The 57,671-nt window shown below is 73.2% G+C and carries 44 protein-coding genes, 2 tRNA genes, 2 rRNA genes, 1 pseudogene and 1 riboswitch (1 of these 50 only partly in view); of the genes and pseudogenes, 28 read left to right on the top strand and 21 right to left on the bottom strand.

Annotation, left to right across the window (positions count from 1 at the left end):
- Positions 1 to 32: 32 nt before the first annotated feature.
- From BOQ63_RS21900 to BOQ63_RS21915, 4 genes and pseudogenes are all read right to left on the bottom strand, one after another.
- Positions 33 to 3,152, bottom strand: a 23S ribosomal RNA gene (locus BOQ63_RS21900).
- Positions 3,153 to 3,423: 271 nt separating this feature from the next.
- A 16S ribosomal RNA gene (locus BOQ63_RS21905) occupies positions 3,424 to 4,940 on the bottom strand.
- Together the 16S and 23S rRNA genes form the textbook arrangement of a ribosomal RNA operon.
- 586 nt (positions 4,941 to 5,526) lie before the next feature.
- Positions 5,527 to 6,828 (bottom strand): annotated as a pseudogene (locus BOQ63_RS21910) (SpoIIE family protein phosphatase); the annotation flags it as partial.
- Positions 6,829 to 7,010: 182 nt separating this feature from the next.
- Positions 7,011 to 8,456 carry an NAD(P)/FAD-dependent oxidoreductase gene (locus BOQ63_RS21915; RefSeq protein ID WP_078867794.1) on the bottom strand — a complete coding sequence of 482 codons (1,446 nt, stop codon included), beginning with the start codon at positions 8,454 to 8,456 and terminating at the stop codon, positions 7,011 to 7,013.
- 480 nt (positions 8,457 to 8,936) lie between these two features.
- On the opposite strand from BOQ63_RS21915, the gene BOQ63_RS21920 reads away from it, so the two are divergent.
- Together BOQ63_RS21920 and BOQ63_RS21925 are read left to right on the top strand one after the other, a co-directional pair.
- Positions 8,937 to 9,806 carry a TetR/AcrR family transcriptional regulator gene (locus BOQ63_RS21920; protein ID WP_223886006.1) on the top strand — a complete coding sequence of 290 codons (870 nt, stop codon included), beginning with the start codon at positions 8,937 to 8,939 and terminating at the stop codon, positions 9,804 to 9,806.
- A 425-nt stretch (positions 9,807 to 10,231) separates the two neighbouring features.
- Positions 10,232 to 12,550, top strand: coding sequence for a sigma-70 family RNA polymerase sigma factor (locus BOQ63_RS21925; protein ID WP_454130284.1), 2,319 nt, complete (start codon positions 10,232 to 10,234; stop codon positions 12,548 to 12,550).
- Positions 12,551 to 12,641: 91 nt separating this feature from the next.
- On the opposite strand, the gene BOQ63_RS21930 is transcribed toward BOQ63_RS21925, so the two are convergent.
- The 3 genes from BOQ63_RS21930 to BOQ63_RS21940 all read right to left on the bottom strand — a co-directional run bounded on the left by BOQ63_RS21930 (position 12,642) and on the right by BOQ63_RS21940 (position 16,354).
- A complete protein-coding gene (locus BOQ63_RS21930; RefSeq protein ID WP_030291169.1) occupies positions 12,642 to 13,346 on the bottom strand; it encodes a DsbA family oxidoreductase in 705 nt (234 codons plus the stop codon).
- A gap of 130 nt (positions 13,347 to 13,476) precedes the next feature.
- Positions 13,477 to 13,998, bottom strand: a complete 522-nt coding sequence (locus tag BOQ63_RS21935) for a universal stress protein (protein WP_143174759.1) — start codon at positions 13,996 to 13,998, stop codon at positions 13,477 to 13,479.
- A 172-nt stretch (positions 13,999 to 14,170) separates the two neighbouring features.
- Positions 14,171 to 16,354, bottom strand: a complete 2,184-nt coding sequence (locus BOQ63_RS21940; protein ID WP_030557806.1) for an asparagine synthase-related protein — start codon at positions 16,352 to 16,354, stop codon at positions 14,171 to 14,173.
- A 719-nt stretch (positions 16,355 to 17,073) separates the two neighbouring features.
- Here BOQ63_RS21940 and BOQ63_RS21945 point away from each other — a divergent pair.
- The 9 genes from BOQ63_RS21945 (at position 17,074) to BOQ63_RS21985 (ending at position 27,621) form a co-directional block, all read left to right on the top strand.
- Positions 17,074 to 18,501 (top strand): NsdA family TPR-like regulatory protein, encoded by a 1,428-nt coding sequence (locus BOQ63_RS21945; RefSeq protein WP_030290849.1) that lies wholly within the window; start codon positions 17,074 to 17,076, stop codon positions 18,499 to 18,501.
- 56 nt (positions 18,502 to 18,557) lie between these two features.
- A tRNA-OTHER gene (locus tag BOQ63_RS21950) sits at positions 18,558 to 18,662 on the top strand.
- 432 nt (positions 18,663 to 19,094) lie between these two features.
- Positions 19,095 to 20,672: a TROVE domain-containing protein gene (locus BOQ63_RS21955; RefSeq protein WP_030290848.1), complete on the top strand. Its 1,578-nt coding sequence runs from the start codon at positions 19,095 to 19,097 to the stop codon at positions 20,670 to 20,672.
- Positions 20,673 to 21,277: 605 nt separating this feature from the next.
- Positions 21,278 to 22,513 (top strand): L-2-hydroxyglutarate dehydrogenase, encoded by a 1,236-nt coding sequence (gene lhgO / locus BOQ63_RS21960; protein WP_072654828.1) that lies wholly within the window; start codon positions 21,278 to 21,280, stop codon positions 22,511 to 22,513.
- A gap of 115 nt (positions 22,514 to 22,628) precedes the next feature.
- Positions 22,629 to 23,459: a tRNA (guanosine(46)-N7)-methyltransferase TrmB gene (gene trmB / locus BOQ63_RS21965; protein WP_030290846.1), complete on the top strand. Its 831-nt coding sequence runs from the start codon at positions 22,629 to 22,631 to the stop codon at positions 23,457 to 23,459.
- Positions 23,460 to 23,575: 116 nt separating this feature from the next.
- Complete coding sequence (locus tag BOQ63_RS21970; RefSeq protein WP_150476043.1) at positions 23,576 to 24,904, top strand: PrsW family intramembrane metalloprotease; 1,329 nt, start codon at positions 23,576 to 23,578, stop codon at positions 24,902 to 24,904.
- 89 nt (positions 24,905 to 24,993) lie between these two features.
- Positions 24,994 to 25,067 (top strand) — tRNA-Met (locus BOQ63_RS21975).
- 199 nt (positions 25,068 to 25,266) lie between these two features.
- Complete coding sequence (locus BOQ63_RS21980; RefSeq protein ID WP_030557812.1) at positions 25,267 to 26,064, top strand: hypothetical protein; 798 nt, start codon at positions 25,267 to 25,269, stop codon at positions 26,062 to 26,064.
- 405 nt (positions 26,065 to 26,469) lie between these two features.
- Positions 26,470 to 27,621, top strand: a complete 1,152-nt coding sequence (locus tag BOQ63_RS21985) for a hypothetical protein (protein ID WP_072654830.1) — start codon at positions 26,470 to 26,472, stop codon at positions 27,619 to 27,621.
- On the opposite strand, the gene BOQ63_RS21990 is transcribed toward BOQ63_RS21985, so the two are convergent.
- The 3 genes from BOQ63_RS21990 to BOQ63_RS22000 all read right to left on the bottom strand — a co-directional run bounded on the left by BOQ63_RS21990 (position 27,618) and on the right by BOQ63_RS22000 (position 29,702).
- Positions 27,618 to 28,121, bottom strand: a complete 504-nt coding sequence (locus tag BOQ63_RS21990) for a GNAT family N-acetyltransferase (protein ID WP_318299372.1) — start codon at positions 28,119 to 28,121, stop codon at positions 27,618 to 27,620. The two genes, BOQ63_RS21985 and BOQ63_RS21990, sit on opposite strands and share 4 nt — an antisense overlap.
- Before the next feature lie 142 nt (positions 28,122 to 28,263).
- Positions 28,264 to 28,998, bottom strand: coding sequence for a sensor domain-containing protein (locus BOQ63_RS21995; RefSeq protein ID WP_107048850.1), 735 nt, complete (start codon positions 28,996 to 28,998; stop codon positions 28,264 to 28,266).
- Between the two features lie 116 nt (positions 28,999 to 29,114).
- On the bottom strand, positions 29,115 to 29,702 hold the full coding sequence (locus BOQ63_RS22000) for a GNAT family N-acetyltransferase (protein WP_030290836.1): 588 nt from the start codon (positions 29,700 to 29,702) through the stop codon (positions 29,115 to 29,117).
- A gap of 42 nt (positions 29,703 to 29,744) precedes the next feature.
- Here BOQ63_RS22000 and BOQ63_RS22005 point away from each other — a divergent pair, with 42 nt between their 5' ends.
- The gene (locus tag BOQ63_RS22005) at positions 29,745 to 30,623 is read left to right on the top strand and encodes a hypothetical protein (RefSeq protein ID WP_030290834.1); all 879 of its coding nucleotides are present in this window, start codon (positions 29,745 to 29,747) and stop codon (positions 30,621 to 30,623) included.
- Positions 30,624 to 30,776: 153 nt separating this feature from the next.
- Here the strand turns inward: BOQ63_RS22005 and BOQ63_RS22010 are convergent, their stop codons facing one another.
- Positions 30,777 to 31,691 carry a M23 family metallopeptidase gene (locus BOQ63_RS22010; protein WP_223886007.1) on the bottom strand — a complete coding sequence of 305 codons (915 nt, stop codon included), beginning with the start codon at positions 31,689 to 31,691 and terminating at the stop codon, positions 30,777 to 30,779.
- Between the two features lie 12 nt (positions 31,692 to 31,703).
- A riboswitch (cyclic di-AMP (ydaO/yuaA leader) is annotated at positions 31,704 to 31,861 on the bottom strand.
- 208 nt (positions 31,862 to 32,069) lie between these two features.
- On the opposite strand from BOQ63_RS22010, the gene BOQ63_RS22015 reads away from it, so the two are divergent.
- The 11 genes from BOQ63_RS22015 (at position 32,070) to BOQ63_RS22065 (ending at position 42,975) form a co-directional block, all read left to right on the top strand.
- On the top strand, positions 32,070 to 32,348 hold the full coding sequence (locus BOQ63_RS22015) for a YiaA/YiaB family inner membrane protein (protein WP_223886008.1): 279 nt from the start codon (positions 32,070 to 32,072) through the stop codon (positions 32,346 to 32,348).
- Positions 32,349 to 32,460: 112 nt separating this feature from the next.
- Positions 32,461 to 33,285 (top strand): alpha/beta fold hydrolase, encoded by an 825-nt coding sequence (locus BOQ63_RS22020; RefSeq protein ID WP_030557823.1) that lies wholly within the window; start codon positions 32,461 to 32,463, stop codon positions 33,283 to 33,285.
- A gap of 25 nt (positions 33,286 to 33,310) precedes the next feature.
- The gene (locus BOQ63_RS22025) at positions 33,311 to 33,889 is read left to right on the top strand and encodes a TetR/AcrR family transcriptional regulator (protein ID WP_072654833.1); all 579 of its coding nucleotides are present in this window, start codon (positions 33,311 to 33,313) and stop codon (positions 33,887 to 33,889) included.
- A 927-nt stretch (positions 33,890 to 34,816) separates the two neighbouring features.
- Complete coding sequence (locus tag BOQ63_RS22030) at positions 34,817 to 37,000, top strand: SpoIIE family protein phosphatase (RefSeq protein ID WP_167395772.1); 2,184 nt, start codon at positions 34,817 to 34,819, stop codon at positions 36,998 to 37,000.
- 280 nt (positions 37,001 to 37,280) lie between these two features.
- Entirely contained in the window at positions 37,281 to 38,585 is a 1,305-nt protein-coding gene (locus tag BOQ63_RS22035; protein ID WP_223886275.1) for a sensor histidine kinase, read from the top strand.
- Positions 38,586 to 38,674: 89 nt separating this feature from the next.
- Positions 38,675 to 39,088 (top strand): roadblock/LC7 domain-containing protein, encoded by a 414-nt coding sequence (locus tag BOQ63_RS22040; RefSeq protein WP_030289775.1) that lies wholly within the window; start codon positions 38,675 to 38,677, stop codon positions 39,086 to 39,088.
- Entirely contained in the window at positions 39,085 to 39,450 is a 366-nt protein-coding gene (locus BOQ63_RS22045; protein ID WP_030289776.1) for a DUF742 domain-containing protein, read from the top strand. The genes BOQ63_RS22040 and BOQ63_RS22045 overlap by 4 nt, the downstream gene beginning before the upstream one ends.
- Positions 39,428 to 40,054, top strand: a complete 627-nt coding sequence (locus BOQ63_RS22050) for a GTP-binding protein (RefSeq protein WP_046386144.1) — start codon at positions 39,428 to 39,430, stop codon at positions 40,052 to 40,054. Before BOQ63_RS22045 ends, BOQ63_RS22050 begins: the two co-directional genes overlap by 23 nt.
- Positions 40,051 to 41,547, top strand: coding sequence for a cytochrome P450 (locus tag BOQ63_RS22055; protein ID WP_223886009.1), 1,497 nt, complete (start codon positions 40,051 to 40,053; stop codon positions 41,545 to 41,547). The genes BOQ63_RS22050 and BOQ63_RS22055 overlap by 4 nt, the downstream gene beginning before the upstream one ends.
- Positions 41,511 to 42,623, top strand: a complete 1,113-nt coding sequence (locus BOQ63_RS22060) for a cytochrome P450 family protein (RefSeq protein ID WP_223886010.1) — start codon at positions 41,511 to 41,513, stop codon at positions 42,621 to 42,623. Before BOQ63_RS22055 ends, BOQ63_RS22060 begins: the two co-directional genes overlap by 37 nt.
- Positions 42,624 to 42,714: 91 nt before the next feature.
- A complete protein-coding gene (locus tag BOQ63_RS22065) occupies positions 42,715 to 42,975 on the top strand; it encodes a hypothetical protein (RefSeq protein WP_030555353.1) in 261 nt (86 codons plus the stop codon).
- 80 nt (positions 42,976 to 43,055) lie between these two features.
- Here the strand turns inward: BOQ63_RS22065 and BOQ63_RS22070 are convergent, their stop codons facing one another.
- Positions 43,056 to 43,865 (bottom strand): isocitrate lyase/PEP mutase family protein, encoded by an 810-nt coding sequence (locus tag BOQ63_RS22070; protein ID WP_030289781.1) that lies wholly within the window; start codon positions 43,863 to 43,865, stop codon positions 43,056 to 43,058.
- A gap of 11 nt (positions 43,866 to 43,876) precedes the next feature.
- Positions 43,877 to 44,356, bottom strand: a complete 480-nt coding sequence (locus BOQ63_RS22075) for a carboxymuconolactone decarboxylase family protein (protein ID WP_030289782.1) — start codon at positions 44,354 to 44,356, stop codon at positions 43,877 to 43,879.
- 194 nt (positions 44,357 to 44,550) lie between these two features.
- On the opposite strand from BOQ63_RS22075, the gene BOQ63_RS22080 reads away from it, so the two are divergent.
- The 4 genes from BOQ63_RS22080 to BOQ63_RS22095 all read left to right on the top strand — a co-directional run bounded on the left by BOQ63_RS22080 (position 44,551) and on the right by BOQ63_RS22095 (position 47,510).
- Positions 44,551 to 45,330, top strand: coding sequence for an NRDE family protein (locus BOQ63_RS22080; protein ID WP_030289783.1), 780 nt, complete (start codon positions 44,551 to 44,553; stop codon positions 45,328 to 45,330).
- Positions 45,331 to 45,421: 91 nt separating this feature from the next.
- On the top strand, positions 45,422 to 45,634 hold the full coding sequence (locus BOQ63_RS22085) for a hypothetical protein (protein ID WP_072654836.1): 213 nt from the start codon (positions 45,422 to 45,424) through the stop codon (positions 45,632 to 45,634).
- A 121-nt stretch (positions 45,635 to 45,755) separates the two neighbouring features.
- Positions 45,756 to 46,673: an undecaprenyl-diphosphate phosphatase gene (locus BOQ63_RS22090; protein WP_030289785.1), complete on the top strand. Its 918-nt coding sequence runs from the start codon at positions 45,756 to 45,758 to the stop codon at positions 46,671 to 46,673.
- 90 nt (positions 46,674 to 46,763) lie between these two features.
- Positions 46,764 to 47,510: a glucose 1-dehydrogenase gene (locus BOQ63_RS22095; RefSeq protein WP_454130293.1), complete on the top strand. Its 747-nt coding sequence runs from the start codon at positions 46,764 to 46,766 to the stop codon at positions 47,508 to 47,510.
- 27 nt (positions 47,511 to 47,537) lie between these two features.
- Here BOQ63_RS22095 and sigJ read toward each other — a convergent pair whose 3' ends face one another.
- Positions 47,538 to 48,434 carry an RNA polymerase sigma factor SigJ gene (sigJ, locus tag BOQ63_RS22100; protein ID WP_072654837.1) on the bottom strand — a complete coding sequence of 299 codons (897 nt, stop codon included), beginning with the start codon at positions 48,432 to 48,434 and terminating at the stop codon, positions 47,538 to 47,540.
- A gap of 155 nt (positions 48,435 to 48,589) precedes the next feature.
- Here sigJ and pdxR point away from each other — a divergent pair, with 155 nt between their 5' ends.
- Positions 48,590 to 50,029, top strand: a complete 1,440-nt coding sequence (gene pdxR, locus BOQ63_RS22105; RefSeq protein WP_030555345.1) for a MocR-like pyridoxine biosynthesis transcription factor PdxR — start codon at positions 48,590 to 48,592, stop codon at positions 50,027 to 50,029.
- A 57-nt stretch (positions 50,030 to 50,086) separates the two neighbouring features.
- Here the strand turns inward: pdxR and BOQ63_RS22110 are convergent, their stop codons facing one another.
- The 7 genes from BOQ63_RS22110 to BOQ63_RS22140 all read right to left on the bottom strand — a co-directional run.
- The gene (locus tag BOQ63_RS22110) at positions 50,087 to 50,320 is read right to left on the bottom strand and encodes a DUF6126 family protein (RefSeq protein WP_072654839.1); all 234 of its coding nucleotides are present in this window, start codon (positions 50,318 to 50,320) and stop codon (positions 50,087 to 50,089) included.
- A 31-nt stretch (positions 50,321 to 50,351) separates the two neighbouring features.
- Complete coding sequence (locus BOQ63_RS22115) at positions 50,352 to 50,987, bottom strand: helix-turn-helix domain-containing protein (RefSeq protein ID WP_030555342.1); 636 nt, start codon at positions 50,985 to 50,987, stop codon at positions 50,352 to 50,354.
- Positions 50,988 to 51,092: 105 nt separating this feature from the next.
- Entirely contained in the window at positions 51,093 to 52,826 is a 1,734-nt protein-coding gene (locus tag BOQ63_RS22120) for a pyruvate dehydrogenase (RefSeq protein ID WP_279096367.1), read from the bottom strand.
- Positions 52,827 to 52,967: 141 nt separating this feature from the next.
- On the bottom strand, positions 52,968 to 55,373 hold the full coding sequence (locus BOQ63_RS22125) for a glycoside hydrolase family 65 protein (protein WP_030289792.1): 2,406 nt from the start codon (positions 55,371 to 55,373) through the stop codon (positions 52,968 to 52,970).
- Between the two features lie 100 nt (positions 55,374 to 55,473).
- Positions 55,474 to 56,223 (bottom strand): HAD family hydrolase, encoded by a 750-nt coding sequence (locus BOQ63_RS22130; protein ID WP_030289793.1) that lies wholly within the window; start codon positions 56,221 to 56,223, stop codon positions 55,474 to 55,476.
- A 103-nt stretch (positions 56,224 to 56,326) separates the two neighbouring features.
- Positions 56,327 to 57,127 carry a VOC family protein gene (locus BOQ63_RS22135; RefSeq protein ID WP_030289794.1) on the bottom strand — a complete coding sequence of 267 codons (801 nt, stop codon included), beginning with the start codon at positions 57,125 to 57,127 and terminating at the stop codon, positions 56,327 to 56,329.
- 189 nt (positions 57,128 to 57,316) lie between these two features.
- A protein-coding gene (locus BOQ63_RS22140) for an SRPBCC family protein (protein ID WP_046385446.1) crosses the window boundary here: on the bottom strand, positions 57,317 to 57,671 show its 3' portion. 95 nt of this gene lie beyond the right edge of the window; the window shows 355 of its 450 coding nt (coding positions 96–450); its start codon lies beyond the right edge, outside the window — the gene reads right to left on this strand; it ends in the stop codon at positions 57,317 to 57,319.

Genomic DNA, 57,671 nt, shown 5'->3' on the forward strand with positions numbered 1-57,671 from the left:
GTTTCAGAACAACACAGTGGACGCGAGCAACTGAGGACAAGCCCTCGGCCTATTAGTACCGGTCAACTCCACCCCTCACAGGGCTTCCATATCCGGCCTATCAACCCAGTCGTCTACTGGGAGCCTTACCCTCTCAAGGAGGTGGGAGTGCTCATCTCGAAGCAGGCTTCCCGCTTAGATGCTTTCAGCGGTTATCCCTCCCGAACGTAGCCAACCAGCCATGCCCTTGGCAGAACAACTGGCACACCAGAGGTTCGTCCGTCCCGGTCCTCTCGTACTAGGGACAGCCCTTCTCAACACTCCTACGCGCACAGCGGATAGGGACCGAACTGTCTCACGACGTTCTAAACCCAGCTCGCGTACCGCTTTAATGGGCGAACAGCCCAACCCTTGGGACCTACTCCAGCCCCAGGATGCGACGAGCCGACATCGAGGTGCCAAACCATCCCGTCGATATGGACTCTTGGGGAAGATCAGCCTGTTATCCCCGGGGTACCTTTTATCCGTTGAGCGACGGCGCTTCCACAAGCCACCGCCGGATCACTAGTCCCTACTTTCGTACCTGCTCGACCCGTCAGTCTCACAGTCAAGCTCCCTTGTGCACTTACACTCAACACCTGATTGCCAACCAGGCTGAGGGAACCTTTGGGCGCCTCCGTTACCCTTTAGGAGGCAACCGCCCCAGTTAAACTACCCACCAGACACTGTCCCTGATCCGGATCACGGACCCAGGTTAGACATCCAGCACGACCAGAGTGGTATTTCAACGGCGACTCCACAACAACTGGCGTTGCTGCTTCAAAGTCTCCCACCTATCCTACACAAGCCGAACCGAACACCAATATCAAGCTATAGTAAAGGTCCCGGGGTCTTTCCGTCCTGCTGCGCGAAACGAGCATCTTTACTCGTAATGCAATTTCACCGGGCCTATGGTTGAGACAGTCGAGAAGTCGTTACGCCATTCGTGCAGGTCGGAACTTACCCGACAAGGAATTTCGCTACCTTAGGATGGTTATAGTTACCACCGCCGTTTACTGGCGCTTAAGTTCTCAGCTTCGCCCAGACGAATCTGAGCTAACCGGTCCCCTTAACGTTCCAGCACCGGGCAGGCGTCAGTCCGTATACATCGCCTTACGGCTTCGCACGGACCTGTGTTTTTAGTAAACAGTCGCTTCTCGCTGGTCTCTGCGGCCACCCCCAGCTCAAGGCGCAAGGCCCGTCACCAGGAATGGCCCCCCTTCTCCCGAAGTTACGGGGGCATTTTGCCGAGTTCCTTAACCATAGTTCACCCGAACGCCTCGGTATTCTCTACCTGACCACCTGAGTCGGTTTGGGGTACGGGCCGCCATGAAACTCGCTAGAGGCTTTTCTCGACAGCATAGGATCATCCACTTCACCACAATCGGCTCGGCATCAGGTCTCAGACTATATGTGAGGCGGATTTGCCTACCCCACGTCCTACACCCTTACCCCGGGACAACCACCGCCCGGGCTGGACTACCTTCCTGCGTCACCCCATCGCTCACCTACTACCCCGTTGGGCCACCGGCTCCACCACTTCCCTTTGCCCGAAGGCTCCGGGACGGCTTCACGGGCTTAGCATCAGAAGGTTCAGCGTTGGCGCTTCAAAGCGGGTACGGGAATATCAACCCGTTGTCCATCGACTACGCCTGTCGGCCTCGCCTTAGGTCCCGACTTACCCTGGGCAGATCAGCTTGACCCAGGAACCCTTGGTCAATCGGCGCAAGAGTTTCCCACTCTTGTATCGCTACTCATGCCTGCATTCTCACTCGTATACCGTCCACGACTCGATTCCTCGGCCGCTTCACCCGGCACACGACGCTCCCCTACCCATCACAGCAGGCGTTGGCCCTATAGCTGCAATGACACGACTTCGGTGGTGTGCTTGAGCCCCGCTACATTGTCGGCGCGGAATCACTTGACCAGTGAGCTATTACGCACTCTTTCAAGGGTGGCTGCTTCTAAGCCAACCTCCTGGTTGTCTCTGCGACTCCACATCCTTTCCCACTTAGCACACGCTTAGGGACCTTAGTCGGTGTTCTGGGCTGTTTCCCTCTCGACCATGGAGCTTATCCCCCACAGTCTCACTGCCACGCTCTCACTTACCGGCATTCGGAGTTTGGCTAAGGTCAGTAACCCGGTAAGGCCCATCGCCTATCCAGTGCTCTACCTCCGGCAAGAAACACGTGACGCTGCACCTAAATGCATTTCGGGGAGAACCAGCTATCACGGAGTTTGATTGGCCTTTCACCCCTAACCACAGGTCATCCCCCAGGTTTTCAACCCTGGTGGGTTCGGTCCTCCACACGGTCTTACCCGCGCTTCAACCTGCCCATGGCTAGATCACTCCGCTTCGGGTCTTGGGCATGCAACTCAAACGCCCTATTCGGACTCGCTTTCGCTACGGCTACCCCACACGGGTTAACCTCGCTACACACCGCAAACTCGCAGGCTCATTCTTCAAAAGGCACGCAGTCACGGCCAGCCGGTAAACCGACTGACGACGCTCCCACGGCTTGTAGGCACACGGTTTCAGGTACTATTTCACTCCGCTCCCGCGGTACTTTTCACCATTCCCTCACGGTACTATCCGCTATCGGTCACCAGGGAATATTTAGGCTTAGCGGGTGGTCCCGCCAGATTCACACGGGATTTCTCGGGCCCCGTGCTACTTGGGAGATGAGCAAGCAAGCCGTACAGATTTCGTCTACGGGGGTCTTACCCTCTACGCCGGACCTTTCGCATGTCCTTCGACTACCCATACGGTTTCTGACTCGCCCAGCCGCCGGCAGACGACTGAAGCTCATTCCCACAACCCCGTATTGGCAACCCCTGCCGGGTCTCACACCAATACGGTTTAGCCTCATCCAGTTTCGCTCGCCACTACTCCCGGAATCACGGTTGTTTTCTCTTCCTGCGGGTACTGAGATGTTTCACTTCCCCGCGTTCCCTCCACACTGCCTATGTGTTCAGCAGCGGGTGACAGCCCATGACGACTGCCGGGTTTCCCCATTCGGACACCCCCGGATCAAAGCTCGGTTGACAGCTCCCCGGGGCCTATCGCGGCCTCCCACGTCCTTCATCGGTTCCTGGTGCCAAGGCATCCACCGTGCGCCCTTAAAAACTTGGCCACAGATGCTCGCGTCCACTGTGCAGTTCTCAAACAACGACCAGTCACACACCCTCAACAATCCCGAAGGACCATCTCGAGTGAGGCCGGCATCCTTGAGGCAACTTCCGTTCCCTCAGGACCCAACAACGTGCCCGACACAGTCAATCCCAGAACGCGTTCCACGCCGAAGCAGTACTAGCCCCTGGTCTCTTCCTGTGCCGAATAGTCAACGTTCCACCCATGAGCAACCGTGCAGAACATTCGCCTGCAAGCGGCCATGTGCTCCTTAGAAAGGAGGTGATCCAGCCGCACCTTCCGGTACGGCTACCTTGTTACGACTTCGTCCCAATCGCTGGTCCCACCTTCGACGGCTCCATCCCTTACGGGTTAGGCCACCGGCTTCGGGTGTTACCGACTTTCGTGACGTGACGGGCGGTGTGTACAAGGCCCGGGAACGTATTCACCGCAGCATGCTGATCTGCGATTACTAGCAACTCCAACTTCATGGGGTCGAGTTGCAGACCCCAATCCGAACTGAGGCCGGCTTTTTGGGATTCGCTCCGCCTCACGGCATCGCAGCCCTTTGTACCGACCATTGTAGCACGTGTGCAGCCCAAGACATAAGGGGCATGATGATTTGACGTCGTCCCCACCTTCCTCCGAGTTGACCCCGGCAGTCTCCTGTGAGTCCCCGACATTACTCGCTGGCAACACAGAACAAGGGTTGCGCTCGTTGCGGGACTTAACCCAACATCTCACGACACGAGCTGACGACAACCATGCACCACCTGTATACCGACCACAAGGGGGCACCTGTCTCCAGGTGTTTCCGGCATATGTCAAGCCTTGGTAAGGTTCTTCGCGTTGCGTCGAATTAAGCCACATGCTCCGCTGCTTGTGCGGGCCCCCGTCAATTCCTTTGAGTTTTAGCCTTGCGGCCGTACTCCCCAGGCGGGGAACTTAATGCGTTAGCTGCGGCACCGACGACGTGGAATGTCGCCAACACCTAGTTCCCAACGTTTACGGCGTGGACTACCAGGGTATCTAATCCTGTTCGCTCCCCACGCTTTCGCTCCTCAGCGTCAGTAATGGCCCAGAGATCCGCCTTCGCCACCGGTGTTCCTCCTGATATCTGCGCATTTCACCGCTACACCAGGAATTCCGATCTCCCCTACCACACTCTAGCCTGCCCGTATCGAATGCAGACCCGGGGTTAAGCCCCGGGCTTTCACATCCGACGCGACAGGCCGCCTACGAGCTCTTTACGCCCAATAATTCCGGACAACGCTCGCACCCTACGTATTACCGCGGCTGCTGGCACGTAGTTAGCCGGTGCTTCTTCTGCAGGTACCGTCACTTGCGCTTCTTCCCTGCTGAAAGAGGTTTACAACCCGAAGGCCGTCATCCCTCACGCGGCGTCGCTGCATCAGGCTTTCGCCCATTGTGCAATATTCCCCACTGCTGCCTCCCGTAGGAGTCTGGGCCGTGTCTCAGTCCCAGTGTGGCCGGTCGCCCTCTCAGGCCGGCTACCCGTCGTCGCCTTGGTAGGCCATTACCCCACCAACAAGCTGATAGGCCGCGGGCTCATCCTGCACCGCCGGAGCTTTCCACCAACCCCCATGCGGAGGAAGGTCGTATCCGGTATTAGACCCCGTTTCCAGGGCTTGTCCCAGAGTGCAGGGCAGATTGCCCACGTGTTACTCACCCGTTCGCCACTGATCCACCCCGAAGGGCTTCACCGTTCGACTTGCATGTGTTAAGCACGCCGCCAGCGTTCGTCCTGAGCCAGGATCAAACTCTCCGTGAATGTTTACCCGTAATCGGGTCCACACCCGCGTTGAGCGGCACGGCAACCACCGGAATAGGGTGATCCCGCGCACTGCGTCCTCGCTAGTGTTTGTTTCAAAAGGAATCTCCAACCCCGATCAGACGATCGAGGCCGGGGATGTCAACATATCTGGCGTTGACTTTTGGCACGCTGTTGAGTTCTCAAGGAACGGACGCTTCCTTCAGGCCGCCTTCCAGCGGGCCCTCCGGGCGCTTCGTTCTTTCGTGTTTCCAGCTTATCAGATGTTTTCCGCTCCGTTTCCGGCGCTTCGTCATCCAACTCGCTGGTGTCTTCTGCGGCTTGACGCCCCGTCCGACGTTTCAAACTCTAGCCGATCCCCGCTCCGAAAAGCGAATCCAGCCGAGTCCGACTGCAATCCGATAAAACGAGCACGCCGAATAAGCACCGAGCCGAGACGCGCAAGGCGAAACGACCGGTACGGGACCGGAGTGGTGTTTCAAGGGATTGGCTGCCCCGGGGCCGTCCGCGCTGATGCGTGTCCGGTGCTCCCTGCCAGGCAACTCGAAGAACTCTAGGCCTCTGGGATGGCCGAGTCAAGCGCCGCAAGTGGATTTTCGGCGCCCTCCTCCCCCGGCAGTTGGAAGGCCAGGACGGCCACGTCGTCGTCGTGTTCCGAGGTCACGCCCATCGCCCGCAGCAGCCGGGCGCAGATCACCTCGGGGGCGCCGATCGCGCCGGTGAGGGTGCGGGCCAGCAGGTCGAGTCCCTGGTCAATGTCCTCGTCGCGGCGCTCGACCAGGCCGTCCGTGTAGAGGACGCCGGTCGTGCCGGGGAGCAGGCGCAGGGTGTGGGAGACGTGCAGGCCGCCGCCCGTACCGAGCGGGGGGCCGTTCTGCTCCTCGCTGCGCAGGATGGTTCCGTCGGGGCAGCGCAGCAGCATGGGGAGGTGGCCGGCCGAGGCGTAGGAGAGGGTGCGGTGCTGCGGGTCCCAGACGGCGTAGGTGCAGGTGGCGATCTGGTTGGCGTCGATCTCCATGGCGAGGCCGTCGAGCAGGCACATCACCTCGTGCGGGGGCAGGTCGAGGCGGGCGTAGGCGCGTACGGCGGTGCGCAGCTGCCCCATCACGGCGGCCGCTCGCAGGCCCCGGCCCATGACGTCGCCGATGACGAGTGCGGTGCGCCCGCCCGCGATGGCGATGACGTCGTACCAGTCGCCGCCGACCGCGGCCTCGGCGCCGCCCGGCTGATAGGTGGCGGCGACCCGCAGGTCGGCGGGCTGGTCGAGCTTCTGCGGGAGCAGGCTGCGCTGGAGGGTGACGGCGGCCTCGCGCTGGCGGCGTTCGGCTTCGCGCAGCCGGGCGGCGGCGAGCACCTGGTCGGTGACCTCGGCGGCGAAGACCAGCACTCCGGCGGGCGGGCCCTCGGCGGGCGCGTCGCCGGTGTCGCCGGTGCCGAGCGGTACGCAGGAGACGTTGTAGTAGCGGTTGCCGGTGAGCCCGAGGATGCAGCGGGCCTTGACGCTGCGGGGGCGGCCGCCGCGGATGACCTGGTCCATCAGGGGCAGGACGCCCATGGTGCCGAGTTCGGGGAGGGCCTCGCCGGCGGGCAGGCCGGTGGGGCGGTCGCCGAAGAGTTCGCGGTAGGCGCGGTTGGCGTAGCCGAGCTGGTGGAGCGGGCCGTAGGTGACGGCGACCGGGGCGGGGATGCGGTTGAGGACCTCGCGCAGGTTCTGGGGTTTGTGCGGGTCGAGCAGTTCGGCGGCGGCGGTGGGGCCGATCGGGTCGCGCTGGCCGGGAACGACGACGCCGTCGGTGGAGGGCGTGCCCTCGTCGGTGCCGGCCCCGTCGGGTGGGGCGGCACGCCAGGGGACTCCGGTGAGCCGGGCGCTCCAGCGCATGAGGTTCAAACGACGGCCGCTTCCTCGTTTTCCAGGCATATCATCACTTTTTGTGCGCACGTCAGCACACGGGGTAATGACCAGTTCGGGCTGATCCTGTCAGGCGGAGGGCCGGTTCCGGAAGTCGCCCGCCCGGGGTGGCCGTCGGACGGGCCTCCGGATCGTCCGTCGACCCCGGGCGACGGGCGCGTTCATTGCGGAGCTTCCGGCTCAGCCCCGGCCGGCCGACCCGTTCCGGAATCGAAATCGCCCTCGAGGGTCGAACGCGGGTGCGCCATCGTTCCCAGCGAGACCACCTCGCGGGAGAACACCCCGAGCAGCACCCAGTCCATCAGCACCCGCACCCGGCGCTCCGCGCTCGGCAGCCGCCGCAGGTGCCGCGCCCGGTGCAGCCACCACGCCCGCCGTCCGGTGAGCCGACCACCGCGCCGGGTGTGGGCGACGGCCCGGTGGAGGCCGAGTGAGGTCGAGCAGGCGGCGGGGCCGGGCCGGTACGCGACCAGCCCCGGCGCGTGCGGTCCGCCGTCCAGGGCCAGCGCGATGTTGCGGGCCAGCAGCGCGGCCTGGGCGAGGGCGTGCTGGGCGTTGGGCGCGCAGGGGGCGCCGTCCGCGTTCGGATCGGGGACGGCGGCGCCGTCGCCCGCCGCCCAGACACCGGGCAGGGCGCGTCCGTCCGGTCCGACGGCCTGCAGGGTGGCCAGGCAGCGGACCCGGCCCAGGGTGTCCAGCGGCAGGTCGGTGTCGCGCAGCATCGGGGAAGGCCGGACCCCCGCCGTCCAGACCAGGGTGCGGACGCCGAAGCGGCTGCCGTCGGAGAGCGCGGCGATCCCGCCGGCGGCGGACTCCAGGGTGGTGCGCAGCCGGATGTCGACGCCGCGTTCGCGCAGCTGGCGCAGGGTGTGCTCGGCGAGTTCGGGCGACTCCTCGGCGAGGATCCGGTCGGTCGCCTCGACCAGCACCCAGCGCAGGTCCTCGGCACGGACGTTGTGGTGGCCCCGTACGGCGGTGCGGGCCATGTCCTCCAGTTCGGCGAGCGCGCCGACTCCCGCGTAGCCGGCACCGACGAAGACGAAGGTGAGCGCGGACTGCCGCAGGGCGGGGTCGCGGGTGGCGGAGGCGAGGTCGAGCTGCTCCAGCACGTGGTTGCGCAGGTGCACCGCATCGCCGACGGTGGAGAAGCCGATCCCGTGCTCGGCGAGGCCGGGCACCGGGGCCGTCCGGGAGACCGAGCCGGGGGCCACCACCAGGACGTCGTAAGGGACTTCGAGCGGCGCCGGGGGCTCGCCGGGGCCCGCGGCGTCGGCCAGGACGCGGCGGGCGGCGTGTTCGATCCGGGTGATCCGGGCGGTGAGCACCCGACAGTCCGGCAGGACCCGGCGCAGCGGGACGACCACGTGCCGCGGGTCGATCGAACCGGCCGCGACCTCGGCCAGCAGCGGGTGGTAGGTGGAGTAGGCCCGGGGTTCGACGACGGTGATCTCCACCTCACCGCGCCGCAGCCGCTCCCGCAGGCCACGCTGGAGGTGGAGCGCGGTGGCCATCCCGGCACAGCCGCCGCCGGCGATCAGGATCCTGATGGTGCACCTCCTGCCGATGTGACGTTTCGTCCCGGCCTCGCGGCCGGGCGCGCCCCCCATCACGCCCCCCTATGAAGGACCGGCGGAGGTGGTCTTGTCCACAGTCCGTACGGGGCTGGTTGCGACGGAAGTGGCGGGCGTGGCCAGTTGTGCTTGCTGGACGACTTTCTGACGCACTTTCGGCCGCGAAGAGCCGTGAACTATGGTCGGATTGTGTGCCGGAGCGGCCACCGCCATGACAACTGGCGGCGACGCACCGTGGACCGGCCACTACGGCCAGTTCCAGCGTTGGCGCGAGAACCCGACTGGGGGACAGTCATCCGGGGAAGGGTAGTTCCCGGACGAGGCCCCGGGCGGTGCCGACGCGCCGAGCCGGACGTCGAGGCGGCCCGGCGGCACGACCGTGGTCACCGGAACGGGACGGGCGGCACGAGCGATGGGTCATCTGGTCATTTCTGACGGGCTGAGCTGCACCGGGGGGTGCAGGGGCGGGCGACGACAGGGTCCGGTTTCGGACGCCTGCGGGGGAGAGTTGGGATGATGGAACAGAAGCAGGTGTTGGGGCGGGCGGCTGTACCGCACGCCGGACAGGGCGTGGTGCCGGAGCAGCGCGGCCCGGTGGACCTGCCACCGGGCGGGATGGCGTACGCGGCCGTCCCGTACCGGTCGGAGCCCCCGCAGGCCACCGCGGCGGTACCCGGGACCAGGCTGCGGGTGGACGCCCGGCGGAACCTGGAGAGCGTGCTGCGCGCCGCCCGGGAGGTGTTCGGCGAGTTCGGCTACGGCGCTCCCATGGAGGAGGTCGCACGCCGGGCCGGAGTCGGGGTCGGCACCGTCTACCGGCGCTTCCCGAGCAAGGAGGTGCTGGTCCAGCGGATCGCCGCCGAGGAGGTGGCCTGGCTGACCGCGCAGGCGCGGGAGTCGCTGTACGGCGGTGACGGCGCCTGGGAGGCGCTGGCCGGGTACCTGGCCCGGGCCGTGAGCACCGGGGCCGGGCGGCTGCTGCCGCCGGAGGCCTTCCGGTACGCGGAGGAGCTGGGCCGGGTGCCGGAGCAGCGGGCGCCGGAACCGCCGGCGGCCGTCCGCTTCGACCTGCGCGGCGAGGAGGCACGGTCCGGCGCCGCGGCCGAGCCGTCGCCGGCGGACGCCGATCCTCGGCTGCTGCTGCAGCTGTTGGCCGCCCTGGTGGCGCGCGCCGGTGCGGCGGGCGAGCTGCGGCCGGGCGTCACGGTGTCGGACGTGGTGCTGGTGCTGACCGCGTCGGTGCCGGTGCACGCGGCACGGCCCTCGGTCTCGGCGCCGACGGCGGCCGGTTTCACGGCGGTCGGTCCGCAGACGGACGGTCAACCGGCCGCGGCGCCGTCGGACCGGCTGCTGCAGATCCTGCTGGACGGCCTGCGGGCGCGCTGAGTCGGCGGCGGCCTCGACCTTCGCGGTCGTGGTGCCGGACCGGTGTTGGACGTGGTGCCGGACCCGGCGCCGGGCGGGCTGCCGACGACGCGTCGGGCAGGCGCGGTCGACGCGCCGGACGGGCGGGCGAGTTGGGCGGGACACCGGCGCGCGCACAGGGCACGCGCGCCGGGTGCGGGCGCCGCGCGGCCCCTCACCGCACGCTGGGCGAACACGTCCGCGACGGCCCCTCGGAAGAGTGGGTACCGGCCGGTCCGGCTACCGCGGGTCCCTGCGCTATGCCATCCTTTGCCCGTGGTTGGAGCCAATGTCCCGATGCGCGCCCTTCGCGCGCCGTCGGCGCCGCACCCCGGGGAACCGTGCGCCTACGCACACCCGCGCGCCCTGCCACACTACGGGGGCTGTCGTGGAATCTGGGGTCCGTTGTGAGCGCCGAGGAACAGAACGACTACGGGTACGGCCTCGACTTCGGGGGCTTCTCCGGTAGTACGGCCGGAGGGTCCGCCGCGGGCCCCGGCGGCACCGGCGCGTCCCAAGTCCCGGGATCCCCAGGCAGTTCGGGCGCTGCGGCCGGTTCCGGCGCAGGGCACGTCCCGGACCAGGGCGGATGGCCCGGCCGCGAGTCGCTGTCCGCTGCCCGGCCGCCCGGCCGGGTGCCCGGCCAGGCCCCGGCGGGGCAGGGCGGTGTCGCCCCCGAGGCGTTCGTCGGTGACGGTCTTCCGGCCCGTCGTCCCGCCCGCCCGACCGTGCCCGCCCCCGCCGACCCGGTGGACGGCGAGCGCCCGCCCTCCGACGCCGAGTTGACCGCCCGGGTCCGGGCCGGGGACGACACCGCGTACGAGGAGATCTACCTCCGGCACGCCGACTCGGTGCGCCGCTACGCCCGCACCTGCTGCCGGGACAGCTTCACCGCCGAGGACCTCGCGGGCGAGGTCTTCGCCCGCACCCTCCAGGCGCTCAAGGCGGGCAAGGGCCCGGAGTTCGCCGTCCGCGCCTACCTGCTGACGGCCGTGCGCAACGTCGCCGCCGCCTGGACCCGGAGCGAGCGGCGCGAACAACTCGTCGACGACTTCGGCCTGTTCGCCCAGAGCTCGGCCGCCGTCGCCGGCTTCGACCTGGCCGACCCCGGCGCCGACGCCTGGGCCATGGCCATGGCCGACCGGCGGATGGTCATGCAGGCCTACGCAGAACTCCCCGAGGACGACCGGGTGGTGCTCTGGCACACCGAGGTCGAACGGGAGTCCCCGAAGACCGTCGCCGTGATGCTCGGCAAGACCGCCAACGCCACCGCCGTCCAGGCCCACCGGGCCCGCGACCGGCTGGCCGCCGCCTTCCTCCAGGCCCACATCTCCGGCAGCCAGGAGAGCACCTGCGAGGCGTACGCCAACCGGCTCGGGGCGTACGCGCGGGGCTCGCTGCGCAAGCGGGCCTCGGCGGAGGTCGGCCGGCACCTCAAGGAGTGCGACCGCTGCACGGCGGCCTGCCTGGAACTCACCGAGATCAACACCGGTCTGCGCGCGCTGCTGCCCGGCGGTGTGCTGGTCTGGGTCGGGGTCGGCGGGTTCAGCGCCGCCGCGGCCGCCGTGGGCGGTGCCGCCGCGGTCGGCGGTGCGGCCGCGGTGGGAACGGCGGCGGCCTCGGCCGGGTCCTCGGGCACTGCTGCGGGGGCCTCCGGTGCTTCCGGCGCAGCGGGTGCCGGGGGCGCAGCAGGTACTGCGGGTGCCTCCGGTGCTTCTGGCGCTTCCGGCGGGAGCGCTGTCGGTGCCGCGGCCGGCGAGGGCCTGGGCACCGCGGCCAAGGCCGGGATCGCCGCCGCCGTCGCGGTGGCGGCCGCCGCCGCGGTGGCCGCCTACGCGCTGACCGGCTCGCCCGACCCGACGCCCCCCGTGGCCGCTCCCCAGGCCGCCTTCTCCGCCCCTGCCTTCCCCGCCCCGGTGGTGCCCGCGCCCGCGCCGCCCACCCCGGCGCCCACCAGCGCCGCACCGGCTCCGGTCCCGGTCCCGGCGGCCCCGGAACGGCCCGCGCCCAGCCCGAGTGCGAGCCCCAGTCCGAAGCCGACCCCGAAGCAGATTGCGCCCCCGGTCGCCACCCGGGCCCCCCGGCACGAACCGGCCCCGGAACCGACCACCGAGGCGCCGGTCGTCCCGATCCCGGCCCCGGCCCTTCCGGCCCTTCCGGCCCTTCCGACCCTCCCGCCACTGCCGCCACTGCCGACGCCGGAGGTGCCGGTCGTCCCGACGCCCACCGTGCCGCCGGTGCCGGAACCGACCGTCACCCCGCCCGGGCCGCCCGCCCCCACCGACTTCTGGGGCGACTCCCTGCCCGTGTGGAAGCCCGGCAACCACCGGGTGCCGCCGGAGGGGCCGAGCATCCGGCGGAAGGGCAGCGACAGGTTCTGGCAGCGCGACGGCGGCTGGATCGGCGGCGACTACCACCCGCACGCCATCACCGTGCACGCGCCGGCCACCACGCTGGTCGACCTCAACCGCAGCTGCACGTCCTTCGACGCGGTCGCCGGGGTCGACGACGCCACGCTCAGCCCCGGCGGCGTCGTCTTCACCGTCCAGAGCGGCGACGGCAGCACCCTTTGGCGCTCCCGGCCCATCGGCGCCGGGGACGACGCGGTGCCGGTGCACGTGCCGCTGGCCGGGCAGAAGTCGATCCGGCTGGTGGTCACGCCGGTGCACGGAATCTGGTCCGCGCTGAACGTCGCGGACTGGGCGCAGGCCCGGTTCAGGTGCTAGTAGGGGTGTGGCCCCGGGCCGGGGCCCGTCCCGGAAGCCGCTGACGGCTTCCCTGGCGACGGGCCCCAGTCCTGCTTCCGTGGCGTCCTGCTCAGATGGCGCAGGAGCCGTCCGCGCAGGCCTCGCCGGCCGGCGCGACCGGCACCGGGGCCGGGCGGCGCTCGCCGATCTCGTCGGCGACCTGGTCCAGCACCTTGCGGAAGGTCGCGGCCTCCTGGCCGCCCTGGACCGCCCACTTGCCCTCGAACACGAAGGTCGGCACGGCACTGATGCCCAGCTCACGGGCCTCGGCCAGCTGGGCGCGGACCTCGGCGGTGCCCTCGTCGCCCGCCAGGTAGGCGGTCACCCGCTCGCGGTCCAGACCCGCCGCCACCGCGACATCGGCCAGCGCGGCGCGGTCGCCGATGTCCACGCCGTCGGTGAAGTGCGCCTTCAGCAGCGCCTCCTTGAGCCGGCCCTGCGCCTCGGCGCCGTACTCGGTCTCGGCGAGGTGCAGGAGGCGGTGGCCCAGGAAGGTGTTGGCGTGCAGGGCGGCGTCGAAGTCGTACGTGATGCCCTCGGCGAGGCCCAGCTCGGCCACCCGCGCGTCCATCGCGACCGACTGGGGGCCGTAGCGCTCGGCCAGCCAGGCGCGGTGCGGGCTCGCCGTCGCGGGCGCGTCCGGGACCAGCTGGTACGGGCGGTAGACGACCTCGACGTCCTCCTTGCCCGGGAAGTCCGCCAGGGCCTGCTCGAAGCGGCGCTTACCGATGTAGCACCAGGGGCAGGCGATGTCGGACCAGATCTCGACCTTCATGTCGGGGGGCTCCAAGGGGGCGTCTCGTGCGGATGTGCGGATGTACGGATACGCGGATGTACGGGCTAGGTGAACGATGAACCATCTCGGTACATTCCCGGCACCGCCCGGCCCTCGCCGGCCCCTCGGGTCAGCCTTCCGCGGGCGCCGGCACCACCAGGACCGGGCAGGCCGCGTGGTGCACCGCCGCCGAGCTCACCGACCCCAGCAGCAGCCGGGCGAAGCCCCCGTTGCCGCGGGTGCCGACCACCAGGGTGTGCTGCCGGGTCGACGCCTCCAGCAGCACCTCGATCACGTTGCCCAGCACCACGTGCAGCGACATCTCCCCCGCGTACGGCCGGACCCGCTGCCGGAGCACGGTCGCCACCGCCCGGCGCAGCCCGTCCGCCATGCTCTCGACCAGCGTCTCCACGCTCTCCTGCACCAGCTCCGCCATCCCCGGCGGGTAGCCGGCCGGTGCCGGGTTCACCACGGCCAGCACGTACAGCGGCAGGCCGAACAGCTCCGCCTCCGTCATCGCCCGGTCCAGCGCCCACAGCGACCCGTCCGACCCGTCGCACGCCGCCAGCACCCCGGGCGGCCGCCCCATCGGCGGCCGCCCGAGCACCGACAGCACCACGGGAACTTCCTGCCCCGGGCTCACACCGGCCACCGCACCCACTCCTCACCGCGGACTCACAGCCCCGCCATCATCGCCCGCCCGGCGCCCCCGCCCGGCCCAGCCGCGCCGGACGGCGCAACGGAGGGCGCCGGGCGGGCGTAGGGCTACCGCACTGGGCGCGGGTGCAACGACCGGGCCGGGCGTAGCGGGCCCGGCCCGGGGGTCAGGGGGTGAGGGCCGGGGGGCGGGGGCGGGGGAGGCCGGTCCAGCAGGCGCCGTGGCGGCGGGCGCGGAGGCGGCGGAGCCAGAGTTCGGTGGAGACGAGGTCGGCGAGGCCTGCGAGGGCGGCCGGGGAGAGCGGGGTGGCGGGGTCGGCGCAGTGGGCCAGGCCGGCGCGGACGGCGGGGAGGTCGATGAGGCCGGCTTCGGCGAGGAGGGGGGCGTCGAAGAGTTCGGCGAGGCCGTCGGCGGCGAGGCGCAGGCCGGCCCGGGTGGGAGCGGTGCGGTCGGGTCGGGGGCCGCGGCCCCAGTCGGGGGGCAGGTCGGTGCGCCCGGCGCCGGTGAGGACGGCGTGCAGGAGGGCGTGCCGGGCGCCGGGTTGGAGGCGGATGTCGTCCGGGAGCAGCCGGGCGGCGCGGACCACCTGGTTGTCGAGGAAGGGTGCGTGCAGGCGCTGGCCGGGCCGTTCGGCGGCGTGTACGAGCGTGCGGTAGGAGCGTGCCTGCCGGTGGAGGGCGTGGCGGGCGCGGTGCGCGCCGGGGTGTTCCTCTGGCGCCGGTTTGCGCGCCGCCAGCCGTAGCCGGAGGGCCACCGCGGAGAGCGCCTCGTCGGAGAGCCAGCGGGCGGCCGGGCCGGGGACGCACCAGGCGAGGTCGACGGCCGAGCGGTCGCCCGCCGTACCCGCGCCGTCCGGGACGTGGCGGGCGGTCAGCTTGGCGGCCGCCTCGTCCAGCGCCTCGGCGTAGCGGACCCGGGAGAGCCGGTGGGCGGCCCGGACCACGGTGAGCGGGGTGCGCAGCGCGCCGGCCAGGACGCCCGCGACGGCCCGGTCGGCGCCGGCCAGGGCGGCGACCGGGGGCAGGAGTTCGCGGGGCCGCCCGGCCCGGAGGAGGTCGGCGAGCCGGGCCGGGTGGCCGTCCAGGACCTGGCGGGCGCCGTAGCCGGTGAGGTGGTCGGTGCCGCCGGCGTCGAAGCGGGCCTCGGCGCGGGCGGCGGCCACGAGTTCGGGGCCGGGCTCGTCGGTGAGCGGGCCGGACTGCGGGTCGGTGCGCAGGACGGCGTACGGGAGGGTGTCGGGGCCGGGGTCGAGCACGGTGTGCCGCAGCCGCGGGGTGTCGGGGGCGAGGGCGAGGGTGGTGGGCGGTTCGGTCTCGCCGAGCGTGACGGCGGCCAACTGCTCGGGCGCGGACGGCTCGTGGGCGCTTTCCCGGACCCAGGAGCCCTTGACCGCACCGCGCCTGGCACCGGCGGTACTCCTGGTGCCGGCATCGCTCCTGGGGCCGGCGCTCCTGAGGCCGACGGCGAGCGGCGCGGAGGCGGCGGCCGTGGGCACCGGCGGCAGTGGTACGGCGGCGGCGAGCAGGGCGACGGTGGCGGAGGCGGTGCCGTACGAGAGGTCGACGCCGAGCCGGGCGCGCCCGGCGGGGCCGGGGGCCGCCGCGGTGGTGCGGACCCGGGAGCGGACGGACTCCAGCAGGGCCCTGGTGAGTTCGCGGATCGCGGGCGCCTCGTCGCGCGGCTGTTCGGCGCCGGGCGGCTCGTCGTAGGCGTCGACGTACGGACGTCCGCCGCGGATGGCCAGCACGTGGCCGGGCGGCACCCGTTGGACGCCCAGGTAGGGGGTGCCGGTGCCGAGCGCCTCCGGGGACTCGGGGCAGGCGAGCCGGGCGGCGAGGTGGCCGGTGTCGAGGGCGGCGCCGACCAGGTCGGCGAGCGGGAGGGCGGCGGTGGCGTACGCGGTGCCGCCGGCCCAGGGGGTGTGGAAGACGGGTTGGGCGCCGGCGAGGTCGGTGAGCAGCAGGGTGGAGCGGGTGCCGGTGCGCAGGACGACGGTGTAGCTGCCGGGCCAGGCGGTCAGGTGGCGGACGGCGCCGCCGCGGGCGGCGGCGAGGCCTGCGGCGAGTTCGGCGTCGGTGGCTCCGCAGTGGCCGAGGACGGCGAGCCGGGTGGTGGCGGGGGTGTCCTCGACCGGGTCGGGGACGGTCGGTCCGGTGCTGACGACGGCGGGGGCGCCGGGCCGGAGGGTGACCAGGCGGATCTCCTCGGGTCGCCAGTCGCCCACCGCCCAGAGCGGGTTGGGGCCGGTCCACAGGGGGCGCGCGGCGATCGGCGTGACCGTGGCGAGGGCTTCGTGCGCCGGTGTTCCCGCCCGGGGCGTGCCCGTGCTCCAGCCCGTCAGCCACCGCATCGCGCCTCCACCGGACGAGGACCTGCACTCGCGCGGCGCGTCCGGCGCCGGGCGGGCGGCCGGGTGGGGTGCCGGGGCGGCCCGCACGCGCGTCCGGGCGTGCCCTCGTTCCGGCGCGCCGTCAGGAGACATCGTGCCACCACCGGGCGCTGCCGTGACCGGTGTTGTCGGTTCCGGTTCTGTTTCGCCGCGGCTGCGGCGGCCGCCGGGCGGGGTTCCCGCGGGGACGGATTCGGGCGGGCCGGGCCTCCCCCTCCCTGGCCCGGACCGCCCGGACGGCGCCCTTGACATGGGCATCGCTAGATGGCCGAAAGGCGTCGCCCCGCCCGGGAGGGCATCCGCATGCCCTCCCGGACTTGACCGCCGCCCGCGGGGATTGAGGCGGCGGCATCCCCCGGCCCGCCGGGTCCTCGACGGCGGGCCGACCCACGACCACCAGCGAATCGCCGCGCAGCCGGTCGGGCCAGGGGGCACGGCCGGGCGCACGTGAACACGGGACCGGAGCACGACGCTCCGGCGCGCGGCGCGGCCGGACCGCGCCGAGAGGTCCGGACCAACCGTCGCGACGGCCCGGCGCGGCAGCGCCGGGTGCGCGATCCCGCCATCCGGAATGCGGCCTCTTAACCGTCGGAACGCGTCCGACTACTCTAGGTACAGCAGCTACGGCCCGGTGCCGCCCGGGCCCCGCGCACAAGGCCGCAGGAGGTGCCGCCGCCACCATGACCGTCAGCCCACGAGGACCGAACGAACGGCTCGGCACGCTCCTGACCCTCGCCCAGATCAGCAACGCCGGCCTGGCCCGTCGGGTCAACGACCTAGGCGCGCAGCGCGGATTGACGCTGCGCTACGACAAGACCTCGGTGGCCCGCTGGGTCAGCAAGGGCATGGTGCCGCAGGGGCCCGTCCCGCACCTGATCGCCACCGCGATCGGCGGCAAGCTCGGCCGGCCCGTCCCGCTGGAGGAGATCGGCCTGGGCGACACCGACCCGGCGCCCGAACTCGGCCTGGCCTTCCCGCGCGACGTCGCCGACGCCGTGCGCTCCGCCACCGACCTGTTCCGGGTCGACCTCGACCTGCGGCGGGGGCCCGGCGGCGGACGCTGGAGCGACAGCCTGGCCGGGACCTTCTCGGTCGCCGCGTACGCGACGCCCGTCTCCCGCTGGCTGATCAACCCGGCGGACGGCTCGGTGGCCCGTGAGGTGCCGCGCTCCCCCAGCGAGAACTCCTCGTACCGGGTCGGCCACTCGGACGCCGTCAAGCTCCGCGAGGCCGCCCAGGAGGCCCGCCGCTGGGACTCCAAGTACGGCGGCGGAGACTGGCGTTCGTCGATGGTGCCGGAGTGCCTGCGGGTGGAGGCGGCGCCACTGTTGCTGGCCTCGTACAGCGACGCGGTCGGCCGGGCGCTGTTCGGCGCGACCGCCGAACTGACCAGGCTGGCCGGGTGGATGGCCTTCGACACCGGACAGCACGAGGCCGCCCAGCGCTACTACATCCAGGCCCTGCGGCTCGCCCGGGCCGCCGCCGACGTGCCGCTCGGCGGGTACGTGCTCGCCTCGATGAGCCTTCAGGCCGGCTACCGGGGCTTCGCGGAGGAGGCCGTCGACCTCGCCCAGGCCGCGCTGGAGCGCAACCGGAGCCTGGCCACCGCACGGACGATGAGCTTCTTCCACCTGGTGGAGGCACGCGCCCAGGCCAAGGCCCGCAACGCCGCGGCGTGCGCGACGGCGCTCGGTGCGGCGGAGAGCGCACTCGAACGAGCACGCGCCGGGGATCCCGACCCGGCGTGGATCGACTTCTACGCCTACGACCGGCTGGCCGCCGACGCCGCCGAGTGCTTCCGCGACCTGGGCGTGCCCTCCAAGGTCCGGCAGTTCACCCGCGAGGCGCTGGCCAAGCCCACCGAGGGCTTCGTCCGCTCGCACGGCCTGCGGCTGGTGGTCTCGGCGATGGCCGAGGCCGAGGCGGGCAACCTGGACGCCGCGGTCGCCGCCGGCGAACGCGCCGTCGAGGTGGCCGGCCGGATCTCCTCGCAGCGCAGCCGGGAGTACGTGGTGGAGATGCTGCGGCGGCTGGAACCCTTCCAGGGTGAACGCCGGGTACGGGAGTTGACCGAGCGGGCGCGGGCGGTGATCGTCGCCCCGGCGTGAGCCGCCGGAGCCGGCGGAAGGGCCCCCGAGGGAATTCCCGGCGATAAATGAGGTGCACCGGCGGGAGGGGCCTGACTAAGGTCTCTCTCGTCCAGGTGCGCAGGCAGAGGTTACTTCCACTCTTAATGGGCGTGTCGCGGGTTCGAGTCCCGCCGCCGGTACTTCCGTGCCGGTGTAGCTCAGTCGGTAGAGCAGCTATGTCACCTCAGCCGTCCTTGAACTCTGGACACCTAAACGTGAATAGGATTCCGCACCTCCCGGTGCGACGGCAGCGGTTACTTCTGGTAGACGCCGGTCTTCCGGCGTAGCGGTTCAAGTCCGCGAAACACCGCCGCCACCTTTGATCTCGGGAGGCAGTTGCGCCTCGGAGTGCCCGGTGCGCAGGCGGGGGTTACTTCGGATCTTGCGGTTCCGGGTTCGAGTCCCGGGCGTGCCGTGCGCGAGCGCGGCCGCTAGCTCAATCGGACAGAGCACAAGGCACATACCTCCGCCGAGGCCGGTCGTCGGACGACGACCGGCACGATCTCGGGCACCCTTTGGCGCGGCATGCCTCCCTCCCGTTGACGACCGAGCACGCCGAGGGGGGCTGCAGCATGTCCAGGTTCAACATTCGCAAGGCCAAGTCGAGTCCCAAGTCGCCGGTGACCACGACCGGGCAGCGCGGCCGCACCCACGAGGGCGGCACCGGTCACGTCCGGGACCGCAAGTCCGAACTCTTCCTCCTGTCGATCTCCAACATGGTCGGCCAGGACACCTTCTACGAGCGCGGCGGCGACCGCGACGACCGCTACACCGCGCTGGTGCGCGAACTCGCCGTCGCCGAGCCGGAGTGGACCCTCGGGCTGCTGCGCTGGCTGCGGTTCGGGGCGCAGATGCGCACCGCCGCGCTGGTCGGCGCCGCCGAGTTCACCCGCGCCCGGCTGGACGCCGGTGCCCACGGGTACTCCCGGCAGGCCGTCGACGCCGTGCTGCGCCGCGCCGACGAGCCCGGCGAGCTGCTCGCGTACTGGACCTCGCGCTACGGCCGGGCGCTGCCCAAGCCGCTCAAGCGCGGTGTCGCGGACGCGGTGCGGCGGCTGTACGACGCCCGTTCGCTGCTCAAGTACGACACCGCGGGCAAGGGTTACCGCTTCGGCGACGTCCTGGAGTTGACCCACCCGACGCCGGACCCGGGCAAGCCCTGGCAGGGCCCGCTGTTCGGGTACGCGCTGGACCGCCGGCACCGGCCGGAGGAGGCCGTCCCGCCCGCCGCCGACCGGACGCTGACCGCCAACCGCGAGCTGCTCGCCCTGCCGGTCGAGCAGCGCCGGGCGGCCGTCACCGCCGAGGACGGCGCGGAGCGACTGGCCGCCGCCGGGCTGACCTGGGAGGCGCTGGCGGGCTGGCTGCAGGGGCCGCTGGACGCGGCGGCCTGGGAGGCGGTCATCCCCTCGATGGGCCCGATGGCGCTGGTCCGGAACCTGCGCAACTTCGACCGGGCCGGGGTGTCGGACGAGGTCGCGGCCGAGGTGGCCCGGCGGATCTCCGACCGGGGCGAGGTACGGCGCTCGCGCCAGTTCCCGTTCCGCTACCTGGCCGCCTACCGGCACGCGCCCTCGCTGCGGTGGGGCCACGCGCTGGAGACGGCGCTCGGCCACTCGCTCGCCAACGTGCCCGGACTGCCCGGCCGGACGCTGATCCTGGTCGACCGCTCCGGCTCGATGTTCGACCGGCCCAGCGAGCAGACCCAGCTCAACCGGGCGGACTCGGCGGCGATCTTCGGCACCGCGTTGAAGGTCCGGGCGGCCGAGGCGGACCTGGTCGAGTTCGGCACCGGCAGCCGGGTGATCGAGGTCGGCCGGGGGGAGGCGGTGCTGCGGGTGCTGGAACGGTTCTCCAGCCTCGGCGGCACCAACACCGCCGAAGCCGTCCGCACCCACTACCGCGGCCACGACCGGGTGGTGATCGTCACCGACGAACAGACCGGCTCCGGCTACCGGGGCAGCGACCCGCTCGCCGCCGTCCCGGCCCACGTGCCCGTCTACACCTGGAACCTGGCCGGCTACACCCTGGGCCACGGCCCCAGCGGCGGTGCCAACCGGCACACCTTCGGCGGCCTGAGCGACGCGGCCTTCCGGCTGATCCCCCTCCTGGAGGCGGGGTCCGACACCGGGTGGCCCTGGGAGGCCTGACCGCAGCCGGTGCACCGGGTCGGGGGACCGGGCGCGCCGCGACGCGACGCGGCCGGGCGGGGGGGTGGCGCGCGGAGTCGGGGGACTCGGCGCGCCACCGTCACGGCCGTACGAGGGGGGCGCGGTGGCGCGGAGTCGGGGGGACCCGACGCCACCGCGGGCGGCCGGTCCGGGGGGACCGGCCGGAACGCCGGGGCGGAGCCACCAGGGGGAGGCTCCGCCCCGCACCCGAGGTGGGCGACAGGACACTGCCGCCCACCTCGGCATGCCACCTGCCGGACCACGACGAACAGCTCCCCGGCCCCGGCCCTGGCCCCGGCGAACGGAGAACGGCGAAAGGGCGGAGGGTCGCGCAGCCGCGCAGCGGAGCCTTGACGGGCCGACCGGTGCGCAGCGAACAGCCGCGGCCCCCGCCGCCCGCCGCGCACCACCCGTCACGACGCCACCGGCAGCCGACCTCCGCCACTGCAACGGCACCGCGGCCCGGGCAGCAACCGGGAAACCGACCCGGGCGCCCCCGACCCGTGGCAGCATCGGCGCAACAGGCCCGGCGCCGGACCGCGCCGGGCCCGCACAGGCGCGGGGCGGCGGACGAGGAGCACAGGGTGGCGGACGAGTTCGATGTCGTGGTGGTCGGCGGCGGGATCGTCGGGCTGGCCACGGCCTACGCCCTGACCAGGGCGCGCACCGGCCTGCGGATCGCGGTGCTGGAGAAGGAGAACGGCTTCGCCGCGCACCAGACCGGGCGCAACAGCGGGGTGATCCACAGCGGCGTGTACTACCGCCCCGGCTCGTACAAGGCCCGGTTCGCCGTCGCGGGCGCCGCCGAGCTGGTCGGGTTCTGCCGCGAGCACGGCATCCCGCACGAGGTCACCGGCAAGCTGATCGTGGCGACCGACGACGCCGAACTGCCCCGGCTGGCGGTGCTGGCCGAGCGGGGGCGGGCGAACGGGATCCCGGTCACCGAGCTGGACCGGGCCGGGATCGCCCGGTACGAACCGGAGGTCGCGGGGCGGGCCGGGCTGCACGTGGGCACGACCGGCATCTGCGACTTCCCGGCCGTCGCGACGACGTACGCCCGGCTGGCCCGGGAGGCGGGTGCCGAACTGCGGCCCGGCACCGAGGTGCGGACGCTCGTCCGCCGCCGGGACCGGGTCACGGTCGGCACGGCCGCCGGGGAACTGCGCTGCCGGGTGCTGGTGAACTGCGCGGGCCTGCACAGCGACCGGATCGCCCGGCTGGCCGGGGACGACCCTGGCGTGCGGATCGTGCCGTTCCGCGGCGAGTACTACGAACTGGTCGAGCAACGCCGCGCCTTGGTGCGCGGCCTGGTCTACCCGGTGCCCGACCCGGCCTTCCCGTTCCTCGGGGTGCACCTGACCCGGGGCATCCACGGGGACGTCCACGTCGGCCCGAACGCGGTGCCCGCCCTGGCCCGCGAGGGGTATGCCTGGCACACCGTCCGCCCGCGCGATCTGGCCGGGACCCTGGCCTTCCCCGGCACCTGGCGGATCCTCCGGCGGCACTGGCGTTACGAGGTGGGCGAGCTGCACCGCTCGCTGTCCAAGCGGGCGTTCACCACGGCCGTCCGACGGCTGCTGCCCGCCGTGACCGCCGCGGACCTGGTACCGGCCCCCGCCGGGGTGCGGGCGCAGGCGGTGGCCCGGGACGGCTCGCTGCTGGACGACTTCGCCTTCGCGGGCTTCGACCCGGAGGACCGGCACTCCCCGCGCCGCGCGGTGCACGTGCTGAACGCCCCCTCCCCCGCCGCGACGGCCTCGCTGCCGATCGGCCGCGAGGTGGCCCGCCGGGCCCTGGCCGCCCTCGAGGCCGGCGGATGAGACCGCACGGGAGGGGACAGGAGGGAACGGGAGGGGACGGGACCGGACGGGAGCGGATGAGACCGGTCACAGGCCCTGCGGAACAGCCCCGGGAGCCCCGTAGACTCGGGTGATTGTGACTGCCACCGCCCCGATCCCCCAGCAATCTCCGTCCGCCCGGCTGTCCGCGGCGCCGGCCGCCTACCCCGCGCCGATGTACCCGCACAAGGCCACCGAGGAACAGCACCGGGAGCGGCGCATCCGCAGTTTCCAGCCGCGCCGGGGCCGGATGACCAACGCCCAGGCGAGCGCCCTGGACCGGAGCTGGGAGAGGTACGGCGTGCCGATCGACGGCACCCCGCTCGACCTCGCGGAGCTGTTCGGCGGCCTGCCGGTCACCCTGGAGATCGGCTTCGGCATGGGCGAGACCACCGCCGCGATGGCCGCCGCCGACCCGTCGATGGGCATCCTCGCCGCGGACGTGCACACCCCCGGCCACGGCAACCTGCTCGGCATGCTGGAGCGGGACGGTTCGCAGAACGTCCGGCTGGCCGCCGGTGACGCCGTCATCCTGCTGCGCGACATGCTGCCGGACGCCTCGCTGGCGGGCCTGCGGGTCTACTTCGCCGATCCGTGGCCGAAGCCCAAGCACCACAAGCGCCGGCTGGTCCAGGCGTCCTTCCTCGACCTGGTGCTGCCCCGGCTCGCCCCGGGCGCGCTGGTGCACTGCGCGACCGACTGGGAGCCGTACGCGGAGCAGATGCTGGAGGTGTTGTCCGCCTCCCCGGAGCTGGAGAACCTGCACCCCGAGGGTGACGGGACCGGCTGGCTGGAGCCTGCGGACCACCCGGACGGCAGCGTCCCCGGCTACGCGCCCAGGCCGGACTGGCGGCCGGTCACCAAGTTCGAGCGGGCCGGGATCGCCAAGGGCCACGTGGTGCACGACCTGCTGTTCCGCCGCCGCTGACCCACCGGCAGCCGTTCGAACGGGCCCCGGCGGGCTGACCGGCCGGTCGGGCCCCGGACGAACCGTTCGTCCCGAATCCTCCCGACGGGCCGCCGCCGTGGCCTACCCTGTGCCGCATGGGCAGCCCGTCCGGCGGCGGCCCGGGCGTCTGGCTGGGGCGGGCGACCGTCCGCACCGCCGCCGACGCACCGGGGACGGGCCCGCGCACCGGTGACACCCGGACCATCCCGGGGCCCCGCGGGCGCCGGGCCCACCGGTTGCTGCCCGGGCCCGGCGGCGCGTCACCGCCGCCGACGGCCACCTCGGCACCCACTCGGGACGGACCGCCCGGGGCTCCCCCGGGCCGCGGCCGCTCGATGGCGCTCTCCTCGGTCACCACGACCGCCGTGCTGGTCCTGGTCGGCTGCGGCGTGCTGGTCCTGCACCTGGTCCAGCGGCAGACCGGCACCGTCGGGCTGCTGGTGGGCCTGGGCCTGGCGCTGGTGCCGCTGCCCTTCGTGCTGGGCGGCCTGGCCTGGCTCAACCTGACCGCCCGGGTGCCGCTGCGGCACACCGTGTTCTGCCTCGGCTGGGGCGCCTGCGCCGCCACCACCGTCGCGATCCTCGCCAACAACTGGACCGCCGACTATCTGACCGCCCACCGGGGTGCGTTCGGCGGACTGCTCGGCGCCGGGATCGCCACCCCGGTGATCGAGGAGAGCGCCAAGGCCACCGCCCTCCTCGTGCTGCTCCTGCCGCTCGGCCAGCGGCTGCGCTGCCACGGCCGCCGCTCCGGGCGCCCCTGCGCGCCGCTGCTGCACCGGGCGCCCGCGCCCCGGCGCACCCACCCGCCCCGGCGCCCTCCGACCGGGCCGCACGCCCGGGGGCGGCTGCGGCTGCGCCCGTACCTGCGGCCGCTGCCGTACCTGTGCCCCGCGCCGCCCTCCCCCGGCACGCCGCACCGCCGCTCCCGGCCGCGCACCCTGGCCGCCGGGGTGGTCCTCGGCGGGATGACGGCCTGCGGCTTCGCCTTCACCGAGAACGCCCTCTACCTGGGCCGGGCCTTCACCACCGACCAGCGCAACCGGCTGGACAGCATCGGCCTGGGCGACCCGCCCAGCCTGCGCGACTTCGACAGCACCGTGCAGACCTTCGTGCTGCGCGCCCTGCTCTCCCCCTTCGCCCACCCCCTGTTCACGGCGCTCACCGGCATCGGCCTGGCCGTCACCCTGACCACCGGGCGGCGCTGGCTGGCCCGGCTGGCCGCGCCGGTCGGGCTGCTGACCGCGATGGTGCTGCACGGGACCTGGAACGCCGCCGCGGACCTGGGGACGGACGGGTTCCTGGTGGTGTACGGGGTGCTGATGGTGCCCTGCTTCGTGGCCCTGGTCTGCTTCGCGCTCTGGGCCAGGTCCCGGGCCGCCCGGCACGCCTGGCGGCGCGGACGGCGGTCGGCGAGGGGGTAGCGTCCGGGCCGCTCGGACGGCCGCGTCCGGCCGGCCCGGAGAACCGATTTCCCATCTCGGCGACTTCCCCGTATTGTTGTGTTCACCGACGCGGGGTGGAGCAGCTCGGTAGCTCGCTGGGCTCATAACCCAGAGGTCGCAGGTTCAAATCCTGTCCCCGCTACTCAGTAGCCGAAAGGGCCCGGAGGATTCTTCCTCCGGGCCCTTTCGCGTTCCCGGGGACGGGCAGAGCACGGTCCCGCCACGAAGCGGTAACGGGGGCGGATTCCAAGATCTCCCGCCGTACGGCTCCCCCATACTGAGGAAAAAATTCATCCAAGTGGGGGACGGCGGGACCGTGCCCTGGATAAGGAACCACCTCGATGCTGTCGAAGCGCCTGGCCAGTACCGCCGCGATCTGCCTCCTCCTGGGGGCCGGTACGGCCGCCTGCGGTGACAACAAGGCCTCGGACAAGGCCGCCGCACCGGCGACCGGCGCCGCCGCTGCCGCGACTCCGACCGCCGCGCAGCTCGACACCGACAAGCTGAGCGCGCAGGAGATCGAGAAGAAGGCCAAGGACGCCCTGGCCTCGGCCACCTCGCTCAGGATCTCCGGCAAGATGACGTCCGACGACGGCGTCATGACCATCGACATGGTGATGGACAGCAAGGGCCAGTGCCGGGGCACCATGGCGCTCCCCGGCATGGGCTCCTTCGAGATGATCAGCGACGGCACGGCGTACTTCATGAAGCCGGACACGCAGTTCTGGAAGACCTTCGGCGGGTCGAATCCCGCGGTGCTCGCCAAGCTCGAGAACCGCTACCTGACCGGCTTCCAGAACGACCCCAAGATGAAGGACATGACCGACTTCTGCAAGCTCGCCGACGCGAGCAACCAGATGTTGGACGAGGGGTCGAGCACGCCCAGCAAGGGCAGCGCCGGCACCGTCAACGGGATCAAGACCTTCAGTCTCAAGGAGAAGGACGACCAGGGCGAGGAGTCGACCCTGCACATCGCCACCGAGGGCAAGTTCTACCCGGTGCGACTGGAGAAGACCACCGGCAAGGACCAGGGCCAGATCAACTTCACCGACTTCGACAAGCCGGTGACCGTCCAGGCCCCGCCGGCCAGCAGCGTGATCGACTACACCAAGTTCCAGGAGACGGTGAAGAGCGCCTGACCGCCGCCCGCGAATAATCCGTTGCCCTTCCGACAGGAGCCTGCCTACAGTGGCGGCACACTGAAAGGAGGTGATCCTGAATTGAGTTCCATCAGGATGCGTGAGGTGGCTGCTCGCTAGAGCCGCCCCTGCCTGCGCAGGGTGAGGCCCCAGGCCTCCGGCAGGCGAAATCCACAGCAGTCACCCGGCCCGCGGGCTCACCGGTACATCCCCGGTGCCTCGGGCGCCAGGCCAGTGCACGGGCCGGCGCCGAGGAGCAGCCCGCGGGCCGTCTGCGTTTCCGCGGTCGGTTCCGGTCGTAGCCGTGGCACCCCCCGACGCGTTCCCGTGGTGGGGCCGCGGCGCTAGAGTCGGCGCGGCCCCACGGACGACGGGGCGCAGTGGCGCGGACACATGGGGTGGGCGATGGCGGTGACACGGCGACGGGTCGGCACGTCGGCGCTGCGGGCGGCGCAGTGGACCGCGGCCGGGGTGCTGGGCGGTACGGGCCTGCTCGGCCTGCTGCTGTTCGCGCTCGGCCGGGCACGGACCTGGCAGGCGCTCGGCGGCGGCCTGGTGGTGGCCGGGGCCTCGACGGTGCTGGGCGGCGCACTGGGCTTCCTGTTCGGGGTACCCCGGGTCAAGAGCGGTTCCGGTGAGCCGCAGGGCTCGTACGCGCCGAACACCAATCTGGAGCAGGTCTCCGACTGGCTGACCAAGGTGCTGCTGGGCGTCGGGCTCACCCAGCTCGGCTCGCTCGGCGAGCGGCTGCACAAGCTCGGTGCGTCACTGGCGCCCGTACTCGGCGGCGGGGACGCCGCGGCGCCGTTCGCGGCCGCACTGGTGCTGCACTTCCTGGTCCTCGGTTTCCTGGCCGGCTGGCTGGTGACCAGGCTGGCGCTGCCGAGGGTGCTGACCGAGACCGACGAGGCGCTGGACCTCTTCCTGGCCGGGCAGGACCGCGACCGGCGGGGCGACAAGGTGGGCGCCGACGACCTGCGGGTGCGTGCGATGCAGCAGCTCGGCCTGCTCGGCGGCAGTGCCGGCCGGTCCGCCGCGCCCGCCGCGCAGTTGCCGCCCGCCTCGGGTTCCCCGGCCGGGCCGGAGGGCGTGGTGGCGGAGGTCCGCTCGACCGCGAAGCGCTCTGCGCTGACCGCCGACCAGGTGCGGGCCCTCTTCGCGGACGGCACCGACGGCCGCCGGATCCAGGCGCTCGCGCTGATGCAGGGCGACCCGTCGCTGGCGGACCTGACGAGCCTGCTGGACGCGATCGAGCACCCGTGCTCGGGCTTCGAGCAGTACCACGCGTTGCTGGCCGCCCGCGGCCTGCTCTCCCGGCTGTCCGGCGCCGAGGCGCAGCGGCTGCGGGACGCGGTGGCGGCGCAGTTGGTCGACCCGCAGGGCATTCCGTACGGGTCGGACCGCAGCTGGCTGGCGGAGAAGATCCTGTCCCGGCTGCCGGTGACGGCTTCCGTTCCGGCGCAGCCGACGGTCGCCGTCCCTGTGCAGCAGGCGGTCGCCGCGGGGAGCGACGGGCCTGCGAGCTCTGCGCAGGCCCCGGGGGAACCGAACTCCTAGACGGCGAAGCGCAGTTCGGGCTGCTCCCAGGGGGTCTTGGGCTGCGGCGGGCGGGTGCCGGTTAGCTCGGCGCCGACCTGGAGGTAGAAGCCCTCGGCGGGCGGGTGGGAGACGACCTCGACGGCCGTGATGCCGGCGGCCCGGGCGCGGTCGAGCATGTCGGTGATCAGCGCCCGCCCGATGCCCAGCCCCTGGGCCTCGTCGGCGACGAACATCAGGTCCAGTTCGGCCGGTTCGTGGATCAGCGCGTAGAAGCCGAGCAGCCGGTCGTCGGCGCGGTCCACGACCATCCGGACTTCGTGGCGTTCGACGTAGTCGGGTTCCACGGCGTAGCCGTCGATCATGGCGAAGTACACCCCGCGGTAGGCGCTGGAGGCCTGGATCAGGGCGGCGAGCCGGGCGCGGGTGAGGCCGAAGAGGGCGCAGTACTCGTCCAGTGGGCGGGAGGTGACCAGGACGCCCTGCTCCGGGGCGGACTCCTGGGCCGCGTCGGTGATCACCCGGCCATCCGAACACGGGACCGCCCCGCCCGCGTCCGAAGCGCAGCCGGAAGCGGGCGGGGCGGGACCGGACCGGACGGGACCGGTCAGGGCTGGGCCGGTAAGGGCGGGGCGGACCAGGGCGGGATGGAGCGGCTGGAGCTCAGCGGCCGAGCAGCCCGCGGGCGGCGGCCCGGTTGACGCTGGTCAGGCCGTGGACCAGCCGCGCGGTGAGGAAGACCAGCAGCACCCCGACCACCGAGGTCGCGACGATCTGCCAGGTGCCCTGGACGTAGTAGGCGTGCCGGACGTGGTGGCTGTCGGTGTAGTCGAACAGCTGGTAGCCCGGCCAGGAGGTGTAGTGCGGGAAGACCCACTGGTAGAGCGGGTAGAGCGCCATCGCCCAGCCGAGCACCAGGAACGTCAGGGTCATCACGAAGCTGAACACCGCCCAGGGGAACATCACCAGCTGGTACAGCGCGGCCTTCCAGCCCGCCCCGTCGGCCAGCCGGGCGGTGATCGCGCCCCAGTTGCCCGGGCGCACCTGGCGCACCGGCGCCGGGCCTGGCACGTCGAGGGCGAGCATCCCGCGCACCCGGGCCCGCTCCGCCCGGCCGAGGCCCCGGGCGGCGCTGGTGAGGCCGGCCAGCACCGGCAGGCCGAGGACGGTGACGAAGGTGCCCACGCCGAGCGAGAACAGGGTGACCGCAACGGTGAAGCCGACGATCGCCACCGGCAGGCCGGTGAGCGCGTAGCCGACCTCGCGGTAGTACTGCCCGGAGAACGGAGCCCGCCAGAAGCCCGGCGGCTGCTCGGTGCGGCGGGCCCGGGCCGGGCGGGTCCCGTCGCCGTAACCGTCCGGGCCGTCCCACTCCTGCCCCAGCGTGCTGTTGCTCATCTCCCGGCCCCCGGCCCCTCGTTGTCCTGTCGCGGTCTCTTCCGTGCTGACGGACTCCAGTCTGGCCGGAACGCCGCCCGGACGGCATCCGGCGGACCGGCGGACGAGGGGTGGGGTTAACCCCCCGGCGGCGGAACGGGCGGACCGGTCCACTCGTCGGCGAGCAGCGAGTACTGGTACGAGTCGGACCAGACGCCGCCCTTGTACAGGTCGTGCCGGGCCCGCCCCTCCAGCTGGAAGCCGAGTTTGGTGAGCACCTTGGCCGAGGCCGCGTTGTCCACGTCGACCCGGGCGACCAGCCGGTGCAGCCCCAGCGGGCCGAAGGAGAGTTCGCAGAGCAGCCCGGCGATCTCGCCCGCGTAGCCGCGGCCCCACACCGGGCGGCTCAGCACGTAACCGAGGTACGCCGAGCGGTACTTGCCGAGGGTGAGGCTGGCGTGCGCGATCGGCAGCGCGTCCTCCGGGTCCTCGGCGTCCTCGCGCCGGACGACCGCGAGCCGGTAGGTGTCCCGCTCCTCGGCCATCGCTTCCTCCAGGTAGAGCTCGATCTGGTCGGCGCAGGTCTCGCGGTCGCGCGGCTCGAAGGGGAGGTAGCGGGTCACCTCCGGGTCGCCGTACAGCGCGTGCAACGCGTCCACTTCCGCCGGGGTGTGGTGGTACTCGCGGACGGCGAGCCGGGGGCCGGTGAGGCGTACGGGGACCATGGCTGCCGACCCTACCCCCGTCCGGCGGCTACCGTTCGGAATATGAACGACGAAGACCTGCGGCTCGCCCCGCGCACCAGGGCCGCCGACCTGCTCACCTGGGCGGCGGCAGCCGGGCACGACCGCGCGCCGGTGGCCGAGGCACCGCTGCGCACGGTGCTGGCGCTGCTGGAGCTGGGCGAGAGCAGGATGCACGACGGCTGGCCCGAACTGACCTCCGACGCTGTGGAGCACCTGCTGTACGAACGCCTCCACCTCTACGTCCAACCCGCGCCGGAGGACGACCCGCTCGCGTACGGCGACGCCGTACGGCTGCTGGTCGACCACCAGCGGGCGGCGAAACGGCTCAACGCCAAGCGGCAGGAGCGGCTGCACGCCGAGGCCGAGTGGCAGGGTGAGGTCGCGGCCGGGCTGCTGCGCCGCGCCGACCTGGTGACCTGGCCCCGGCTGTACGCGGTGCTGCTGCACGCGCACGGGGTGGACGTGACGGACCCCGCGGCCGTCCGGGAGTGGCTGACCGGCTTCGCCGGCCTCGACGAGGAGCAGCGGCTGGCCGGGTACGAGGCGCTGGTACCGACCGGCTGGCTGGACGAGCCGGACGAGCAGGGCTGGGGACCGGGCCGGGTGCTGTCGGTCGGCATGGCCACCGACGGGGCGCGGCGGCTGCTGGAGCAGGGCCTGATGCGGCGCAGCTACCGCAACCTGGCCGAGCTGACCGCGCTGGGGCGGCCGATGCCGGAGGAACTGGCCGGGGACTTCGAGGAGTTCGAGGCGGCGGCCGCCGAGGTGGCACTCGACCTGATCGGCGAGTGGACGGTGCCCGGGCTGCCGCGGCTGCTGGTGGAGGAGTTCCCGGAGCTCGCCCCGGAGCCGGGGGCGGAGGAGATCGACGCGTACCTGGCGCAGCTGCCGCCGGAGTGAGGTGCGGGAGGGGCCCCGGGCGTTCGCGGCCCGGGGCCCCTCCCTTTCGAGCCCGTTACGGGTTTCCGGTCCGGTTACGGGCTCTCCGGGCCCGCTACGCCTTTTTCGAACCCGTTACGACTTTGCCGGGCCCGTTACGAGTTTTCCGGCCCGTTACGGGTTGAGGCCGTGCTGCTGGAGCCAGGGCTCCGGGTCGACCGGGGCGCCGCCGCCCGGGCGGACCTCCAGGTGCAGGTGCGGGCCGGTGACGTTGCCGGTCGCGCCGACCTTGCCGATCTGCTGGCCGGAGGTGACCTCGCCCGAGCCCTTGATGATCGAGGACAGGTGGCAGTACCAGATCTCGGTGCCGTCGGGCAGGGTCTCGACGATCCGGTAGCCGTACGCGCCGGACCAGCCGGCCGAGGTGATGGTGCCCTGGCCGACCGCGTAGACCGCGGTGCCGGTGTCGGCGGCGAAGTCCAGGCCGGTGTGCAGGTGGGCCCAGTAACGGGCGCTCTGGCCGTAGTGGGCGGAGAGGTTGTAGTCCTTGACCGGCAGGGTGAGGGCGGCGGCCTTGGCCCGCTCGGCCTCCTCGGCGGCGCGCTTGGCCTCGGCCTCCTTGGCCTCGGCCTCCTTGGCCGCGGCCTTGGCCTCGGCCTCCTGGGCGGCCTGCAGCCGAGCGCTCTCCTCGGCGGCGGTGCGCTGGCTGTCGGCCTGCTGCTGGATGCGGGCGGCGAGTGCGAGGCCCGGGTCGGCGGCCAGGGCGACCGGGGTCTCGTCCGGCGCCTCGACGGCGGGCGCGGCGGCCGGGGTCGCGGCGGCGAAGCCGGTGGCGCCCAGGGTGGCGGCGACGGCGGTGACGCCGAGCAGCGGGGAGGCACTACGGGTCTGACGCGGCAGCCGGTGGCGGCTGGACTCGGCCTCCGGGGCGAAGGGGTCGCCGTGACCGGCGGTGCCTGCAGCGCCGGCATGGTCGGAGCCGCGGGCCGCGGAGTCGCGCGCCTCGGAGCCGTTCGGGCCGGGGTGGTCGAGGAGCTGGGTGCCAGCTGCGGGACCGGCCGGGTGTGCCGGGGTGTGCGTCGACGCCACGGAGGCGCGCTCCTTTCCTTCCTTCGCGCCTACCGGGTTAGCTGACGGGTTCGGAGCAGGAAGGTCTCCTACGGCCGGGCCGGAGCCCCGCCGATTCACCCCAGGAACGTGGTTCCCCGGCTCCCTGACCTGCCCGTAGGCCGGCCGGCGGGATTAGGCGACGGCGCACGGTGCCGTCTGGGTACGGCGTTGACGACCGCGCTGCGTTATCAAACGTTAATCCTAGGAGGCCCTGATTCCAAGCCATCCGTCCGCGACGGCCGGGACACAGGTGATCGGACGTCAACGAACGACCCCTCAGCCGCCCGGCCCATCTGAGTACTCCTACTCATGTGCACCCCGGCCGCCCCGCCGCATCCTGGCGCTATGAACGCACCGATGCAGTCACGCACCACGGCCGCGTACCACGTCCAGGCCGTCCTCTCCTTCGCCATCTCCGGCACGGCCCTCGCCGCCGGGATCGCCTACCTGCCCGTCGGCGGCTGGACCCGGGCCTTCCTCGGGATCGGCCTCCTCTACACCGTCACGTCCTCGTTCACGCTGGCCAAGGTCATCCGGGACCGGCAGGAGTCCTCGGACACCGTCGCCCGGGTCGACCAGGCCCGGCTGGAGAAGCTGCTGAGCGAGCACGACCCGTTCAAGGTCGAGGGGGTCTGAGCGGCGCCCGCTCCCCGGGTCGCGGACCACCGCGAGGGCTATTGACGGCTAAGGCTATTAGCCGTAGCTTTATGGCTATCGGCAGCAGCGAGCGAGCCCGTGGAGGCCCACCATGAACGGCACCATCACCCCGAGCACCCAGTACCTCGACGTCCCCGGCGGCCGCCTCGCGTACGACGACACCCGGCAGGGCGCCGGCACCCCCGTCGTCCTGCTCCCCGGGATGCTCGACTCCCGCCGCGCCTACCGGCACCTGCACCCGCTGCTCACGGTCGCCGGGCGCCGGGTCATCACCATGGACCTGCGGGGCTTCGGCGAGTCCTCGATCGTCTGGGACGACTACAGCCCCTCTGCCGTCGCCACCGACGTCCTCGCCCTGCTCGACCACCTCGGCATCGAGCGGGCCGTCCTGGTCGGGCAGTCCTACACCGGGGCGACGGTCGTCAAGCTCGCCGGGGACGCGCCCCAGCGGGTCGCCGGGATCGCGCTCATCGACGCCTTCGTCGAGCAGCGGGCGAACGCCCTCATGAAGGGCGTCATGGCCGTCATGGGCGCCGCGATGGTCCGGTGGCCCGCGGTCTGGGGCTACTACCTCCGCAAGATGGCCTTCCCCGGCCCCCGGCCCGCTGACCTCGACACCTATGTGGACGGACTGGTCGCCGCCCTGCACACCCCCGGCCGCAGGACCGCCACCCGCGGCCACGTCAACGGCGACTCCGCCCCGATCGGCTGGAGCGCCGCCGTCCGCTGCCCCGCCCTCGTGCTGATGGGCAGCAAGGACCCCGACTTCCCCCGGCCCGAGGCAGTCGCCGACCTCCAGGCCGAGAAGCTCGGCGCGCGGAAGATCATGATCGAGGGGTCCGGGCACTACCCGATGGCCGACAACCCGCAGGCCGTCGCCGACGCGCTGCTGCCCTTCCTCGCCGAACTCGCCTGAACCCGCCTGCTGGAGAACCAGAACCATGCCCCGCGTAGGACTGACCCCCGACCAGGTCGTCGACCACGCCCTCGCCCTCATCGACGGCCAGGGCACCGAAGCCCTCACCCTCGCCTCCGTCGCCGCCCGCGCCGGAGTCGCCACCCCCTCGCTGTACAAGCACGTCAGCGGCGGCCTCACCGAACTCCGACGGCTCATCGCCGTCCGGGTCACCGAGGAACTCGCCGACCGGCTCGCGGAAGCCGCGGTCGGCCGCAGCGGGGACGACGCCGTCACCGCCCTCCTGCGCGCCTACCAGGCCTACGCCACCGCACACCCGCACCGCTACGCCGCTCTCCCCCAGGCCCCCCAACCCGACGAGGACCTCACCAAGGCGGCCACCCGCCTCGTCGGCGTCATCATCGCCGTCCTCCGCGGCTACGGCCTCGACGGCCCCGAAGTGATCCACGCCGCCCGCACCGTCCGCTCCCTGGCCCACGGCTTCGCCGCCCTCTCCATCACCGGCGCCTTCCAACTCACCGAAGACCTCACCACCACCCACAACCGCCTCATCACCACCCTCACCACGGGCCTCCACTCATGGCCGAAGTCAGAGGAGCAGTGAGCCGCCCCCGCCCGCACCACCCGAAACCCGGGCCGACTTCCAGCACTCCCCCCCGCGCGACCAACCACCCGCCAACGCCGCGGCAGCAGAAGCGACCTCCCGCACGAAAGACACACCGACGCACAAGCGCGTGAGAAGTCGGCCCCATCGACTTCCCACGCCTCACCTGCCGGCTGACGCCGCAGCGCGAACCACCGGAGTCGGCAGAACCTCCCCCACGCCGAAGGCACGCAGCAGCGGACGAACAGGCGAAAAGTCGGCCTCGCCGACTTTCAGCGCTCCTCCCGTGCGGCCCAGCACCCGCTGACGCCGCAGGTGCAGAAGCGGCCTCGCGTGGAAGACACGCACCGGCGAGCGACGGTGTGGCCCGGCCGACACTCTGCTTCTCACTGCCCGACGCACCAACCATCCGACGCCGCAGCGGTGGACGCGGGAGTCAGCGGAAACGACCCTCCGCGCGGATGGCTCGCGCTTTCGGGTGAGCTCGGGAACGACCGACCTCATCGACCGCCCGCACATCACGCGCCCGGCGGGCCCGGCGGGCTGACGCAACGAGGACAGCCTCCCTCGCCGGACGACACCTGCTGGCCGACGAGCGCGAGAAGTCGACTCCTTCGACTTCTCGCGCCTCGCCTGGCTGGCGAACCCTCGGCTGACGCCGCAGCAGCGGGGTGGGACGGCGGTGAGTTCGGTTTCCGGCGCGGATGGGCGCGGCGGCCGGGGAAGCCGGTCCTGTCCACTGGGCGCGCCTGGCTGACGGCGCAGCCGTGAGGGGTGGGGTGTGGGGGCGGGTGTGCGGTGGCGGGGGAGTGGGTGGCAAAGCGGCCCTTTCGGGCTGAGGTGTCCGGCCGGGGCGGCTGACCGCGCAGGCGTGAGGGGGTGGGGAGGGGGCGGCCGTCGGGGGTGGGAATGGGGTATGAAGATTTGGTGCCCATCCCTGAGGAGCAGAGCCGGACGAGCGGTCGTAGCGCGATGCGCTGTGTGCGCTTGTTGCTGGCTTGCACCAGTGCCGCCGAGTTGTTGGGGACCGTGCTCGCGGAGGGGCCCGGGTGGATCACCGGGGAGGGTTCGGCGCTGTACCTGCTGGATTCGGCGGGGATGCTGCGGCTGACGGCCTCGCACGGGCTGCCGGACTGGGCGCACGAGCGGTACGGGCTGGTCGATCCGGCCGGTGAGCTGCCGGCCGCGATGGCGCTGCGGCTGCGGCGGCCGTACCTGCTGGGCCCGGAGCACACCAGCGTCGACTACCCGAACCGGAACGCCGGGATGGGGACCGGGATGGTCGCGGTGGTGACCCTGCCGCTGATGGTGGACGAGCGGGCGATCGGGGTGCTGGCGCTGGCGCTGGCGCACCGGGGGACCGTGCCACCGCGGGACCTGGACGTGCTGGAGACGATCGCCGGGGCCTGCGCCCACCGGCTGCACCACCTGCTCGACCACGTGTCGGACGACGTGGACGCCCGGCGGGAGCCGCCGGAGGCGGGCCCGGATCCGGCGTCGGCGCACCCGCTGCTGTCGCTCGCGGTGCGGGCCGCCGGGCACGGCGCCTTCGCACGCGACCTGGTCACCGGCGAGAGCTACTGGGACGCCGCCGCCTTCGCGGTCGCCGGACGGCCGGTGTCCGCGGACGGGGCCGCGCCGGAGCTGGAGCGGATCGTCCACCCCGAGGACCTGCCGGACGTGCAGGCCGCCCTGGCGGAGGCGCTGGCGAGCGGCGGGCGCTACCGGATCGGCTACCGGGTGCTGCGCCGGAGCGGGGAGGTGGCGCGGGTCGAGGAGTCCGGTGAGGTGATGCTGGACGTGCACGGCCGTCCGGTGCGGATCGCCGGCCTGCTCGCCGACGTGGACCACCGCGGGGAGCGGCCGGCCGGGCCGCGGCACGACCCGGCCGGGGCCCGGACGGCGCTGCTGCTGTCGCTCACCCGGGCGCTGTCCCGCGCGGTGACCGTACGGGACGTCACCGCCGCCGTCACCGATGTCGCCCGACCGGCCTTCGGCGCCGCGAGCATCGTCCTGGACCTGGTGGACGAGGGCCGGCTGCTGCCGGTCTCGCACACCGTGTACGGCGGCCCGCGCCGCGCCGAGCTGACCCGGCTGGCGGACCTGTCCGAGGGGGTGATGCAGCACTCGCCGGCCCGCTCGGCCCCGCTGTTCAGCGAGCCCGGCGGCAGGCCGACGAAGGCGGACGACCCGGCCGCCTGGGCGGTGCTGCCGCTGGTCGCCTCGGGCCGGCAGGTCGGCTCCTGCCTGATCACCTTCGCCGCCGAGCGCGTCTTCAGCCGTGAGGACCGCACCCTGTACTCGGCCTTCGCCGGCATCCTCGCGCAGTCCCTGGAACGGGCCCGGCTGTACGACACCCACCACCACCGGGCCGGTGAGCTGCAGCGGGCGATGCTGCCGCGCACCCTGCCGCGGCTGCCGGGGATCGCCAGCGCGGCCCGCTACCTGCCGAGCACCGAGGGCATGCAGGTCGGCGGCGACTGGTACGACCTGCTGAAGCTGCCGGACGGCCGGGTCGGGCTGGTGATCGGCGACGTGCAGGGCCACAACGCCGAGGCGACCGCCGTGATGGGCCAGCTGCGCAGCGGGCTGCGGGCGTACGCGACGGACGGGCACGACCCGGCCGCCACGCTGGCCCGGACCAGTCGACTGCTGGCCGAACTGGACACCGAGCTGTTCGCGACCTGCCTCTACCTGACCCTGGACCCGGCGGACGGCAGTCTGACCGCGGCCCGGGCCGGGCACCCGGCGCCGGTGCGGATCGCCGCCGACGCCACGGCCGTCGAGCTGGAGCTGCCGGGCGGCCCGCCGCTGGGGGTCGACCCGGCGCAGTCGTACCCGCTGGCCACCGGCCGGCTGGCGGGCGGGGAGACGCTGCTGGCGTACACCGACGGGCTGGTCGAGGACCGTGAGGAGGACTACGACGAGTCGGTGCAGCGGATGCTCGGCGGTCTGGAGCTGTGGGCCCGGCAGACCGGTCCGGGGCGGGTCGACCCGATGCCGGCGCTGGAGCGGCTGGCGGACCTGCTGACCCTGAACGTGACCGAGCGCCGGTCCCGGCCGGACGACGTGGCGCTGCTGCTCCTGCACCGGATGCCGTCCCTTCCGTAGCCCGGGGCCGAATTGTTCACCTGCACGGAATGTCGTTCGTTCAACAACGGCGTGCACACCAACCCCACACATCCCGGGACGCGAATCAGCCATCACCCGTCACACCCGCGGGGGCGGAAGGCCCTGGACGAACGAACGGACACGGTGTCAGGGCTGCGCGATCGCGCCCGAACAACGCCGAAACGACGGCGTATTGACTCGATATTGACGAGATCCGGTCACATGGCGAGATCCGTTCACACCTTCGTAGGATCATCGCCCTAGAATTCGCCGCGTGACGATGACTCAGTGGTACGCAACGGCTACCGGCGTGCTCGCCGTCCTCGCCCTCGTGGCCGCCGCGCGGTACCGCGCCGTGTCCGTCACCCAACGCGGCCGGGCCGACCGGCTGGAGGGTGAACTCGCCAGCCTCCAGGAGCAGCTGACCTCCGAGCTGTCCCGGCGGGGCGCCGACCTGGCCGCCGTCCAGCAGGAGCAGGAGCTCACCGCCTCCACCCAGCGGGCCTTCCTCAGCGTGGCCCGACGGATCCTCGTCATGGCCCACGACCAGCAGGCCCTGCTCGACGAGATGGAGCGCACCCACGACGACCCTGCGCTGCTGGAGGGCCTGCTCAAGGCCGACCACGCCGCCGCGCAACAGGCCCGGCTGGCCCAGACCCTGGCCGTGCTGTGCGGCGCCCGGGCCGGTCGGCACTGGCCGGAACCGGTCTCGCTGGAGGACGTGGTGCGCGGCGCCCAGTCGCGCATCCTGCCCTTCCAGCGGGTGGTCGTCCGCAGCCGGATCGAGACCGCGGTGGTCGGCGCTGCCGCCGAGGCGCTGATCCACGCCGTCGCCGAACTGCTGGACAACGCCACCCGCTACTCCCCGCCCAGCACCCAGGTGTTCGTCACCCTGATGCCGGTGCACAACGGCGCCGTCATCGAGATCGACGACGGCGGGGTCGGCATGCCCGAACAGGCCGTCGCCAAGGCGGCCGCCGCGCTCGCCGGGGGGAGCAGCCTGGAGGTCTCCCGGCTCGGCGAGGTGCCGCAGTTGGGACTGGCCGCGGTCGGCCGGCTGGCCGAGAGCTACGGCTTCCGGGTCACCCTCAGCTCGGCGCCCTCGCCGTACGGCGGTGTGCGCGTGGTCGTGCTGCTGCCGAACGCCCTGCTCACCGAGCCGCTGCCGCCCACCGTCCCCGGACTCGGCCTCGGGCTGGACGGGGACGACCCGGCGTTCACCCCCGGCCCGGCGTTCCGCCCCGGCCCGGCCTTCACCCCCGGCCCGCAGCCGACCGCCGGCACCGCCCACCCCGGTGCCGCCCACCCGGGCGCCGGCCACCCCGACGCCGGTCACCCGCTGGTGGAACCCCCGCCCGCCGGCCGACCGGCCGCGACCGGCGACGCCCCGCCGCCGCTGCCCCGCCGGAGCCACCGGCGCGATCGCGGGAACCGCCCCGCCCAGCACGCCGCTCCCCCGCCGCCGCCCGAGCCGCCGCACCGCTCGGCCCGGGACGCCCAGACCTTCATGACGATGTTCCAGGCCGGGACCGCCAACGGCCGCTCGGCCGCCCGTACCCAGGGCCGGCCCCCCGGCCCGCACTGACCGCCCGCCGCCCCGCTTCCCCCGAGATCTCCCGTCTTCCCCGAGTTCCCCCGGCTTACCCCGACTTCCCCAGCGCTCCGGAGAGTTCCATGACCACCACCCCCGATCTCGGCTGGCTGCTCGCCGACATCATCGCCGTCCCGCAGGTCCAGCACGCCGTCGTCGTCTCCAACGACGGCCTGGAGATCGGCCGCAGCGCCGACATCGCCCGCGAGGACGCCGAACGGCTCGCCGCCGCCTGCTCCGGACTGCAGTCGCTGGCCCGCGGCGTGGCGGCCGGCTTCGGCGGCCCGGGCAGTGCCACCCGCCAGATCATCATCGAGTACGGCGGCGGCTACCTGTTCATCGTCGCCGCCGGGGCGGGCGCCCACCTGGCCGTGGTGACCAGCGAGGCGGTCGACGCCGGGCTGGTCGCGTACCAGATGCAGGTCCTGGTCGAGCGGATCGGCACTCACCTCACCAGCCCGCCGCGCGTCGACCACGCGGCGGGGGGCCACCGGTGAACGGGCCGGTCCGGCCCTACGTGATCACCGGCGGCCGCAGCCGCCCCACCCGCACCGACCTGGCCATCGAGAGCCTGGTCAGCGCCCTGCCCGGACCATTAGGGCTGCCCGAGCCCCCGGCGCTGCCCGAGCACGTCCTGCTCAACCGGGAGCACCGGCGCATCCTCGGGCTCTGCCACAGCCTGTTGTCCGTCGCCGAGGTGGCGGCCCACCTGGGGCTGCCGCTCGGCGTCGTCAAGGTGCTGGTCGGCGACCTCTGGGACCTCGGCGCCGTGCAGGTGCTCCCTCCCGTCCCGCAGGCCGAACGCCTGCCCACAACCCTCCTGGAAGAGGTACTCGTTGGCCTCCGCCAACTCCGCTGAAGCCCCCGCCTCCCGGCCGTCCGGACCGCAGTACCTGCCGTCCTCGGTGCAGGGCGCGGTGAAGATCCTGGTCACCGGCCCGTTCGGGGTCGGCAAGACCACCCTGGTCGGCTCGCTCAGCGAGATCACCCCGCTGCGCACCGAGGAGACCATGACCGCCGCCAGCAGCGGCGTGGACGACCTCACCGGCCGCGGCGACAAGACCACCACCACGGTCGCCCTGGACTTCGGCCGGATCACGCTCAACTCCCGCCTCGCGCTGTACCTGTTCGGCACGCCCGGGCAGCAGCGGTTCTGGCCACTGTGGGACGACCTGTCGCGCGGCGCGCTCGGCGCCATCGCGATGGTCGACCTGCGCCGCCCGGACGAGAGCTTCGACGTGCTCGGCCGGCTGGAGGAGCAGCGCATCCCCTTCGCGGTGGCGGTCAACACCTTCCCGGACACGCCGAGTTACCCGGAGGAGGAGCTGCGGTCGGCGCTGGACGTGCTGCCGGAGGTGCCGATCCTCTACTGCGACGCCCGCGACCGGCGCCAGTCCTACGACCTGCTGATCGACTTCGTCGACCACCTGCACCGCAGCTCGCTCCTGGAGCTGCAGCCGTGACCGCGCCCGAGCCCCCGCGGGCGGCCGGCGGCTGCCCGGTCGCGCACGGCGCCGCGTACAGCGGCGGCCCGGCCCCCTACGGCGGCGGGCTCCCCGCGGGCGGCCCGCTGACCCCGCTGTACGGGCAGGCCGTCGCCGACGACCCGCACGGCCTGTACGCCCGGCTGCGCGAGCGGTACGGCCCGGTGGCGCCGATCGAGCTGGAGCCCGGGGTGGAGGCGTGGCTGGTCCTCGGCTACGGCGAACTGCTCGAACTCACCCGCAACGAGGCACTGTTCTCCAAGGACTCCCGGCACTGGCGGGTCCCCGCCGAGGGCCGGCTGGCCCCCGACTCGCGGCTGCAGCCGATGACCGCCTGGCGGCCCACCCTGCTCAACCTCGACGGCGCCGAGCACCAGCGGCTGCGCGCCGCCGTCTCGGACACCCTGGCCCAGATCGACCACCGGCAGCTGCGCGAGACCACCGAGGCCGCCGCCAACGGCCTGATCGACAGCTGGGGCCCGGACGGCACCGCCGACCTGATCGGCCAGTACGCCCGCGCGCTGCCGCTGCTGGTCTCCACCCAGCTGGTCGGCCTGCCCACCGGCAGCGGGCCGCGGATGATCGAGCTGATCAGCCACTTCGTCGACAGCGGGCCCGAATCGGTGCGCGCCGCCGGGGAGTTCCAGGGGACCCTGGCCGAACTGGTCCGGCACCGCCGCACCGCCCCCGGCGCCGACCTCACCTCCTGGCTGCTCGCCCACCCCGCCGCGCTGACCGACGAGGAGGCGGTGCACCACCTGGTGGTGCTGATGATCGCGGGCAACGAGACCTGCATCAACTGGATCGGCAACACCCTGCGGCTGCTGCTCACCGACCGGCGCTTCCGGGCCACCCTGACCGGCGGGCGGCTCACCGTCTCCGACGCGCTGGAGGAGGTGCTCTGGCGAGACCCGCCGACGCAGAACTTCCCCGGCCGCTGGGCCACCGGCGACACCGTGCTCGGCGGCCAGTACATCAGCGCCGGCGACATGCTGGTGCTCGGCCTGGCCGCGGCCAACGCCGACCCGGCCGCCCAGGGCGCCTCCTCCGCCGCGCAGGGCTCGCTCGGCGGCAACCGGGCCCACCTGGCCTGGGGCGCGGGCCGGCACGTCTGCCCGGCCCAGCACCCGGCCCGGATCATCGTCGAGACCGCGATCGAGACCCTGCTGCACCGCCTGCCGGACCTCCAGCTGGCCGTGCCTTCGGGAGAGTTGGCCTGGCGCCCGTCCCCCTGGTCGCGGGCCCTGGTCGCCCTGCCGGTGCTGTACAGCGCCTTCACCCCGCCCCGCCCGCCAACGCCCGAAAGGCCCGCACCCGCATGGACACCGTCGACGACCCCCGCGGCTCCCGCCCCGAGCCCGTCCGGCTCGACCCCTTCGGACGCGACCAGCACGGAGAGAACGCCCGGCTCCGCGCAGCCGGACCGGCCGTCCTGGTGGAACTCCCTGGTGGGGTGGTGGTCTGGGCGGTGACCCACCACGACACCCTTCAGTCGCTGCTGGCCGACCCCCGGGTCGGCAAGAACCCGGCGCTGTGGACCACCTTCCGGGAGGGCCGGCTGCCGTACGGCTGGCCGCTGCTCAACTTCGTCGCCGTGCCCGGCATGATCACCGCGGACGGGGAGGACCACAAGCGGCTGCGCGGTCTGGTCAGCCAGGCCTTCACCCCGCGCCGGATATCCGCGCTGGCCCCCGCGATCGAGGCCCGGGCGCTCGCCCTGCTGGACGCGGTGGCGGAGCTGGAGGGGCCGTTCGACCTGCGCGAGCACTTCGCGTACCCGCTGCCGATGCAGGTGATCGGCGAACTGCTCGGCCTGGGCGAGGAGCAGCAGGACCGGCTGCACGCGCTGTCCGACACCCTGGTCTCCAGCTCCGCCACCCCGGAGGCGGCCCTCGCCGCCCAGCGGGACCTGAACGCGCTGCTGGCCTCCGTGGTGGCGGCCAAACGGGCCGAGCCCGGCGACGACCTGACCACCGACCTGATCGCCGTCCGCGAGGCCGGGGACGCACTCAGCGAGGCCGAACTCGTCGGCACCCTGCTGCTGATGCTGGTCGCCGGGCACGAGACCACCCTCAACCTGATCACCAACGCGGTCCGCGCCCTGCTCGCCCACCCCGACCAGCTGCGGCTGGTGCTGGACGGCGCGCAGCCGTGGTCGGCGGTGGTGGAGGAGACCCTGCGCTACGACTCGCCGGTGGGCCAGTTCCCGCTGCGCTACGCGATCGAGGACATCGAGGTCGGCGACACGGTGATCCGGCGCGGTGAGGCGCTGCTCGCCTCGTACGCGGCGGCCGGACGCGACGGCGGGCACTACCCGGACGCCGACCGCTTCGACCTCACCCGGCAGCCCGCCCGGCACCTGTCGCTCGGCCACGGCCCGCACTTCTGCCTCGGCTCGGGGCTGGCCCGGCTGGAGGCGGAGACGGCGCTGCGGCACCTGTTCGGGCGGTTCCCGGGGCTGGCCCTGGCGGAGGGGGAACGGCCGGAGCCGATCGGCTCATTCGTGAGCAACAGCGTGCGGACCCTGCGGGTGACCATTCGAGGGTGACGGCCGGGGGTGACGGCCCGGGGGTGACGGCCCGGGGGTGACACTTCGCGCCGCGGGGTTACCTGAGGGCGGCCCGGTCGTTCGGCAGGGCATGAAGAAACTCGCCACCCTGGCCGCCCTCACCATGGCGGGCCTCGCCCTCGCCGCCCCGGCGGCCTCCGCCGCCGGCCAGATCGCCAGCTCGCCGGACGCCACCGGCGGCCTCACCGACGGGCTGGAGCTCTCCCCCGCCGACCTCGCGCTGAAGTCCGCGGGCAAGCTCCCGGTGGTCGGCCACGTCGCCGACGAGGTGGAGGCCGTCGGCACCAACCAGATCCACCACCCGGGGCTCAGCGGGCAGATCAACCCCTGATCGGCCGTCGCCCGCACAGCCGTGCGGCGGGCGCCTGACCGACCCCCGTCCGGTCAGCCGCCCGCCTTACCCGGTGCCGCTCAGCCCTCGAAGAGGCCGTTGAGCTCCGGGTAGGTCAGTCCGCCGTCCAGGGAGGTGTACGTGCCGCTCGCGTACACCTCCTCGGCAGCGCGGCGGACCGCCGCGTAGGCCACCTTGGCCAGGCCCGGGCCCAGGCTGATCCGGGCCACCCCGAGTTCGGCCAGCTCGGCGACCGACGGGGAGCCGGGGGCGGCCAGCACGTTCAGCGGGGCCGGGACGGCCGCGACCAGGGCGGCGATGGTCTCCGCGTCGGCGACACCGGGGACGAACACGCCGTCCGCGCCCGCCTCGACGTACGCCCGCAGCCGGCGGACCGCCTCGTCGAGCCGGCCCCCGGGCTCGCCGAGGCCGTGCAGGAAGACGTCGGTGCGGCCGTTGACGAACAGCGGGACGCCTGCCGCGTCGGCGGCCGCCCGGGCGGCCGCGATCCGCTCGGCGGCCTCCTGCGGGGTGTACTCCGCGTCCTCCAGGTTCACCCCGACCGCGCCGGTGGCGAGCAGCGCGGTGACCGTCTCGCCGACCCCGGCCGGGGTGTCCGCGTAGCCGCTCTCCAGGTCGGCGGTGACCGGCAGATCGACCGAGCGGACCACCTCGGCGGTCCGGGCCAGCACCTGCTCGCGGTCGGCGCCGCCGCCGTCCGGGCTGCCGAGCGACCAGGACACACTGGCGCTGGCCGTCGCCACCGCCCGTGCCCCGGCGCCGGCCACCAGCCGGGCGCTCGCCGCGTCCCAGACGTTGGCCAGCACCACCGGCTCGCCCGGGCGGTGCAGCTCCGCGAGCAGCCGGGCCTTGTCCCGCTGGGAGGTCATCGCGGCCGCGTTCACTTCGCCGCCGGGCTCATGCGGGTGGACACGCCGATCCGGTTCCAGGTGTTGATGGTGGCGATCAGCGCGATCAGCTGGGCCAGCTCGGCCGGCTCGAACTGGGCGGCGGCCTCGTCGTACACGGCGTCCGGCACGTGGCCCCGGGTCAGCAGGGTGACCGACTCGGTGAGGGCCAGGGCGGCGCGCTCGCGGGCGGTGAACCAGGGCGTCTCGCGCCAGGCCGGCAGGGAGACCAGGCGGTGGTCCTGCTCGCCGTTCTTGCGGGCGTCGGTGGCGTGCATGTCGATGCAGAAGGCGCAGCCGTTGATCATCGAGGCGTGCACCTTGACCAGCTCGGCGAGGACCGGGTCCAGGCCCTGCCGGGAGGCCCGGTCCACGGCGATCATGGCCTGGTAGAAGTCGGGGGCGAGCTCCGGCATCCGCAGGCGCTGCTCGGGGGCGGGCACGGTCTCGTTCGAAGTGCTGTTCGTGGTCACGGTGACCAGCCTAGGAGCCCACTGGCCCGCGGTCCTGGTGCATTCACCGCCCGGCTCCTTGGGCCACTTCCGGTGTGCGAACGGGCGTGCGAGGATCACTGACGAGGATTTTCGACAGGGGACTTCGGCAGCGAGCCTCGGCAGGGATTCCCGGTAGGGATTCCCGGCAGGACGGCGTCAGGGGGAACGGGACCGTGTGCACGGCCTTCGTCAGCATCGAACCGGGCTCGGCGGTACCGGTGCTGCTGCTGTCCGTCCGGGACGAGTACCTCGGGCGCGCCTGGCTGCCGCCGGACCACCACTGGCCGCAGCGGCCCGAACTGCTCGGCGGACTGGACCTCGCGGCCGGCGGCACCTGGCTGGCCGTGGACCCGGAGCGGCGCACCGCCGCCTGTCTGCTCAACGGCTTCGGCCCGCTCGCCCCCGCCGACACCCGGCTCAGCCGCGGCGGACTGCCGCTCACCGCCGTGCGCGAGGGCGGGATCGGACACCTGGACCTGTCTCCGTACGACCCCTTCCACCTCGTCCAGGTCCGCCCCGACGGCGCCCGGGTGACCAGCTGGGGCGGCGGACTGCTGACCGAGCACGAACTGCCCACCGGGCTCAGCGTGGTGCTCAACGACGGCCTGGAGGGGATGGCCGCCAACCGCACCGCCTCCGAGCGGGTCCGGGCGCTGATGGCCGCCCGCGCCGACCACTTCCGGGCCCGCTTCGCCGCCGTGCCCCGCCCCGAACCGGCCGCCGGGGGGCCGACGGAACCGGCCTGGGGCGACTGGCTGCCGATCGTCACCGGCGACGGGCTGGCGCTGGACGGGGACGCCGCGCTGATCCAGCGCCGGGACTTCGGCGACGGGCGGATCTGGGGGTCGTCCTCGGTCTCCCTGCTGGCGCTCGGGCCGGAGCTGCTGCGCTACGACTTCGCGACCGCGCCGGTGCCGGCCGACGGCTCGGGGTGGCGGCGGATGGAGGTCTGAACCGGGCGCGCCCGGAAAGGACTTGAACCTGACGCTGCGGGAGGCGGCATCGTGGGCGTCCGTCGACCCCCGCCCTCGAAGGAGGCTCCCGATGGACCGTCCCCGCCCCCCGCGCCGACCGTCCCTCCTGCTGCCCGCCGTCCTGGCCGTCGCCCTGCCGCTGGCGGGCGCCCCGGTGGCGGTGACCGCCGGCGTGCTCCTCGGTGATGCCGTGCACCGGGCCGTACCGTCCGCCACCGTGCCCTCGTCAGGGCTGCCGGGCGCCGTGACCGGGCTGCTGGTCCGGGCCGCCGGTGGCCGGTGACACCCGGAAATACGCTCGATGAACTTCTGGCGGCGGGGCTGCCGGGCGTCTACATGCCGGTAGTAGCTTCGCGGAGGCCCCCGGAATCGGGGGGCCGCAGACCTCCGAGCGAAGGTGCGCGATGTCCACCCTGACCTACCCGGAAGCGATAGGCGTCGGCCTGCTGCAGGGTGTGACGGAACTCTTCCCGGTCTCCAGCCTGGGCCACAGCATCCTGCTCCCGGCCGTGATCGGCGGGAAGATCCAGCAGGACCTCGACATGACCGCCGACGGCTCCTCCTACCTCGCCGCGCTGGTCGCCCTGCACCTGGCGACCGCGCTCGCGCTGGTGGTGTTCTTCTGGCGGGACTGGGTCCGGGTGGTCAGCGGTCTGTTCGGCTCGATCCGGCACCGCCGGGTGCAGACCCGGGACGAGAAGCTCGCCTGGCTGCTCATCATCTCCACCATCCCGGTCGGCGTGGCCGGCCTGGTCCTGGAGAAGGCACTGCGGCACGCCCTCGGCAAGCCCGTCCCCGCCGCCGTGTTCCTCGCCCTCAACGGGCTGGTGCTGCTCGGCGCCGAGCGGCTCAAGCGCGGCGGCTCCGGCCGGCGCCGGGCCGGGCACGCCGCCCCCGTCGACGAGCCGGGCCTGGACCCGGCGGTCGCCTCCGACGTCCGGCTGACCAGGCTCGGCTACGGCAGGGGCGCCTGGATCGGCGCCGCCCAGATCCTCGCGCTGTTCCCGGGCATCAGCCGCTCCGGCGTCACCATGAGCGCCGGCATCCTGCGCGGACTGCACCACGAGGACGCCGCCCGGTTCTCCTTCCTGCTCGCCACCCCGGTCATCCTGGCCGCCTCGGTGCTGAAGGTGCCCGAGCTGTTCAAGCCGGAGAACTCCGGCGTCCTCGGCCCGGTCGCGGCCGGCAGCCTCGCGGCCTTCGTGGCCGGCTACGTCTCGGTGCGCTTCCTCACCAGGTACTTCGAGACCCGCAGCCTGACGCCGTTCGCGGTGTACTGCTTCCTGGCCGGCGTCGGCAGCGCGGTGTACCTGTCGCTCTGAGCCCCGGTCCGAACGGAATTCGCGCGCGCCGACCGGCCGCCTCGGTGACGATGGCCCCGACAGGCAGGCGACTTCACGGCGGGAGGACAGGTGCTCAAGGTGGTAGAGGGCAAGGCGGCGGTCGTCACGGGCGGCTCGCGGGGCATCGGACGGGCGATCGTCGAACGACTGGCGCGCGAGGGCGCGGACGTCGTCCTCGGCTACGCCAACGACCGGGCGGCCGCCGAAGCGGTGGTCGGCGCGGTGGCGGCGGCCGGCGGACGCGCCTGGGCGGTACGGGCCGACCTCGGCGAGTCGGGCGCCGCCGAGCAGCTGATGGCCGCGGCGGAGGAGCGCCTCGGCGGGCTGGACATCCTGGTCAACAACGCCGCGAAGTCCTTCACGCCCACTCCGCTCGCGGACCTCGACGACGCGGCCTTCGACGCCGTGCTGAGCGTCAACACCCGCGCCGTGCTCGCCACCGTCCGCTACGCGGCCCGCCGGATGCGCGACGGCGGACGGATCGTCAACATCTCCAGCGTGAACACCGCCCGTGCCGTCCCCGGCATCGGCGCGTACGCCGCCAGCAAGGGCGCCGTCGAGCAGCTCACCGCCGTCGCCGCGGCCGAACTCGGCCCACGCGGCATCACCGTCAACACCGTCTCCCCCGGCGCCACCGACACCGACCTGCTGCGCGGCACCAACCCGCCCGAGGCGCTCGAACGGGTCGCCGGCCTGACCCCGCTGCGCCGGCTCGGACAGCCCGAGGACATCGCCGACGTGGTCGCCTTCCTGGCCGGGCCGGACGCCCGCTGGATCACCGGGCAGAACCTCCGGGCCGCCGGCGGCCTGGGCTGACCACCGGCGGCCCGCCCGCGTCCCCGCCTACGCGGTGAGGCCGAGGGCGGCCAGCCGGGTCGGGTCGGTGAGGATGTCCAGACCGGTGATCCGGTCCTCGTGGATGGTGAACGACATGACCGACAGCACCCGGCCGTCGGCGAAGGACACCACCCCGGGCGAGCCGTTGACCAGCACCAGGCGCGCCTCGGCGGCGAAGCGGGCGAAGGTGATCGCCTGCCCCGCGACGTCCGCCGCGCCCCGGCGCAGCACGCTCGGCACCAGCGTCCCTCCGTCGGAGCGGGCCAGCACCTCCGGGTCGAGCACGGCCAGCAGGGCGTCGAAGTCGCCGCCCCGGGAGGCGCTCAGGAAGGCCTCCACCACCGCGCGCTTGCGGTCGTCGTCCGAGTCGGCGGCCGGGGTGGCGCCCTGGACCCTGCGGCGGGCCCGGGAGGCCAGCTGGCGGGTCGAGGCCGGGGTGCGGCCGAGCACCTCGGCGATCCCGTCGAAGGGCACGTCGAACATGTCGTGCAGCACGAAGGCCACCCGCTCCGCCGGGGAGAGCGTCTCCAGGACCACCATCAGCGCGATCCCCACCGAGTCGGCGACCAGGATCTCGTGCACCGGGTCCAGCACCGCCGGCCCGGTCACCACCGGGTCCGGCAGCCGCACCTGCTCCTCCTGCTCGGGCAGCGGGTCCTCCCGGCGGGAGGCCCTGGAACGCAGCTGGTCCAGGCAGACCCGGCCGACCACGGTGGTCAGCCAGGCCCCCAGGTTGCGCACCTCGCCCACGTCGCTGCGGCTGAGCTTCAGCCACGCCTCCTGGACGGCGTCCTCGGCCTCGGCCACCGAACCGAGCATCCGGTAGGCCACCGACCGCAGTTGGGGGCGCTCCGCCTCGAACTGCGCGGCCAGGAGCTCCGCTCGGGAAATGTCCCCGCTCATCTGTCACATCCTCGCGTCGGGATCCGTCGGTCCAGCGACGGACGCTAACCGACCAGGAGGACAGCACGACGACCACCACCCGGCTGAGGAACCCGGACGCGGTCCGGGACCCCGGCACCGCCCGGTGGGCCGGCACGGCACGGGACAATGGGCCCGTGAACGGCTCCTGGACCTCCTTCGGCGGCGACCTGCACCTGGACCTCACCGAGCGGCGCGCCGCCGGCGCCGGGCTGCGGGCCGCCCTGGAGGACGCCCTGCGGGAGGCCGTCCAGGACGGGCGGCTCGCGCCCGGAACCCGGCTGCCGTCCTCCCGCGCCCTCGGCGAGGACCTCGGCATCGCCCGCAACACCGTGGTCGAGGCGTACGGCCAGCTCACCGCCGAGGGCTGGCTCAACTCCCGGCAGGGCTCCGGCACCACCGTCGCCCGGCGGGCCGCGCCCTCGCCCGCCGTACGGCCCGCCCGGTCGCCGCGCCCGCGGCCGGCCGTACGGCACGACCTGATGCCCGGGCGCCCCGACCTCTCCCTCTTCCCCCGCACCGCCTGGCTCGCCGCCGCCCGCCGCGCCCTCGCCACCGCGCCGCACGAGGCGCTCGGCTACGGCAGCCCGCTCGGCCGGATCGAACTGCGGGAGGCCCTCACCCACTACCTGGCCCGGGTCCGCGGGGTGCGCACCGACCCGGACCACCTGCTGATCTGCAGCGGCGTCCAGCAGGGCCTCGGCCTGCTCTGCGCGGCCCTGCGGGAGCGCGGCACCCGGTCGCTGGCCGTCGAGGCGTACGGGCTGCCGCCGCAGCACGCCGTGGTGCGGGCGGCGGGACTGTCCACCGTCGCGCTGCCGCTGGACGGCGAGGGCGCGCTGGTCGACCGGCTCGACGCCCGCTGCGGGGCCGCTCTGCTCACCCCCGCCCACCAGTACCCCACCGGCTCCCCGCTCTCCGCCGACCGGCGGGCGGCCGCGGTGCGGTGGGCGCGCGAACAGGACCGGTACGTGGTCGAGGACGACTACGACGGGGAGTTCCGCTACGACCGGCAGCCGCTCGGCGCCATGCAGGCGCTCGACCCGGAGCGGGTGGTGTACGCGGGGACGGCCGCCAAGAGCCTGGCCCCCGGCCTGCGGCTGGCCTGGCTGGCGCTGCCGGACGCGCTGGTGGAGCCGGTCGCCCGGCTGAAGGTGCTGGCCGACACGATGTCCCCGGTGCTGGACCAGCTGACGCTGGCCGAACTGATCGCCTCGGGGACTTACGACCGGCACGTGCGGCGCTGTCGGCTGCACTACCGGCGCCGCCGGGACCGGCTGGTCGCGGCCCTCGCCGAGCACGCCCCGCACGTGCGGGTCACCGGCATCGCGGCGGGCCTGCACGCCGTCCTCCAACTCCCGCCCGGCTCACCGTCGGAGGCCGAACTCGTGGCCCGCGCGGCAGCCGCCGGCCTCGCTCTCAGCAGCCTCGGCTGGCACCGCGCCGACCCGACGGCGGAGATGGCGGAGGTGGCGGAGGAGGCCGGGCCCGCCCTGGTGATCGGCTACGCGACCCCGCCGGAGCACGCCTTCCCGGCGGCCCTGGAGGCCCTGTGCGGGATGCTCGGGGCGGGGTGAGGGAACGCCGGACGTCCGCCTCGGACGGGGGCCGAGGCGGACGGGAACGGGGGGCGCCTAGTGGTGCCGGTTGCCCAGCTCGAACAGCAGCATGATGAAGCCGGCGAAGACGTGGATGCCCGCGGTGTAGATGACCAGGCGCAGGTAGACCCGCTTGTTGGCCCACTTGCCGGCGTCCATGGTCTTCGGGCCGGTGGCGGTGTCGGCGGCGCCGGTCGGGACGGCGCCGGTCGGGACGGCGCCGGTCGGGAGGGTGGCGGTCGGGACGGTGGCGGTGGTGGGATCGGCCACGGGGATCTCCTCCAGGGGGTCTGACGGCAGGTCAGTGGGTGGCGGCGGGGCCGCCGCCGAGGCAGAGTTCGCCGCCGGGGCTCTGCAACAGGGTGTGGATGAAGAGCAGTTCGACGCCGGAGCCGGACTCGGCGGCGATGCAGTGCGGGGTGAGCGAGTCGTAGTGGGCGGAGTCGCCGGGGGCGAGGTGGTGGACCCGGTCGCCGAGGGTCACCCGCAGCTCTCCGCGCAGCACGTACAGCCATTCCTCGCCGGGGTGGACCCGGACCACCGCGTCCTGGACGCCCGGCGGGACGTGCACCCGCAGGGCCTGCATGGCGCGGCCGGGGGCGCCGGCCCGGCGGTAGCCCCAGCCGCCGGCCCGGCCGGGCTCGATGGCGCCGCCGCGGACCACCGGGTCGGGTTCGACCATGGTCTCGCCGAGGAGGCCGGAGACCGAGGTGCCGTAGGCGCGGGCGAGGCCGAGCAGGACGGGCAGCGAGGGCTGGCGGCGGCCGGTCTCCAGTCGGGACAAGTACGCTGGGGACAGGCCGACCCGGCCCGCGGCCACCTCCAGGGTGAGCCGGCTGCTGAGCCGGTGCTCACGGAGGCGGGCGGCGAGGCCGGCGACCTCCTGGTCGTCGAGCCGGCCGTCGGCGTCGGGGGTGCCGGTGGGGCTGGTGGTCATGTGACCAGTGGACACCCGGCCTGCCGCGCGGGCAAGAAATTTGCCTCATAGGCAAACCCGCACGAGTACACCCGCCACGCGCGACGCCCGGGGCGCTCACGGCGCCTACGGCCGGGGGATGTTGCGCAGGTTGCTGCGCGCCAGGTCGACCATCCGCCCCACGCCGCCCGACAGCACCGTCTTCCCCGCCGCCAGCGCGAAGCCCTTCAGCTGGGCGGCGGTGATCCGCGGCGGGATGGACAGTGCGTTGGGGTCGGTGACCACGTCCACCAGGGCCGGACCGGGCCGCTCCAGGGCCTCCGCCAGCACCTCCCGCACCCGGCCCGGTTCGGCGACCCGCTTGGCCGGGATGCCCATCGCCCGGGCGATGCCGGCGTAGTCCACGTCCCCGTTGTCGATCTCGGACTCCGGGTAGCCGGAGACCAGCATCTCCAGCTTGATCATGCCGAGCGCGCCGTTGTTGAAGACCACCGTCTTCACCGGCAGCCGGTGCTTGGCCACCGTGAGCAGCTCGCCGAGCAGCATGCCGATCCCGCCGTCGCCCGCCATCGCGATCACCTGCCGCCCCGGGCAGGCGAGTTGGGCGCCGATCGCGTGCGGGAGGGCGTTGGCCATCGAGCCGTGCAGGAAGGAGCCGATCACCCGGCGGCGGCCGTTCGGCTGGAGGTAGCGGGCGGCCCAGACGTTGTTCATGCCGGTGTCCACGGTGAACACCGCGTCGTCGGCGGCCACGTCGTCCAGCACCGAGGCGACGTACTCGGGGTGGATCGGCAGGTGCTTCTCGATGTCCCGGGTGTAGGCGCCGATCACGTCCTCCAGGGACCGGCAGTGCTTGCTCAGCATGCCGTCCAGGAAGGAACGGTCCTTCTCGGCGTCCAGCAGCGGCAGCACGGCCCGCAGGGTGGCCGCGACGTCCCCGTGCACGGCCAGCTCCAGCGCGGTGCGGCGGCCCAGCCTGGTCGCGTCGTGGTCGACCTGGACGGTGTGCACCTGCGGCAGGAAGGAGTCGTACGGGAAGTCGGTGCCGAGCAGCAGCACCAGGTCGGCGGAGTGCAGCGCCTCGTGGCAGGCGCCGTAGCCGAGCAGGCCGCTCATCCCCACGTCGTACGGGTTGTCGTACTGGATCCACTCCTTGCCACGCAGCGAGTGCCCGACCGGCGCGTTCAGCGCCTGCGCGACCGCCATCACCTCGGCGTGCGCGCCGCGCACCCCGGCGCCGCAGAACAGGGCCACCCGGCGGGCCGCGTTGAGCAGCCGGGCCAGCTCCTGCACCTGGGACCAGGGCGGCGCGGCGACCGCCTGCTCGGTGAGGAAGTGGCTGGTGCCGGTCGGCCCGGCGGCGGGCAGGGCGGCGACGTCGCCGGGGAAGGCCAGCACCGAGACGCCGTGCGAGCCCAGCGCGTGCTGGATCGCGACCCGCAGCAGCCGGGGCAGCTGGGCGGGGGTGGAGAGCATCTCGCACCAGTTGCTGCAGTCGGTGAACACCCGCTCGGGGTGGGTCTCCTGGAAGAAACCGGTGCCGATCTGCCCGGACGGGATGTGCGAGGCCAGCGCGAGCACCGGCAGGCCGCTGCGCTGGGCGTCGTACAGGCCCTGTACCAGGTGGGTGTTGCCGGGGCCGCAGGAGCCGGCGCAGACCGCGAGGCGGCCGCTGAGCTCGGCCTCGGCGGCGGCCGCGAACGCCCCCGCCTCCTCGTTGCGCACGTGCACCCAGCTGATGCCCTCGGCCCGGCGGATCGCGTCGACCACGGGGTTGAGGCTGTCGCCCACGACGCCGTAGACCCGCTCCACGCCGGCCTGCCGGAGCACCTCCACCATCTGTTCGGCCACGGTCGCCACGGGGACTTCCCTTCGATCGCCACAGGACACCTGCACCCTCCGGCGCATTGGCGGGGGCGTGCACCCGGGGTGGGCCGAACGGGTGAGGGCGCGGGGCCCGGGAACGGCCCCGCGCCGCGGGGACGGGCGGGAGTGGCCGGGCTACTCCGCCGCCAGGTGGTCCTGCTGGCCGAGCTTGCCCGCGGCCAGGCCCGCCTGGGCCTGGCGGCGGGCCGGTTCGCGGCCCGGCGGCTGGGCGCAGGGCTCCTGGGCGGGCGGGACGGTGGTGGGCAGGGTGACCGGGGAGCCGGCCTTGACCTGGACCGCCTCGCCGTCGTGCCGCAGGTGGATCACCTCGCCGCGGCGCAGCGTGTAGGTGGTGCCCCCGTGGGTGATCCGGACGCCGAGCAGCTGGTCGCGCACCATCAGGGAGAAGCTCAGCTTCATCAGGCCGGCGGGCAGCCGGGGGCGGAAGTCGAGCACCTCGCCGTGGTCGCGCAGTCCGCCGAAACCGGCCACCAGGGCGACGCAGGCGCCCGCGAGCGAGGCCATGTGGAGGCCGTCGCGGGTGTTGCCGCCGAGGTCGTGGAGGTCCATCAGCGCCGCCTCCGCCGTGTAGTCGTAGGCGAGGTCGAGCTGGCCGACCTCGGCGGCGATGACGGCCTGGGTGCAGGCGGACAGCGAGGAGTCGCGGACGGTGAGCCGCTCGTAGTAGGCGAAGTTGCGGGCCTTCTGCTCGTCGGTGAAGGCGTCGCCGCGGACCTGCATGGCGAGCACCAGGTCGGCCTGCTTGACCACCTGCTTGCGGTACAGGTCGAAGTACGGGTAGTGCAGCAGCAGCGGGTACTTCTCCGGCGGGGTGCCCTCGAAGTCCCAGACCTGGTGGTGGGTGAAGCCGTCGGCCTGGGGGTGGACGCCGAGGTTCTCGTCGTACGGGACGTACATCGCGGCGGCGGCGTCGCGCCAGGCGGCGGTCTCCTCGGTGTCGACGCCGAGCTCGCCGGCCTCGCGCGGGTGGCGGACGGCGGCCTCGGCGGCGGCGCGCAGGTTCGTCTGCGCCATCAGGTTGGTGTAGACGTTGTTGTCGGCGACGGCGCTGTACTCGTCGGGGCCGGTGACGCCCTCGATCCGGAACTTCCCGGCGCTGTCGTGGTGGCCGAGCGAGCGCCACATCCGGGCGGTCTCCACCAGGAGTTCGAGGCCGTACTCGCGCTCGAACTCGTGGTCCCCGGTGGCCCGGACGTAGCGGGCGACGGCGGAGGCGATGTCGGCGCCGATGTGGAAGGCGGCGGTGCCGGCCGGCCAGTACCCGGAGCACTCCTCGCCGCGGATCGTTCGCCAGGGGAACACCGCTCCGGACAGCCCGAGTTGGGCCGCTCGTTCGCGGGCGAGCGGGAGGGTGGTGTGCCGCCAGCGCAGGGCCTGGTTGACGGCGCCGGGCAGGCAGTAGGTGAGCACCGGCAGGACGAAGGCCTCGGTGTCCCAGAAGCTGTGGCCGTCGTAGCCGGGGCCGGTCAACCCCTTGGCGGGGATGGCTCGTTCCTCGCTGCGGGCGCCGGCCTGGAGGACGTGGAAGACGGCGAACCGGACGGCCTGCTGGAGTTCGACGTCGCCCTCGATCTCGACGTCGCTGGTCTCCCAGAACTCCCTGAGGTAGTCCGCCTGTTCGGCGACCAGGCCGTCCCAGCCGGTGTACCGGGCGGCGGTCAGCGCGGCCTCGACCTGGTCCCGCACGGCGGGCAGCGAGCGGGTGCCGGACCAGCCGTAGGACATGAACTTGACCAGCCGGAGCCGCTGCCCGGGCTCCAGCACGGTGGTGACGCTGATCCGGCAGTGGTCGGACTCGGCCTCGGCGACGGTGTCCAGCCGCTCCGGGCCCTCGATGACGTGGTCCATCCCGGCGGCGACCCGGATGCCGCTGAACCGGGTGCGGTGCACCAGGACGGCCTTGGTGCCGCTGGCGTGGTGCGCCTCGGCCTGCAGCGGGGCCTCCAGGACGGCGGCGGCGCGCGGGTCGCCCTCGGGGCCGCCGGGCAGCTGCTCGTTGGCGACCAGCTCGGACTGGAGCACGACCCGCACCGGCCCGTCCACCGCCTCGACGCTGTACTCCACGGCCGCGATGGCGCGCTGGGTGAGCGAGACGAGCCGGGAGGAGCGCACCCGGATGGTCCGCCCGGCCGGGGAGGTCCACTCGCACTCGCGGTGCAGCAGGCCCTCGCGGAAGTCCAACCATCGGGTGTGGCCGACCAGTTCGCCGTAGCGCAGGTCGAAGGGCTCGTCGTCCACCAGCAGCCGGATGATCTTGCCGTTGGTGACGTTGATGACGCTCTGGCTGGACTCCGGGTAGCCGTAGCCGCCCTCGCCGTACGGCAGCGGGCGCAGCTCGAAGACGCCGTTGAGGTAGGTGCCGGGCAGGCCGTGCGGCTCGCCCTCGTCCAGGTTGGCGCGCAGGCCGATGTGCCCGTTGGACAGCGCGAAGACGGACTCGGCGCGCGCCATCGAGGTGGCGTCCACCCCGTGTTCGGTGATCTGCCAGGGGTCGACGGAGAAGTTGTCCGCGGGACTCATGCGCCCACCTCGCTCCGCTCGGCAGGGGCATTCGCCCACACGCGCCCCTCGACGGTCCTCCCCCGGCCTCCGGCCGGGGGGACCCCCGTGCTCCGCTCGCTCATGCTTTCCCCTCCCCCAGCAGCTCGGAGAGGTCGTCGACGACCACCGTGGCCCCGTCGCGGCGCAGTTCGTCGGCCTGTCCGGTGCGGTTGACCCCGACCACCGCGCCGAAGCCGCCGGCCCGGCCGGAGGCGACCCCGGCGAGGGCGTCCTCGAAGACGACGGCGTGCGCGGGTTCGACGCCGAGCTCGCGGGCGGCGTACAGGTAGGTGTCCGGGGCGGGCTTGCCGGGCAGGGCCTGCCGCTTGGCGACCACGCCGTCCACGATCAGGTCGAAGAGGTCCAGGATGCCCGCCGAGCGCAGCACGTCGCGGCAGTTGGCGCTGGAGGAGACCACCGCGCTGGGCAGCCCCAGCTCGCGCAGCCGGCGCACGTAGGCGACCGAGCCCTCGTACGGCGCGACGCCCTGCTCGCGGATCAGCCGCAGCACGGTGTCGTTCTTGGCCCGGCTGATCCCCTGCACGGTACGGGCGTTCGGCGGGTCGTCCTCGGTGCCCTCGGGCAGGTCGATGCCCCGGCTGTGCAGGAAGGCCCGGGTGCCGTCGAGGCGCGGTCGGCCGTCCACGTAGGTGTCGTAGTCGGTGACGGCGTCGAAGGGGACGAACTGCCCGCCGGTGCGGGCGGCTTCGGCGCGCAGGAAGGCGTCGAAGGTGTCCTTCCAGGCCGCGGCGTGCACCGTGGCGGTCTGGGTGAGCACTCCGTCGAGGTCGAAGAGGAAAGCGCGGATGTCGTCGGGTAGCCCCAGCATGGGTGCAGTCTGCCCCAGGGAGCGCGGGGGATGCCGCCCATTCCCGGCGGCGCGTCGCGGGAAGGGCGGCGTCCGGTCGCCGCGGCGGTGAAGGGCGGCGGGATCAGGGCGAGTCGGGCAGCTGGGCCTCGGGCGCCTGGATGACGGCGAAGACCGCGCCCTGCGGGTCCTTGACCACGGCCATCCGGCCGGACTGCATGTCGAACGGCGGCTGGACCACCGTGCCGTTCTGCTTGACCAGGGCGTCCACCACCGAGTCGGTGTCGTCCACCGAGAAGTACGGCATCCAGTGCGAGGGCGTGCCGGCGTCCAGGTACTTCGGGATCTCCTGCATGCCGCCCACCGTGCGGTCGCCGACGTTCAGCGAGTAGTAACCGTCCATGCCCTGGATGGTGGCCGGGCGCAGGCCCAGGGCCGACTGGTAGAAGCCGCCGGCCGCGCCGGTGTCGGCGGTGTTGAGCTCGTTCCAGACCAGTGCGCCGGGCTCGTTGACCACGCCCGCGCCGATGAAGTCCATCGCCTGCCAGACGCCGAACACCGCGCCGGTCGGGTCGGCGGCGACCATCATCCGGCCGAGCGCGCCGACGTCCATCGGGTCGTACAGGACCGTGCCGCCGGCCCCGGCGATGGCGGCCCTGGCCGCGTCGACGTCGTCCGAGGCGAGGTAGGTGGTCCAGGCGACCGGGGGCAGCGGCTGGCCCTCGGGCCCGGACTGCGCCATGATCCCGGCGACCGGGCGGCCGCCCAGCGTGCACACGGCGTAACCGCCGAACTCTGCCGGGCCGATCTCACCCTGCCAGCCGAACAGGTCACGGTAGAAGTCGAGCGCGGCCTGCTGGTCGCTCGCCATCAGGTCGATCCAGCACGGGGTGCCGGGCTTGTACGGGTCGGTCACTACGGGCATTGCTGGGCCTCCCGGAGGCGGTGGTGGCCGGCTGTGGTCGTCGGGCGGGCGGGGCCCGGCCCGACCGGTACGGCCGTCCGCGCGGACGGCGGTACGACGGGGTACACCGCCCACCTTCGGCCCGCCGCCGCGTTCCCGCCACCGGACGGCGCCCTGGCGGGCGACCGGCGGCCCGGGGCCGCCGGCTGCTCACTGCTCGTCGTGGCGCATCGTGGTGACGAAGTACGGCTGCACCTTGCCGCTCTGTGCGTAGTCCTTGAGCCGGACCAGCAGTTCGGCCCAGGTGCCGGCCACCATCGGGACGCCCGCCTCGCTGCCCGGCTGCCAGCCGCCGTGCCGGAAGAGCAGCCGGGTGCGGTCGGGCGCGTCGGGCTGGTCGGCGAGGTCCCAGCTGATCCAGGTGCCGGCCCAGTGCGGCGGGAATGCCCCGGCGTTGGCCCACAGCACCCGGTCCCGGTCGGCCCGCTCCCGACGCAGCCGGAACGGCTCGGGGACGCCGGGGAAGTCGAAGAGCAGCACGTCGCCCTCGCGGTCCACACCGGTG

The sequence above is a fragment of the Streptomyces viridifaciens genome (assembly GCF_001888885.2).
Lineage (GTDB): Bacteria > Actinomycetota > Actinomycetes > Streptomycetales > Streptomycetaceae > Kitasatospora > Kitasatospora aureofaciens.

Bases quoted from the DNA above. Each gene is read 5' to 3' on its own strand.
- BOQ63_RS22115 (WP_030555342.1), bottom strand. From the start codon at position 50,987: ATGACCACCAGCCCCACCGGCACCCCCGACGCCGACGGCCGGCTCGAC.
- BOQ63_RS22040 (WP_030289775.1), top strand. From the start codon at position 38,675: ATGACCACCACCCCCGATCTCGGCTGGCTGCTCGCCGACATCATCGCC.
- BOQ63_RS21915 (WP_078867794.1), bottom strand. From the start codon at position 8,456: ATGGGGGGCGCGCCCGGCCGCGAGGCCGGGACGAAACGTCACATCGGC.
- BOQ63_RS22085 (WP_072654836.1), top strand. From the start codon at position 45,422: ATGGACCGTCCCCGCCCCCCGCGCCGACCGTCCCTCCTGCTGCCCGCC.
- BOQ63_RS21970 (WP_150476043.1), top strand. From the start codon at position 23,576: ATGGGCAGCCCGTCCGGCGGCGGCCCGGGCGTCTGGCTGGGGCGGGCG.
- BOQ63_RS22065 (WP_030555353.1), top strand. From the start codon at position 42,715: ATGAAGAAACTCGCCACCCTGGCCGCCCTCACCATGGCGGGCCTCGCC.
- BOQ63_RS21930 (WP_030291169.1), bottom strand. From the start codon at position 13,346: ATGAAGGTCGAGATCTGGTCCGACATCGCCTGCCCCTGGTGCTACATC.
- BOQ63_RS22015 (WP_223886008.1), top strand. From the start codon at position 32,070: ATGCAGTCACGCACCACGGCCGCGTACCACGTCCAGGCCGTCCTCTCC.
- BOQ63_RS22130 (WP_030289793.1), bottom strand. From the start codon at position 56,223: ATGCTGGGGCTACCCGACGACATCCGCGCTTTCCTCTTCGACCTCGAC.
- BOQ63_RS22025 (WP_072654833.1), top strand. From the start codon at position 33,311: ATGCCCCGCGTAGGACTGACCCCCGACCAGGTCGTCGACCACGCCCTC.
- BOQ63_RS22090 (WP_030289785.1), top strand. From the start codon at position 45,756: ATGTCCACCCTGACCTACCCGGAAGCGATAGGCGTCGGCCTGCTGCAG.
- BOQ63_RS21995 (WP_107048850.1), bottom strand. From the start codon at position 28,998: ATGAGCAACAGCACGCTGGGGCAGGAGTGGGACGGCCCGGACGGTTAC.
- BOQ63_RS22000 (WP_030290836.1), bottom strand. From the start codon at position 29,702: ATGGTCCCCGTACGCCTCACCGGCCCCCGGCTCGCCGTCCGCGAGTAC.
- BOQ63_RS21945 (WP_030290849.1), top strand. From the start codon at position 17,074: ATGACCGTCAGCCCACGAGGACCGAACGAACGGCTCGGCACGCTCCTG.
- BOQ63_RS21920 (WP_223886006.1), top strand. From the start codon at position 8,937: ATGGAACAGAAGCAGGTGTTGGGGCGGGCGGCTGTACCGCACGCCGGA.
- BOQ63_RS22135 (WP_030289794.1), bottom strand. From the start codon at position 57,127: ATGCCCGTAGTGACCGACCCGTACAAGCCCGGCACCCCGTGCTGGATC.
- BOQ63_RS22035 (WP_223886275.1), top strand. From the start codon at position 37,281: ATGACTCAGTGGTACGCAACGGCTACCGGCGTGCTCGCCGTCCTCGCC.
- BOQ63_RS21955 (WP_030290848.1), top strand. From the start codon at position 19,095: ATGTCCAGGTTCAACATTCGCAAGGCCAAGTCGAGTCCCAAGTCGCCG.
- BOQ63_RS22005 (WP_030290834.1), top strand. From the start codon at position 29,745: ATGAACGACGAAGACCTGCGGCTCGCCCCGCGCACCAGGGCCGCCGAC.
- BOQ63_RS22125 (WP_030289792.1), bottom strand. From the start codon at position 55,373: ATGAGTCCCGCGGACAACTTCTCCGTCGACCCCTGGCAGATCACCGAA.
- BOQ63_RS21985 (WP_072654830.1), top strand. From the start codon at position 26,470: ATGGCGGTGACACGGCGACGGGTCGGCACGTCGGCGCTGCGGGCGGCG.
- BOQ63_RS21980 (WP_030557812.1), top strand. From the start codon at position 25,267: ATGCTGTCGAAGCGCCTGGCCAGTACCGCCGCGATCTGCCTCCTCCTG.
- sigJ (WP_072654837.1), bottom strand. From the start codon at position 48,434: ATGAGCGGGGACATTTCCCGAGCGGAGCTCCTGGCCGCGCAGTTCGAG.
- BOQ63_RS22070 (WP_030289781.1), bottom strand. From the start codon at position 43,865: ATGACCTCCCAGCGGGACAAGGCCCGGCTGCTCGCGGAGCTGCACCGC.
- BOQ63_RS22020 (WP_030557823.1), top strand. From the start codon at position 32,461: ATGAACGGCACCATCACCCCGAGCACCCAGTACCTCGACGTCCCCGGC.
- BOQ63_RS21940 (WP_030557806.1), bottom strand. From the start codon at position 16,354: ATGCGGTGGCTGACGGGCTGGAGCACGGGCACGCCCCGGGCGGGAACA.